The following is a 57,671-nucleotide window of genomic DNA, read 5'->3' as shown; positions in this document are numbered from 1 at the left end:
GAACGACGAACTCCAGCGTGTGCTCGCCGACAAGGAGACCGCCGAGACGGAGTGGATGGAAGCCGCCGAACTGCTCGAATAGCGGGTTGCACGAAGCTTTTTCACCGGCCGAGTGAGGCTCTTCCTCGGTCGAGCGGAGCCCTTCGCCGACCGAGTAGAACTCTTCGCGGGCCGAGCGTGACTCTTCGCCGGTCGAGTAGAGCCCTTCGCTGGTCGAGCGGAGTCGAGACCACGAGGAGATCTCGACTCCGCTCGACCAGCGAGGATCCTCGATCACCGAGGAACTGTGACCCGCGTCGTCGTGTCCCGGCGCCGCAGAGAATGGAGGGCCGCTTCCCCTTCGGCCCAACGATCTAGAACTCTACAGAATCTTGTGGCTGATGTGAAAGTTGTGACTCATGTGATTTGAGTTGAAGGGGCGAACCGAGATGTGTCGCGGGCACGGGCGTGCGGGAGTCGACGGAACCTCATGCCGTCTCGGGGAAGGTCACCGCAGGTCAGGGGTGCTCGCCGGATCTCGACTCCGCTCGATCACCGAGGGGGCCTCGATCACTGAGAGGACTTCGATCACTGAGAGGACTTCGATCACCGAGGGGGCCTCGATCACCGAGAGGACTTCGACCGCCGGAGGGGCCTCGATGCCCTGAGCGAACGCATCGGGAACCGCTCATCTAGCGTGGGCGCATGTCCTTCCTCCACACCGTCGTCCACGGTTCGGTCGCCGAGATCGTGCTCGACCGCCCCCGGGCGCTGAACGCCCTCGACCAGTCGATGATCGACGACATGTTCGCGACCCTGACCGCCTGGGGCGACGACGACGCGATCGAGACCGTCCTGGTCACCTCGGCGAGCCCGCGCGCGTTCTGCGCCGGCGGCGACATCCGCGCGATCCGCGAGGCCGCGGTCGACGGCGACGCCGCCGCGATCACCCGCTACTTCGCCGGCGAGTACCGGCTCAACCAGTTGATCGCCGAATACCCCAAGGCCTACGTCGCGCTGATCGACGGCGCGGCGATGGGCGGCGGCCTCGGGATCAGCGTGCACGGCGAACTGCGCATCGTCACCGAGAACGCGCTGCTGGCCATGCCGGAGACGGCGATCGGGTTCTTCCCCGACGTGGGCGCCAGCTACTTCCTGCCGCGCCTGCCCGAAGGCGTCGGCCTGTGGCTGGGGCTCACCGGCGCCCGGCTGCGCGGCGCCGACGCCGTCGCGGTGGGACTGGCCACGCACTTCGTCCCGGCCGCCGACCTCCCGGTGCTGGCGCAGCGGATCCGCGACGGCGTGCCGCTCGGCGAGGTGCTCGCGCCGCACCGTGATCCGGTGCGGACCGACCTGCCGCTGCGGAAGATCGCCGAGTACTTCCCGCTCGGTTTCCCGCCCGCGAGCATCCTCGGCGGCCTGCGCGGCGCCACCGACGACGACTGGGCGCAGGAGGCGGCCGCGGCCTTCGACGCCGCATCGCCCACCAGCCTGGCCGTGACCGCGGCGCTGGTCGCGGCGGGCGCGGAGTCGCCGTTGGACCGGTGCCTGGACCGCGAACTGCACGCGGCCGAGGTGCTCACCGCGACCCCCGACTTCGCCGAGGGGGTGCGCGCGGTGCTGGTCGACAAGGACCGGAACCCGTCGTTCCACCCGGCCACGCTCGACGACGTCGACCCGGCCCTGGTCGCGCGGGCCGTCGGCGCCTGACCGGAGGGCGATCACCCGGCGGCGACGGGCACGACGGTGATGCTCGGCCCGTCGGCGAAGGTGAGGCCGTCGGTGGGCACGGTCTGATGTTCGGTCACCGAACCGTCGTCGCCGAACGCGAAACTGGTCACGACGACCTTCGAGCCCTCCTTGAAGATCGGGGAGGAGACCAGGTACATCCACGTGCCGTCGGTGGACCGCGCGAGAGCGGCCGGGCCGGCGGGGGTGCGGAACGGTGAGGAGGGCAGCTCGTGGAGGGCGCCGTCGTCGCCGATCTCGTAACCGGTCACGTTGTGCGAGAAGGTGTTCGCGAAGTAGATGAAACGGCCGTCCGCGGTCTGGACCGGGTTGTGCGGGATCTTGCCGGTCGGGTAGGGCGAGCCGGGGAGCGGGACCAGGTCGCCGTTCTCCTTACGCTCGAAACCGCTGAGCGTCGCCGACTGCTCGTTGCAGACGTACAGGAACCGGCCGCCCCCGGCGAAGGCCGGTGTGATGGGGAAGACGCCCTCTGCGGCGACGCGGGCGACCGGCCCGGACAGGCTGCCGTCCGCGGCGACGTTCACCCGGGCGATCTGCTTGCCCACGGTGGTCGGGGTGTAGACGTGCCTGCCGTCGGGCGAGATCACCGGGGTGACGGCCCCGTCGGGGACGCGTCCCAGCCGGAACGGCTTCCCCGCGAACGACGGTGTGCCGTCCTCGGCGAGCCGGATGTGCTGGATGCCGCCGAAGAAGAAGCCCGCCGGGCCGCGGCCGACGCCGACGTACAGGTTCCGGCCGTCCGCGGAGATCGCCATCGCGACCGGGGTGGTGGTGCGCGGGAAGTTCAGCCGGTGTATCCGGGTCAGGGTGCCGTCGTCCTCGATCCGGAACGCCAGCAGGTGCGGCGAGTACGTCTGCGGCATGCTCACCGGGAACCCGAGGCCCTGGCCCGGGGCGACGTACAGGAACCGGCCGTCGGGGGTGGTGACGACGCAGAACGTGCCGCGGCCGGTGGAGTACGGCGAGCCCGGGAGGGCTTCCAGGGAGCCGTCGTCGTAGGCGGTGTAGGCGGCGATGCCGCCGCTCTGGGCGACCACGTAGATCCGGTCCTTGGCGATCCGGGCTGTCGGCGACGTCATGTCACTCCTCCTCAGGAGATTTTCTAATGAATCATTAGACCTGAGTATGACCCTAATCACTCGTGTGGAGTGCAGGGTGGGAGAGATCTCTCCTAGGCGCCGGGATCCGGCGGCCCCTACGATCCCCGAGTCCGATGACGGGGCGCGGCGGGACCGGTGCGGGGCTATCCGCCGTCGATGTTGCGGATCGGGTCCGACGCCTTGCCCACCGTGCTGCAGTAGGTGGTGGCCGAGGCCTGGGTCAGGGTGACCTTGGCGCCGGAGGGATCCGAGTCGCCCTTCGACTTCAGGAACTCGGTGATGACGGATTTCTTCCCCGCCGAATCCATCTGCTGGTAGTCGCCGCACGTGGTGTCGCCGCCCTCGTTGCCGCCGCCGCACGCGGTGAGGCCGAGTACGGCCGCACCGAGGACCGCGGCGGTGATCAGGCGGGTCTTGAGTCCGTCGGTCGTCATGATGTCTCCCTCGTCGTCGGATCGTGTCGTGATCTTTGTAGCGAGCGATGGACGGGCGGGAGTCCGGTTTCGGAGCCCTTCGTCTCTTCGGCCGACACCGCTTCGGGGGGCGGTCGGTCGGCGACGGGCCGACCCTTCGATCCCCCGTCGGCATCGGGCTGGCCATTCCCCCGTCGGCGACGCGCCGGCCTTTCGATCCCTGAGCCGGGCGACGAAGGAGCCCGCGTCGAAGGGTCGTTGCGCGCTCTTCCGTTCGGAGGGGAGGCTTCGACTCGGATTCGTCACTGCGTTCCTCACCCGGCTCAGCCGTCGGTGGGGGCGGTGTCGTCCATAGGCTGGGGCGGGATCGGCCGACGGCTGGGGTGCGGGGTCGGTTGTCGGCGGTGGTGTGTGGTCAGCGGGGCCGCATGCCGGGGCTCAGCCGACGGCTGGGGTCACGGCAGGCCGTCGAGCCACCGGTGCACGACGACGCCGGCCGCCTCCGCCAGCCGCGGACCGTGCACGAGCGCATCGGCCCGGATCTCGCGCGGGTCGATCCCGGCGACGGCGAGCTCGTGCGCGTGCCCGATCAGCCAGCTCTCGATCCGCGTGTGGTCGGCCTCCAGATGGAACTGCAGACCGAGGACGGTGTCGCCCACGGCGAACGCCTGATTCGGGAACCCGGGCGTCTCGGCGAGGCGTGCGGCACCGGCCGGGATGCCGAACTGGTCGCCGTGCCAGTGCAGGACGGGCAGGCCGTCGAGCGGGGCGAGCACCGAGTCGCGTCCGGCGTCGGTCAGGGTGAGCGGTCCGTAGCCGATCTCCTTGCGGCCGGTGGACTCCACCGGGGCGCCGAGCACATCGGCCGTCAACTGGGCGCCGAGGCAGACCCCGAGGGTCGGTCCGCCGGCCCGCAGGCGGGCGGCGATCGCCGTCTTCTCCGCGTCCAGGAAGGGGTAGGCGTCGGTCTCGTAGACGCCGATCGGGCCGCCGAGCACCACCAGGAGGTCGGCGCCGGTGAGGGCGTCGTCGTCGAACGGGTCGATCCCGGCGTCGAGGTAGGCGACGTCGTAGCCGCGGGCGGCGAGGATCGGGGCCAGCAGGCCGAGATCTTCGAAGGGAACGTGCCGGATCGCGAGGGCCTGCTGTGCCATGGGAGGACTCCTGGTGACGGGGAGCGGTCAGGGGGTCACCGAGAACCAGCCGGAGAGCGTCGCGACCGGTTCGCCGACGGCGAGGTCGTCGGTGTCGGGATCGGTGTCGTCGGAGGGGGCGAACGGATTCGCCTCCCGCACGATAGCGCGCGGGCAGTCGAAGCGTCCGGCGGCGCCGAGCGCGGTGACCGTGGTGAGCCGCAGCGCACACCGGTCGGAGTGGTAGTAGACGCCGTCGACCGAGATCCCGACCGCGGCATCGACGGGATGGTTCAACGGTCCGACGGTGGGGTAGTAGCCGTCGCCGAGCGGCGGCAGCACTCCGCCGGTCAGCGCGGTGGTGCGGAACTCCACCTGGGCGCCCTCCCCGTCGGGGCCGGCGAAGGTGAACAACAGCATGTCGACCGGGACCTGGGGGTCCGCCGGTCCGGACTTGGCGAACCGGACGCACACCGGACGGCCGGCATCCGGCCGGACCCCGGCGTGGATCGACCCCCGGGTGTAGTTCAGGCCGTAGCCGGTGCGCACGACGGTGCCGCTCGGCGGAGTGGAGGCGCAGTCGCGCTCGGCGTGCCGGGTGGCCGACGGCAGGGTGCGCGGGATCGTCGCATGTCCCGGTGCCGCGCGGCCGCCCGGGCCGTGGGCCGGGTCGTCGGGCGTCGTCGAGCAGCCCGCGGTCAGCGCTGCGGTGGACAGCACGGAGGCGGCGGCGAGGAACGCGACGAGCCGGCGCATCAGTCGGCGGCGGCGACGAGGGGGGCGAGGGTGAGGGAGGGGAACTCCTTCTCGATGAACTGCAGGCGCCACTTGTCGCTGAACAGCGCCAGGATCGCGCCGTCGCTGCGGTGGAACACCTCGACGCCGCGCTGCCTGGCCAGTTCGGGTGCGCTGGCCTCGTCGGTGCGGCGGGCCAGCGAGTAACCGAGCGGCTCGATGACGGTGTCGACGTTGAACTCGGTCTTCATCCGAGCGGTGACCACCTCGAACTGCATGGGTCCCACCGCGGCCAGCACCGGCGAGGCGTCGCCGCGCAGGTCGTTGCGCAGCACCTGGACCACGCCCTCGGCGTCGAGCTGGTCGATGGCCTTGCGGAACTGCTTGTACTTGTCGGCGGTGGTCACGCGCAGCGCGGAGAAGTGCTCCGGCGCGAACGACGGGATCGGCGGGTACTGCACCTTCGGATCGGTGAACAGGGTGTCGCCGGGGGCCAGCGCCATCGCGTTGACCAGGCCCACCACGTCGCCGGGGTAGGCGGTGTCGACGGTGGAGCGGTCACGCCCGAAGACGGCCTGGGCGTACTTGGTGGCGAACGGTTTGCCGGTCTGGGCGTGCGTGACCACCATGCCGCGCTCGAACTCGCCGGACACGATCCGCATGTAGGCCAGGCGGTCGCGGTGGCTGGAGTCCATGCCGGCCTGGACCTTGAAGACGACCGCGCTGAACGGGTCGGTCACGGCGCGCTCGACGTCGTCGATCCCGGTGCGGCCCGCGGGCGCGGGCGCGAACTCGACCAGGGCCTCGAGCAGCTGTCGGACGCCGAAGTTCAGCATCGCCGAGGTGAAGATCATCGGCGACGTCTGACCCGCCAGGAACATCTCCTGGTCGTGGTCCTGCCCCATCTCGCCGAGCAGCTCGGACTCCTCGACGGCGGCGGTCCACGCGTCGCCCTCCGACGCGAGCGCCTCGGCGGGGCTCAAGACGGTCTCCGGTGCGATCGTGGAGCCGCCCGCGGTGCGGGTGAACTTGACGAAGTCCCCGGTACGACGGTCCAGCAGCCCCCGGTAGTCGCCCGCGATGCCGACCGGTACGTACAGCGGCGTCGGGATGAGGCCGATGCGTTCGGTGATCTCGTCGATCAGTTCCAGCGGCGAGCGGCCGGGACGGTCCCACTTGTTGATCACGGTGATCACCGGGATGCCGCGGTGGCGGCAGACCTGGAAGAGTTTGAGCGTCTGCGGCTCGAGGCCCTTGGCGGCGTCGATCAGCATGACGGCGGCGTCCACCGCGGTGAGCACGCGGTAGGTGTCCTCGGAGAAGTCCGAGTGACCGGGCGTGTCGACCAGGTTGATCACGTTCGGTTCGTCGTCGGACACCGGTTCCCGCCCGTCCGGGCCGGTCGGGGTGTAGTTGAACTGCAGCGCGGTGGAGCTCACCGAGATGCCGCGGGCCTTCTCCATCTCCATCCAGTCCGAGACGGTGGAGCGTCGACCGCCCTTGCCGTGCACCGCACCGGCCTCGCTGATCATGCGGGCGTGCAGCGCCAGGGCCTCGGTCATCGTCGACTTGCCCGCGTCCGGGTGGGAGATGATCGCGAAGGTCCGGCGGCGCTTGACCTCGCGCGCGATCGTGCTTGCAGACGCTGCCGAAATACCTTCAGAACTCACCCGTCCACGCTATCGGCCGGGTGGTCTGCCAGGCAAAACCGAAACCCGACGGACCGGCCCGCCGACCGCCGACAACGCGACGGACGCGCCTCGACCTCGACGAACCGACCGATCATCTGTCGATCGCCCCGCTCGACGACCTCGCCGACCGGCCGACGGTGGTGATCGGGGAGGCGTAACGTCGCGAAAGACGGTCGGAGACCGCTCCGGCCCCGGGCAAGAGGAGCGACACATGGCCTACTCGTTCACGTTCGACGACATCTCGGGGCGCCCCGTCGCGGTGGTGGGCGCCGGGACGCTGGGGCGGCGGATCGCGCTGATGTTCGCCACACGCGGCGGCACCGTCGCGCTGTACGACCCGAACGTCGACGTCGCCCGGGACGCCGTCGCCTTCGTGGAGAAGACGCTGCCGGGGGTGCTCGAGGAGCGCGGCTCGGGCAGCCCCGGCACCGTGGTGCCGCACGACGACCTCGCCGCCGCCCTCGGCGGGGCCTGGCTGGTGGTCGAGGCGGTCCCCGAACGCCTCGACATCAAGATCCCGCTGTGGGGCGAGATCGACGCGGCGGCCGACGCCGACGCGCTCTTCGCGACCAACTCGTCGTCGTACGCGTCGAGCACCATGAGCGAGCGCATCACCGACAAGTCCCGGTTCTGCAACCTGCACTTCTACATGCCGCCGACGGCGGATGCGGCCGACCTGATGTCCGACGGCGAGACCGACCCCGCGGTGCTCGAGACGCTCAAGACCGTGCTGCCCGAGTTCGGCGTGCACCCGTTCGTGGCCCGCCGGGAGAGCACCGGTTTCATCTTCAACCGGGTGTGGGCCGCGGTGAAGCGGGAGTCGCTGGCGGTGGTCGCCGAGGGCGTCGCCGACCCGGAGGACGTCGACGGCATGTTCAAGATCAACTGGGGGATGCGGGCCGGCCCCTTCCAGATGATGGACCAGGTGGGACTGGACGTGGTGCTCGACATCGAGGAGCACTACGCCGCCGAGAACCCGCACCTGCCCGCCGGTCCGCGCGCCCTGCTCGAGAAGTACGTCGACGCCGGTCGGCTCGGCGTCAAGTCGGGGGAGGGCTTCTATCGCTACGCCGGACCGGGCGTCCCGGGGCCGGGAGAATCGGTGCCGCGTGAGGAGAGGCTGACGCTCGAATGACCGCACTGCTCGCGCTGTCGTTGCGTTCGGAGTCGATCCTCCGCATCGATCCGTCGAGCGGCGAGGTGACCGTGCTCCTCGCCCGGACGGGGCCGGCGCCGGACGGCATCGTCGTCCACGACGATCACGTGTACTGGACGACGATGGGCGCCCCCGTCGTCACCGGGCCCGGTGAGCGAGGCCGGGACTACTCGCCCCGCAACGGCGGGGTGCACGGTGCCGCGCTGGACGGCACCGGTGCGGCCGACGTGGTACCGGCCGGCGGCCTCACCACCGGGAAACAACTGGCGTGCGACGAGAAGGGCACCCTCTACTGGTCGGACCGGGAGGGCCACCGGGTCTCCCGGGTGCCGTCCGCCGGCGGCGACCCGGAGGACCTGATCGTCAACCACACGGGTGAGCCGGCGCTGGACGAGTGCGTGGGGGTGGCCGTCGACCCGGCGGCCGGACACCTGTACTGGACGCAGAAGGGGCCGTCGAAGGGCGGCCGCGGCCGGATCCTGAGGGCGGGGCTCGCGGTGCCGTCGGGGCAGACCCCGCAGGCGCGGTCGGACGTCGAGGTGCTGTGGGACGGACTGCCCGAGCCGATCGACCTGGAGATCGTCGGCGACCGGCTGTACTGGACCGACCGGGGCGCCGACGACGCCGGCGGGAACAGCCTCAACCGCGCCCCGATCCCGGGACCGGGGGAGCACGGCGGTGCGCCCGAGATCCTGGCGACGGGGTTCGCCGAGGCGATCGGGCTGGCCGTGGACGCCGACGCCGGAGTCGCCTACGTCTCGGCGCTGGGCGGCGACGTCGTGGCGGTGCCGCTCGAGCCCGGCGCGGGGGCGCCGCGCGTGGTGGTCTCGCTGGGCGAGCCGCTCAGCGGCCTGGCGCTGCTCCGCTGAGCGTCCGGGAAGCCGAGCGTCCGGGAACGGGAACTCACTCGAACGGGATCTGGGGCATGGTGACGACCTGGGCGGCGTAGCTCAGGCCGGCACCGTAGCCCAGGAGCAGCGCGGTGTCCCCGGGCTTGGCGGCACCGGTGGAGAGCAACTCCTCCATCGCCAGCGGGATCGAGGCCGCCGAGGTGTTGCCGGTGGTCTCGATGTCGTTGGCGACGACGGTGGTCTCCGGGAACTTGAGGGTCCGCGCGAGCAGTTCGTTGATGCGCGAGTTGGCCTGGTGCGGCACGAAGACGTCGATGTCGGCGGCGTCGACCTTGGCGGCGTCGAGCGCCTTCTGCGCCGCCTTGCCCATCTCGAAGGCGGCCCAGCGGAACACCGCGGTGCCCTCGAGCCGCAGGAAGGGCCGCTGGACGCGGTCGCCGTCGAGGAAGGTGACCCAGTCGATGTCCTGGCGGATCGCGTTGTACTGGCTGCCGTCGCTGCCCCACACCACCGGGCCGAGTTCGAGCGTCTCGGTGGGGCCCACCACCACGGCGCCCGCGCCGTCGCCGAAGATGAAGCAGTTGGTGCGGTCGGTCATGTCCAGGGCGATGGAGAGCTGCTCGGCGCCGATCACCAGGACGTGGGTGGCGCTGCCGCCGCGGATCATGTCGGTGGCCAGCGACATCGCGTAGCCGAAGCCCGCGCAGCCGACGGTCACGTCGAAGGCCGGGACGCCGTTGGCGCCCAGCTCGGTGGCGATCTTGGTGGCCCCGGCCGGGGTCAGCAGCAATGCGTGTTGGTCGCCAGGATCACCGCGTCGATGTCGGAGCCGGAGAGCAGGGCGTTCGCGATGGCCTTGCGGCCCGCGTGGACGCCCATCTCCACGACGTCCTCGTCGCGCCGCGCGAAGCGCCGCGACTTGATGCCGGTGCGGGTGTAGATCCACTCGTCCGACGAGTCGATGTGCTCGCAGATCTCGTCGTTGGTCACGACGCGTTCGGGGCGGTAGGCCCCGATCCCGCGGATGCCGTATGTCGAGATGCCCGGTGCCTGTGTGAATTCCACCATGCGCACCAATGTCTCACGCGTAGTTCGTACGCGGAAGTAGTTCCGCGAGGATCAGGCCTCGATGGCGGCGAGGTGCGGCGGCAGCGGTCCGACCGGCTGCTCGTCGAGGCCGTCGAAGCTGGAGATCTTCGGGGCCGGCGGCAGGGTCACGATGGCGCCGGCGTAGCTCAGGCCCGCGCCGAAGCCGAGCATCAGCGCGGTGTCGCCGCCCTTGGCCTTGCCGGTCGCGAGCATCTCCTCGATCGCCAGCGGGATGGAGCCGGCCGAGGTGTTGCCGGTGTTCTCGATGTCGTTCGCCATCGGCAGGTCGTCGGGGAAGCCGAGGTTCTTCTTCATCAGCTCACTGATCCGGGCGTTGGCCTGGTGCGGGACGAAGACGTCGATGTCGTCGACCCCGGCACCGGAATCGGTGAGCAGCGACTTCAGCGCCTTGGGCAGGGTCACCGCGGCCCAGCGGAACACGGCCGGGCCCGCCATGCTGATGATCAGGCGGCCGACGGGGTCGGTCTCGGGATCCTTGTGCTGGTACTCCACCGCGCGCGCCATGTACTCGACGGTGTCGAAGTTCTGGCTGATCGCGCCGGCGTGCTCGCCGTCGCTGCCCGAGACGATCGGGGAGATGCCGTTCTTCTCGGTGGGGCCCACCACCACCGCGCCCGCGCCGTCGCCGAAGATGAAACCGGTGCTGCGGTCCTTCGGGTCGAGGCCCACCGACATGGTCTCGGCGCCGATCACCAGGGCGTACTGGGCGCTGCCGGCGCGGATGGCGTCGACGGCGGTGCCGAGTCCGTAGCCGAAGCCGCCGCAGCCCGCGGTGACGTCGAAGGCGGTGATGCCGTTGAGCCCGACGTCGTAGGCGATGGTCGGGGCGCCGTGCGGCACGTTGTACGGCCAGCTGCTGGTCGCGAAGACCAGCAGGTCGATCTTCTCGCGGTCGATGCCGGAGTTGACGATCGCGCGCTCGGCGGCCTTGCCCGCGATGTAGCGCATGTCCTCGTCACCGGTCACGAACCGGCGGTTGCGGATGCCGCTGCGCTCGTAGATCCACTCGTCCGAGGAGTCCATGACCTTGCAGAGTTCGTCGTTGCTGACGAGCCGCCCGGGTCGGTAGGCGCCGATACCGAGCATCGACACGTTCGCATGACCCGTAGTGGTGACCAGTTCTGCCACGGAAGTCCGTCCTTCTGCTAGTGCAACGGCACCGGGAGTGGCGTCGTCCATCGTTACGGAATGTTAACCAACCGTCGACGGGAAGGTAGGGGTCGGAGGTCCTTTTCGAGGTCGTCCGCCGAGGTCTTCGTCACCTGTTCACCGTGGCGACACCGTTCCCGGAAGGCGCGAAGAGACACCGGTCACGCATGCGCGGAGGCGTCGTGGACCGCGGCGACCACCCGGCGGTACCAGTCGTACGACGCCCTCGGCGTGCGCTCGGCGGTGGTGAAGTCGACGTGGACGAGACCGAAGCGCCGGGTGAGGCCGTCGGTCCAGTGGAAACCGTCGATCAGCGACCGGACGGTGTACTCGTCCACCCGGATGCCCGCGTCGCGGGCGGCGGCCACCGCGCGCAGATGGCCGGCCAGGTAATCGATGCGGTCGACGTCGTCGCAGGTCCCGGCCGTGTCGGGGTCGTCGAACGCCGCGCCGTTCCCGCTGATGATCACCGGCGGCAGATGCCGGCCGTAGCGTCCGGCGAAGTCGGCGAGCAGCGCGGTGAGCGCGGACGGCATGATCGGCCAGTCGTCGCCGCAGCCGGTGACCGGGACGCCCGGCGTCGGGAGCAGGCTGAACGGGACCGGACTGCGTTCCGGCGGTGCGGCGACGGTGTTCGGGTTGTAGAAACCGATGCCGTAGAAGTCCGGGCGCGCCGAGATCAGGGCCAGGTCGCCGTCGTGGATCGCGGGTGCGAGGTCGCCGAACGGCGCGAGATCGGGGTACCGGCCCAGCAGGACCGGCTCGACGAAGATCCGGTTGTGGACGAGGTCGTAGGCCTCGGCGGCGGCGACGTCGGCCGGGAAGCTCGACGCCGGGAGGACCAGCGTGTGATTGTTCGCCAGGCCCACGGTCTCCGCGCCCGCCTCGCGCAGCACCGGCATCGCGAGACCGTGGGCGAGCAGCTGGTGGTGGACGGTGGGCAGCGCGCCGTACAGCAGGAACTGCGCCGGGGCGTGGGTGCCGATCCCGTAGCCGAGCAGCGACGTCGTGTTCGGTTCGTCGAGCGTGTACCAGTGCTTCACGCGGTCGCCCAGCCGCTGGGCGACCAGCGCCGCGTACTCGGCGAAGCGGTAGGCGGTGTCCCGGTCGAGCCAGCCGCCCGAAGCCTGCAGCGCCGACGGCAGACCCCAGTGGTCCAGGGTGGGGAACGGTGTGACGCCCGCCTCGAGCAGGGCGTCGACGAGCCGCGAGTAGTGGTCGAGCCCGAGGGGATTGGGCGGACCGGCGCCGTCGGGCAGCACCCGCGACCAGGAGAGCGAGAAACGGAATCGGTCCAGGCCGAGACCGGCGGCGAGGGCGACGTCGTCGGACCAGCGGCGATAACTGTCGGCGGCCGGTTCGGCGATCGACTGGTCGGCCACGCTGCCCGGGATCTCGACGAAGTCGTCCCAGATGCTGCGGCCGCGGCCGTCGGCGTCCCGGCCGCCCTCGACCTGGAACGCCGAGGTGGCCGCGGAGAACCGCAGGCCGCGCAGGGAGTCGACGGGGAGGGATCCGGTCGGGCGGGCGTCGTCGGGTGCGGCGGCGGCATTGGTCACGGGGGTCAGGCTAGCCGCGCGATGCTCGAACCGTCGGGTGAACGGCCGGGAAACCGGTGGTTCGCCTCACCGGGCGACGACGACCATCGCCGCCCGCACCGACCGGTCGCCGACCACCAGACCCGGACGCAACAGTTCGACGACCGTGCCCGCGGGCGACTCGCCCGCGGGCACGGTGTCGACGGCCTCCATGGTGCGGGCCGAGAAGTCGTCGCCTGCGGCGGGGACGACCACCGTGCCGCCGCGCCCGGTGATCAGCCGTTCCAGGCCGTCGCGGAGGGCGCCGAAGGCGGCGGCGTCCGGGCCCGGCGCGGCGGCGCAGGTCGCGGCATCGGTGTAGAGCGCGAACAGCTCCACCAGCAGCGGGAGGTCGGCCTGCTCGGCGGCCCGCGCCCGTTCGGCGTCGGCGAGCTCGGCCAGGATCTGCGACTGGGCCGCGACCAGCATCGTCAGGTCGTGCACGCGGTCGGCGAGGAGCCGCGTGGGATCCCCTCCGGAGTCGGGCGAGTCGGTCACACCGTCGAGCATAGAGGCGGTGCCCGCCGACGGCCGGGCGGTCTCAGGCCCCGCTGATAGCATTCCCGCTCGTGGGCGTATACGGAATCGATCTCGGTACCACGAACTCGGCGATCTCGACGATCGACGCCCAGGGGCGCCCGCGGGTGATCACCGGCTTGAGCGGTACCGAGACCACACCGTCGGTGGTGCTGCTGACCTCCGCGCACGACCACGTCGTGGGCGAGGGCGCACGACGACAGGCGCGGCTCGACCCGGACAACGTGTGTGCGCTGGTCAAACGCCGGATGGGGGATCCGGACTGGCGGTTCGTCGCACACGGTCAGACCTGGTCGGCGCCGGCGATGTCGGCGCTCGTCCTCAAATCGCTGGTCTCCGACGCCGCCTTCGCCGGGGAGCAGGTGCAGCGCGCGGTGATCACCGTCCCGGCCTACTTCGGCGACGACGAACGGCGCGCGACCATCCAGGCCGGCACCTACGCCGGACTCGAGGTGGCCGGGGTGCTGTCCGAGCCGATCGCCGCCGCGCTCTCGTACGGGTTCTCCCGCCTCACCGACCCGACCGGCGACGCCGCCGACGCCGAGACCGTCCTGGTCTACGACCTCGGCGGCGGCACCTTCGACGCCACCGTGATCGAGTTGGTGGACCGTCGTATCTCGGTGCTGTCGGTGGACGGCGACAACCAGCTCGGCGGCGCCGACTGGGACGAGCGGCTCGCCCTGCACCTCTCCCGCGAGTTCTGCGCGCAGCACCCCGACGCCGAGGACCCGCTGGACGACTCGGCGGGTTCGCAGAATGCTGGTCCTGGCCGCCGAACGCGCACGGCATGAACTCACCGACGCCGAGTCGACCAACGTCATCGTCGCGCACGACGGCGTCCGCGCCGTGGTCACGGTGACCCGGGAGCAACTGGAGGAGCTGACCTCGGGGCTGCTCCGGCGGACCGTCGACCTCACCCTGTCGTGCCTGCGGGCGGCGCGGGCCCGCGGAGTGGACCGCGTCGACCGGGTGCTCCTGGTGGGCGGCGCGTCACGGATGCCGATGGTCGCCCGTGCGCTGGAGGCCGCTGTGCACCTGACCCCGGAACTCTCCGATCCGGACCTCGCGGTGGCCCGCGGGGCGGCCGTCTACGGCGAGAAACTCGAGGTGGAGCGGCTGGTCGCGGGCGATCTGCAGACGCGCGGTCGGCTCCCGGCGAGCGGCCGCGTGCTCGATGCGCACCCCGACGACCTCGACGATGCCTGCCGCCGCGTCGGGACCGCGTTCCGGATGCCGGTGGCCGGGATCCGGCGGATCCTGGAGGTCTCCGTCGACACCGTCGTCTCTCGCGGCTTCGGCGTCCTCGCGATGAGCAGCGCGTCCGGGCGGCTGGAGGTCACCTGGCTGGTGCACCGGAACCAGACGCTGCCGATCCGGGTCGGGCGCTCGTTCGGCACCGTCCGCCCCGATCAGGATCAGATCGAGCTCACCGTCTTCGAACAGCTCGGCCAGGAGGCCACGCCGCGCCCCGAGGACGCCAAAGTGCTGATGGAGGGCCGGATCACCGACATCCCGCCCGGCTACGCCGAGGGCAGCGAGGTGCAGGTGCTCTTCGCGATGGGATTCGACGGCGTCCTGCGGGTGACGGCCTACCACGTCGATGCCGGGATCCCGCTCACCATGTCGGCGAAGACCGGGGCGACGCTCTCGCAGTCGGAGGTCAACCGCGAACTGGATCAGGTGCGTCGGACACGGCGCCGAGAAGAGTAGGACCGCAGCCGTGCAGCCATTCGACGCCAACGACTACCGGAAGCGGGTCCTGGCCGCCGTCCTGAGACGCGGCGGGGCACAGACCTCGAACGTCTTCGAGCTCTACGACCTCCCGATCGACGAGGCCGCGACCCTGCCGGACGCCGCGGTGCTCGCCCGGATCGACGAGGTGTGGGCGTTCTGGCAGAAGCATCGGGACCACCCCAAGTACCGCAGCCTGGTCGCCGAACTGGTCGCCACGCACGAGGTCCGGAGCGCGCCGCTGCGCCGCGCCGTCGACCGGGCCGCGGCGGCGACGGCGGCCCGCGGCCGCGACGCCGAACGCGAAGCGGAACGATTCGAGCTGGTCGACGCCGCGGCGGAACGGCTCGTCGCACGGTACGGCGGCATCCCGTCGTCGAAACGCGCGGGCCTGGACGACCTCGGCGCGGTGACCGGACTCTCGCCGGCGGAGGTGGCCGAGCGGGTGCGCAGGCATCCGATGTTCGACGACGCGGTCACCGTCCCGGCGGCACCGCGCCCGGCCGCCGCGGTGAGCTCGGAGCGGATGGAGCAGATCCGGCGGCTCCTCGCCGAGTTCGATCGCCTGCAGGCCGACGTCACGGCCCCGACGCTGACCGCGCTGCTGCAGTTGACGCTCGACGACGTCGCCGATCGTGACGAGATCGCCCTGCGGGTCGAGGGTCTGGGACGACGCGCCCGGGAGCTCCCGGCCGGACGACTGCGCGCGGTGGTCGACGAGCTGCTGGTGCACGCCCGCGAGGTGCTGCTCGGCGACCGTGCGACCGCCGAGTACTACCGGCGGGCGGTGACCGACGAGGTCGCGGACCATCTGCGGCCGCGGCTGCGGGCCGCGGTGCTGGTGGAGGACGAACTACTCGACGCCGACCGCCTGTACCTGGTGGACGAGGCGCAGGAGCGCGGGATGGGCCCGACCGGTGCGCGGGAACTGCTGCGGGTGCTCGCGGCGGAGATCGGTGTGACGGCGGAGGCGCCGCACGCTCCCGCGACCGCCGCGGTCCCGGCCTCGGTGACCTCCGGGATCCCCGCGGCCGCTCCGGCGACGCGGAGCACGGCCACCGTGCCCGAGACGGTGCCGACCGGCGGCGGGGACTGGGAATCGGCTCTGCGCGCGGCGCGGACGGCACTCCGCGACGGCCGCCTGGATGCGGCGCGGGCGCACTGCATCGACGCGCTGACGGCGGCGGACGGCGACGCGCAGGCGATCCGGCGGATCCGCGCGGTGTCCGACGAGGTGGAAGACGCGCTCGCGCAGAGGGACCGGCCGCAGGATCCGCCCTCTCGGGGACTCCCGGCCCAGAACCCCCCGATGCCGAACACCCCGGTACCGAGTTCGCCGGTATCGAGTTCACCGGAGCCGAGCCCGCAGGATCTCCCGCGACCGACCGCGCAGGCGGCGTCCGCCGCCGACTCGGGTGCGGTCGATGCGCCCGGGGAGGTCACGGTGTCCCCGGCCGGATCGGGCACCGTGCGGGTGCGGTGGCGGGCGTCGTCGACGCCGGGCGTGATCTATCGGGTGGTCCGGCTGCTGCCCGACGGACGCACCCAGGTGGTGGGCCGCACCGAGGCCACCGGCATCGACGACGGCGGGGTGCCGCCGGGCGCGTCGCCGGAATACGGGGTCGTCGCGATCCTCGACGGCCGCAAATCGGTGATGGTCCGGTCCGGCGGCGCGACGTCGTCGAACGCCGCGGATCCGGGACGACCGGTTTTCAGCAGACCGACGCCGACCCCGGTCTCACCGCGCCTCCAGGCCGCCTCCGCATCGGAGCTCACCGACGACCTTCCGGGTGTGGCGGTGCGCGGCTTCACCGACGGGCTGCTCGGCTTCGACTGGCCGGAGGGGATCACCGAGGTGATGGTGTACCTGCGAGAGGACGCGCCGCCGGCGCATCCGACCGACCCGGCGGCCCGGGCGTTCAAGGTGACCAACACGAAGTACTCGCTCGACGGCGGCTTCCGGGTGCCGGGCGACGCGGGGGCGTCGTGCTATGCCGCGGTGGTGAGCTGCCGTCGTGACCCGAAGGGCGGACTGCAGGTGGCGAGGGTCTTCGGTCCGCGCTCGGTGATGCTGCTGCGCCGCTGAACGGGCGCAGCCCGCCGGGCGGGTGGAGTCCGACGAGCAGGGGGCTACCAGGCGTGCACGACGTTCTGGGCCGCTTCCAGTCCCTGCTTCACCAGGAGTTCGGCGGCGTCGACGCCGTTGCCGACCAGCAGATCCACCTCGGCGCGGTCGGCCGCGGGGAAGGGCTTGAGGACGAAGTCCGCCGGATCCTGACGGCCCGGGGGACGACCGATGCCCAGGCGCACGCGCAGATAGTCGCGGGAGCCGAACGCGGAGGTGAGGGAGCGGAGGCCGTTGTGGCCGCCCTCGCCGCCGCCGCGCTTGAGCCGCACCTGGCCGAAGTCGATGTCGAGTTCGTCGTGCAGCACGATCACGTCCTCGGCGGCCACTCCGTAGTACTTGGCCAGCGGTCCGATCTGGCGACCGGTGACGTTCATGTAGGTCCGTGCCTTGGCGACCAGGACGGGATCCGCCCCGCCGACCCGGACGGTCGCCACCTCGGCGCCCGACTTCTTGTGCACGGTGTACTTCTCGCCGTACGAGAAGACCAGGCTGTCGGCGACCATCGCCCCGACGTTGTGCCTGGTCTTCTCGTAAGCGGGACCGGGATTGCCCAGTCCGACGATCAGCGTGGGAATTACTCCGCCGCTTCCTCGGCGGCCTCGTCGCCCTCGGCGGCAGCGCCCTTCGACTCCTGAACCGCGACGATCAGGGTGTCTGCGGCCGAGATCAGCGACGCGCCCTCCGGCAGCGCCAGGTCGGCGGCGGTGATGTTGGTGCCGGCCTCGACGCCCTCGACGTTGACGACGATGCTCTCCGGGATGTGCAGAGCCTCGGCCTCGAGTTCGACGGTGGAGGCGTCCTGCACGGTGACGGTGCCCGACTGGGCCTCGCCCTCGACGACGATCTGGACCTCGACGGTCACCTTCTCGCCGCGCTTCACGAGCAGCAGGTCGACGTGCTGGATGTAGTTGCGGATCGCGTGGACGTCGACCTGCTTGGTCAGCGCCAGCAGGCTCTCGCCCTCGATGTCCAGGTCGACGATCGCGTTGGTGCCGTTGGCGCGCAGGATGGCGGCCAGCTCCAGGTTCGGGAGCAGCAGGTGCTTGGGATCGGTGCCGTGGCCGTACAGCACGGCCGGGATCTGGCCCTCGCGGCGGGCGCGGCGGGCGGCGCCCTTGCCGCTCTCGGTGCGGAGCGAAGCGGTGAGCTTGGTGGTCGACATGAGTCTCTCCTGTTCGGTAGTGGTTTTCACGGCGGACGACGGCCGAGAGGAGAACCACCACCCGAGGGATCGGGGAGAGAACGTCCTGATCGCGCCGATAACGGTGGACCCCGGATCGATCCGGGTCACCCTCGCCGAGACAACGGGAGCCATTTTAGCATCCCGTTCGGAGACTCTTCTCTCGTCGCTCGGTCCTCCCTCTCGCTCCTCTCGTCGGTCGGTCCTCATCTCGCGCTCCTCTCATCTCGCGCTCCTCTCGTCGGTCGGTCCTCTCGTCGGCCGGTCCTCTCGGTGGTCGTCGGTCCTCTCGGTGGTCGAGCGGAGTCGAGACCAGACGGTCGACGCGATGTGGTCTCGACTCCGCTCGACCACCGAGGGAAGACCCGACCACCGAGGGAAGACCCGACCACCGAGGGAAGACCCGACCACCGAGGGAAGACCCGACCACCGAGGGAAGACCCGACCACCGAGGGAAGACCCGACCACCGAGGGAAGACCCGACCGGCGAGGGGAGGTTCGGCCGGCGGGAGGGCTTCCGGGGCGGCCTACGCGCAGTGGGCCGTCAGCTCCAGGGCGCCGAGCACGTAGTCGGTCACCGCCTCGTCGGCCACCGTCAGGCGGAAGCCGTGACCGGCGTACTCGCGGCCGAGGACGCCGACGCCGCGCAGCACCCGGCCGACCTCGATGCCGACCTCGCCCGGCAGGTACACGAAGTTGGCCTGGCTCGGCAGCACCGGGCAGCCGATCGCGACCAGTCCGGCGGTGAGCCGGTCCCGTTCGCGGCGCATCGCCGCCACCCGCTCGGCCAGCGGCCGCCGGGCGGCCAGGGCGGCGGGGACGGCCGCCTGCGCGGCGGCGGAGATCCCGAACGGCACCTCGCGGCGTCGTGCCCCGGCCACCGCACCGGGTGCGCCGAACGCGTAGCCGACCCGCACGCCCGCCAGCCCGTAGGCCTTGGAGAAGGTCCGCAGCACGACGAGATTCGGGTGATCGGCCACCAGCGCACGACTGTCCGGCGGCGCGGCGCAGTACTCGACGTACGCCTCGTCCAGGATCACCGGCAGGTCGTCGGGCAGTGCGGCGAGCAGGCCGCGGATCCGGTCCTCGCCGAGCACCGCGCCGGTCGGATTGTGCGGCGAGCACACGATCACGGCGGCGGTCGACGGCGTCACCGAGGCGGCCAGGGCCGCCAGGTCGGGGGCGCCGTCGTCGTGCAGCGGGGTCGGGTCGACGTCGTATCCGAGCATCCGGCCGAGGATCGCGAACCCGTCGAACGTCGGCATCGGCGTGCTCAGCCGGGGTGCCGAGAGCGTCGGCGCACCAGGCCGGGATGCGGCCTCGGCGAGCAGCGAGGCGACCACGGCGGTACCGCCCGCCCCCACCGTGACGCAGTCGGGATCGAGACCGAGGTGCGCGGCGACGGCCGCCCGCGGACCGTGCGGCAGGAACTCCGGGTACCGGTTGGCCGTCCGGGTGGCCGAGGCGATCGCCTCGGCCACCTCGGGCAGCGGCGGGTACGCCGACTCGTTGAGGTCGCAGCGGTACACCGGCCTCGGCGGGATCACGACCGGCCGTTCCACCGGATCGCCGCGGCGGCGGCGAAGTCGCCGGCGTGCGCGAACGCCGACGTCATCACGATCTGGCCGGGCTGCAGCCGGCCCGAGTCGATCAGCGCGTCGAGGGTCATCGGGACGCCGACGGCGAACAGGTTGCCGCACTCGTCGAAGGTGTCGGGGTGGTTCTCCTCGGTGAGCTCCAGGGCCTCGCGCCAGTTGCGCAGGAACACCCGGTTGGGCTGGTTGGTGATGAACCAGTCCAGCTTCGACGGCCGCACGCCGATCTGCGTGGCCGCCTCGATCGCCACCTCCGGCACCTGCCGGTTGCCGCGGGAGAGGACCTTGGCGATCTTCGCGTTGGTGAAGCCGACGTGGATCTGGCCGGGCCCGGCCTCCCAGTACTTGCGCGGCGGGCTCGAGACGGCGGTCATGTCGGGCGCGTACTCGCCGTACGAGCGGCTCACCGTGGTCAGGATCGGGTTGCCGCCGGCACCCAGCGTCAGCGTCGCCACCGCGGCGCCGTCGCCGGGGATGGCCGCCTGCGCCTTGCTGCGGACCTGGTCCTGGGTGAAGATCTGGCCCGCGCTGTTCTGGGCCAGCGCGATCAGCGCCTTGCGGCCGCCGGAGGCGGCGAGCAGCGCGCCGCCGACCTCGATCAGGTGGGCGAACGCCGCGCAGCCGCCGTTGTGGACGTCGAGGACCGTCGACGGCGTCAGCCCCAGCCGGTGGGCCACCTCGCCGCCGCACCCGCGCACCATCACCTCGGGCAGCTGGCTGTGCGTCAGCAGCACGTCGACGTCGTCGAGGTAGTCCGCGCCGTGCCGATCGGTGAGGATCCCGGCGGCGGTGACGATCATGTCCGCGGAGGTCTCGTCCTCGGCGGCGTGGTGTCGGAACGCGGGGGCGCGGAACATCACGTTGTCGGCGAGGTCGTCGTCTTCGGCGAAGGCCGCGAAGTACGACGACGGGACCTTGTTCTCGGGGCGGTAGGTCGCCAGATCGGCGAGGGCGAGGGCGGGTACTGCGGTGGCGGTCATGCTCGCATCCATTCGGGGGTCAGGGGCTCTCCGGTGCGGTGCCGGTGCTCGGCGATCCGGATCAGGTTCTCCAGCTCGATCTGGTGGCCGGCCCAGAACATGTCCCAGAGGTCGCCGACCCACTCCTCGCGGTCGTCGGGCGCGGTCTCCGGGTAGGGGTTGTCGTCGTAGTACGGGTGGTGGCAGTTGGTCCACAGCACCACCGATCCCGGCTTGTTCAGCACCAGCTGGGCGTCCACGACGCGCATCAGGTAGATCATCCAGAGGTCTTCGCCCTGATCCCACGCGCAGTGGTAGTCGACGGTCATGGCCTCCGGATTGGCGACGGTCCGCACGAAGAACTCGGTCTGCGGGTTCAGCTTGTCGTAGCCGACGTACAGGTCGGGGTCGTCGGGCGACGGCTTCGAGCCCACGGGAGGAGTAGGTCCACTCCTCCAGGGACTTGGTGTGCGAGAGCCACTCGTACAGTTCGCGCGGCGGGGCGTCGACGTAACCGTGGACCGTGCAGAAGTCGCCGTAGATCTGGTTGTGCGGGTACACCGAGCGGATCATGTCGACCACCCGGAAGGTGTTCTCGTCGCGGCCGTGGGTCTCGACGCGGATCACCCCGTCGAGCGGGGGATTGCGGTCGAGGTCGGTCTGACTCGAAGAGGTCGAGGTCATGGGGTTCCTTTCAGGAAGGGGCCGAACGGTGGGATCTCGTCGGGGTCGACGTCCACCACGAGGCATCCGGGGCCCGGCCGCGACATGAGTTCGGCGCAGGCGGTGTGCAGGTCTTCCGGTCCGACGGCCCGCCGGACGTCGAGTCCGGGGAACATCGCGGCCAGTCCGGCGGCGATGTCGGTGTCGCCGAACCGGTTGAGCCCGGGAGTCCCCGGGAAGTAGATGCGTTCGCGGGTCACGCACATCCCGTGCGCGTTGTTGTTGAGCACGATCAGGGTGAGCGGCGCCCGATGCTCGACCGCGGTGTGGATCTCCATGCCGTGCATCAGGAACGAGCCGTCGCCGGCGATCACCACGGTGCGGGCGGCGGGCGCGTCGGTGGGGAGCCCGACGGCGGCGCCGACGCCGGCGGCGATGCCGTACCCCATGCCGCCCATGCCCAGTGCCACCGTGAACCGGCCGGCGCCGAACGGCAGGTGGTGGATCGCGGCGGCGCCGGCGTTGCCCGCATCGGCGAACACCGTGCACCCGGCGGGCAGCGCGGCGCCGACGGTCTCGATCACCTGCCGCATGGTCAGCGGACCGGCGGTGCCGGGCGTGGTCAGGTACTCGCGGGCGCGAGGTGTGCGCCCGGCGGCCGGCGGGTGGTCGGCGAGCGCATCGCGCAGCGATGCGACGACGTGCGGCAGGTCGGGCGTCTCGACGTGGTCGACGCCGGGCAGCCGCGGCCGATGCGCGCCGAGGTGGACGACGTCGGCGGCGGCGAGCGCCTGGTCGAGCCCGGCCCGGTCGGTCAGCGACATCCGGCATCCGAGGGCCACCACGACGTCGGCCTCGGCGAGGGCGGCGTGGGCCGACGGATGTCCCATCACGCCGGTCACTCCGGCGCAGTCGGCGGTCCCGGCGTCCCGGCCGCCGGGGGAGACCACGGTGTCGGCGCCGAGGCGCGTCGCCAGGGCGCCGAGGACGTCGCGGACGCCGGCCCGGGAGGCCTCCTCCCCGGCCCAGAAGCAGACGCGTTCGCCGGTGGCGGCGGCCCGTCGGAGGCGTTCCAGGACGGGGGCGAGATCCGGGGTGGTCTCAGGGGCGGTCTCGACTTCGCTCGACCGGCGAGGGGGCACGCTCGACCGGCGAGGGGGCACGCTCGTCTCGGAGAGGGGCTCGGCTCGGTCTGGGCCACGGCTCCAGCCGGATCCCTGGACGTCCTTCGGAACGATCAGCGCGGCGGGGAGACCGCGTCGGAGCGCGGAGACGGCGTCGTCGAACGCCTCGTCGAGGGCGGCCGGATCGTCGACGACGCGGCAGCATCCCGTCACCCCGGACAGGACCGCGGGCAGGTCGACGGTGTCGGGGGCGTCGAGCATGTCCTGGAAGCCGCCGTGCCCCACCGTCGGCCGCGGTGCGCTGCCGATCACCGCGAGGACGGGGACCCGACTGTCGTACGACTCGCCGAGTGCGGGCACCACGTTGAGCGCGCCTCCGCCCGAGGTGGTCAGCACGGCCGCCGGGCCGCCGGAGATCCGGGCCAGACCGTCGGCCATCGCGCCCGCGCCGAACTCGTGCTTGGCGATGACCGGGGTGATCCCGGGGCGCCGGACGGCGGCGTCGAACACGTCCTCGGCGTTGGCGCCGTGCACCCCGAACAGCGTGCCGATGCCCAGCTCCGCCAGGCGTTCGACGATCCGTTCGGCCACCGTCGTCGCCGCGACGTCCGCCGTGCGGGCGGGGCCGGCCGGGGCGGGTGCGCTCACCGGGACAGGGTGCCGAGGAACCGGTCCATCGTCCGTTCCGCCAGCGCGGTGATGGTGAGCGACGGGTTCACCAGGCCCACCGCGCCGGGGCAGAAGGCGCCGTCGACCACGTAGAGGTTGTCGTAGCCCTTCACCGAGCCGTCGGCGTTCGCGGCCTTGCCGACCACCACGCCGCCGAGCCCGTGGAAGGTGGCGCCGGACCCGAACCCGGCCGCGCGCGAGGACAGCACGATGCCGTTGTTCGGGGTGCCGTGCCGGACCTCGGTCCGGTGGTGGAAGTGCTCGGCGAAGGCGTTCGCACGACGGTCCAGCACGCTCGTGCCCTCGCGGTGCGGGTAGTTGAGCTCGGTGCCGCGGGTGCCGTGCACGTAGTCGATGGTGCCGCGCTCGTCGGTGTGCACCTGGATGAGGTGGGTGAGGACGGCGCCGGCGGCCGGGGCCGGGAACGGTCCGGCCTGGTAGATGATCGACGCCGGTCCGCCGGGCAGCGAGTCGTCGCGCAGCCGGGCGTAGCCGGGGCCGCCCTGGCGCGGACCCTGGGCGTCGCGCAGGTTGGTGCGGACGATCAGGAAGTCGCCGTTGCCGCCGAAACCGTCGCCGATCCTGCTCGAGAGCTTCGGCAGCGCGCCGGTGGCCCGGGCCTTGACCAGCAGCGAGGTGGTGTGGAACGAGCCGGCCGCCATGAACAGGTAGTCGGCCTCGGCGGTGACGATGCGCAGCGTGCGATTCTTGTCGTCGATCACCCGGGCGCGCACCACGAAGCCCTTCTTCCGGGCCCGCGGCCGGATGTCGATCACCTCGTGCATCGGCTTGACCGTCACGTTGCCGGTGGCCTCGGCGGCGGGGAGGTAGTTGTGGTCGACGGAGTTCTTGGCGCCGCTGTTGACGCCGTAGGAGAGGTCTCCGATGCTCACGCCGGGGCGCGCCTTGCCGGCGATCTCCCGGCGGACGGCGTCCCAGTTCACCGAGTAGTCGACGAACTGCGGCTTGCCGCCGTAGCGCTTGATGGCGTCGAGCCAGGTGCGGGCGCCGGTGTAGTTGGGGGTGGCCAGCACGTCACGGGGGATGCCCGTCGCGTCGAGCATCTTCCGGGCGCGCGGGAAGTGGACGTTCGCGAGTTCGTCGTACCCGGTGCCGCCCGGGAACACCTCGTCGAAGTCGGCCTTGTCGGGCTGCACGGAGAACGCGCCGAAGACGAGGGATCCGCCGCCCACGCCCGCGCCGTGCACCGTCTCGATGCCGTTGCCCTTAATGGTCTCCAGCACTCCGGGGTAGCGCTCCACCGGGGTCTGCATCGCGCTGGAGATCCCGGCGGTGTCGGAGAACCACGCGGCGCGCTTGTCGGTGTTGTCGAAGGTGGCGAAGGTGTTGCCGTCCTTGCGGATCGGCCAGCGGCGGCCGCGTTCGAAGACGGTGGTCGCGATGCCCGCCTTGCCGAGTCGCAGTGCGGCCACGGCGCCGCCGAACCCGCTGCCGATGACGATCGCGGTGGGCGCGTTCGACTCCGCGGCGGCGGGGGATCCGCCGAGCGGACCCGCGGCGACGGCGCCTGCGGCCACGGCGGAGGCGCCGAGCGCACCGCGGAGGAACATGCGGCGGGAGACCGTGGTGGGCTCCGAAGGAGTGTTCTTCACGGGCACACCATAACGGACAAATTATCTTAGGCATACCTAAGGAGCCTTAGGGTGATTTATCCCTCTGATTCCTGAACCGGACCGAGGTCCCGTCGGAGGGCCGAGTCGAAGGACCTCCGGTGAGAACGATCGCCGAGGCCGCTCGCTCCTACAGGATCGCGTCGACGTTCTCCACCGGGCGGGCCAGTCGGGTGCCCTTGTCGGTCACCACGAAGGGGCGCTCCACCAGGATCGGGTGATGCACCATGGCGTCCAGGATCTGGTCGTCGGTGGCCTCTTTCAGATTGAGGTCCTTATAGAGCTGCTCGCGCTTGCGCACGGCCTGGGCCGGGGTGAGCCCGGCGTCGTCGAACATCGTCTTCAGCTGGTCGCGATCCCAGCCGGTGTCGAGGTACTTGACCACGGTCGGCTCGATCCCGGATCCGCGGAGCTTCTCCAGAGTCTTGCGGGAGGTCGAGCAGCGGGGGTTGTGATAGATCGTCGCGTCCACGGATCAACCGTACTCAACGCGGAGGTGTGAGGATCGTCGCGTACTCGGCCGGTCGGTGCACGCCGACCCGGACGGGGTGCATCCGGCCTACGCTGGACGGTATGGCCGGTCGCCCAGCCCACGATGTTCGACGACGACACGTGCTCCGCCGTGCCGCCGCGACGGTGCTGGTCGCCGCGTCGGTCTTCCTCACCTCGGCGTTCACCGCGCCGGGCACCGCGTGCGCGTGCAGCTGCGTCGCCCCGGAACCGGAGGAGGGGGCGGCGGAGGCCACCGCGATCGTGGTCGGGCGCATGCTGCAGCGGCGCGAGCACTCCGCGGGCTTCGAATACCTGTTCCAGGTGGAGCGGAGCTACAAGAAGGCCGTTCCGCAGCGGATCGTGATCCGTTCCGGGTTCTACGGCGGCGACTGCGGGATCGGCATGGAACGCGGCGGGTCGTACCGCTTCGTCGTGGACGGGGCGGGCACCGAGTGGACGGCGCACCTGTGCGCCAACCTCGAGACGGAGGAGGTGATCGAGTTCGCCGGTCCGCCGATCCGTCCGCTGCCGCCGGCCGCCGACGGTCCGGACGAGGCGACCTTCGTGCCGGTCCCGCCGCACGAGCTCTCCGAGCCCGCGCTCGCCGCGATCATCCTCGGATCGGTCGCGGGCACGGCGCTCCTGGGCACGGCCGGGATACTGCTGACCAGGCGTTTCGGTCGGCGGCGCGGATAGCGGAAGGCCGGTGCGGGCGACGACGTCGTCCACACCGGCCTTCCCGCCGATACTCGTGCTGTCGATCAGGCGTTGCCGTCGAACAGGCTGGTGACCGAACCGTTCTCGAACACCTCGCGGATGGTCTGGGCCAGCAGCGGGGCGATCGACAGGACCGTGAGGTTGTCGAAGCGCTTGTCCTCGTCGATCGGCAGGGTGTCGGTCGCGATGACCTCCTTGGCGCCGCACGACGACAGGCGCTCGGTGGCCGGCGGCGAGAAGACGCCGTGCGTGGTGGCGATGATGACGTCGCCCGCACCGGCCTCCTTGAGGACCTTCACCGCACCGGCGATGGTGCCGCCGGTGTCGATCATGTCGTCGATCAGCACGCAGGTCTTGCCCGACACCTCACCGACCACGCGGTTGGCGACCACCTGGTTGGCGACGTCGGGGTCGCGGGTCTTGTGCACGAACGCCATCGGGGCGCCGTCGAGGGCGTCGGCCCACTTCTCGCCGACCTTCACGCGGCCGGCGTCCGGGGACACCACGCAGATGTTGTCGGTGCCGTAGTTCTCGCGCACGTACTCGGCCAGCTGGCCCTGTGCGTGCATGTGGTCGACGGGGCCGTCGAAGAAGCCCTGGATCTGGTCGGTGTGCAGGTCGACGGTGATGATCCGGTCGACGCCCGCGGTCTTGAGCAGGTCCGCGATGAGGCGGGCCGAGATCGGCTCACGACCGCGGTGCTTCTTGTCCTGGCGGGCGTACGGGTAGAACGGGAGCACCGCGGTGATGCGCTTGGCCGAGCCGCGCTTGAGCGCGTCGACCATGATCAGGGTCTCCATGATCCACTGGTTCACCGGCAGCGGACAGCTCTGGATGACGAACGCATCCGAGCCGCGCACCGACTCCTCGAACCGGACGAAGATCTCGCCGTTGGCGAAGTCGCGCGCCTGCTGCGGCGTCACCCGGACCTTCAGTTCGTCGGCGACGGCCTGCGCGAGTTCGGGGTGCGCCCGGCCGGAGAAGAGCATCAGATTCTTCTGAGCTTCGGTGGTCCACGTCATGAGTTGCTCTCCTCTTGGGCTGCCTGATGTTGGGCTGTTGTCGCCGCCTGCGCGGCTCGACTGGCGGGTCGCCTGGTGAGGACCCAGTCGTCGATGTTCCGTTGCGGTCCGGCGGAGACGGCCAGCGCCCCCGGCGGAACGTCTTCCCGGACGACGGTTCCGGCGCCGGTGTACACGCCGTCCCCGATGGTCACCGGTGCGACGAACATGTTGTCCGATCCGGTCCGGCAGTGCGAACCGATCACGGTGCGGTGCTTGTTCTCGCCGTCGTAGTTGACGAACACGCTCGACGCGCCGATGTTGGTGTACTCGCCGATCTCGGCGTCGCCGACGTAGGTGAGGTGGGGAACCTTGGTTCCGGTGCCGATCTGCGAGTTCTTGACCTCCACGAACGCGCCGATCTTGCCCTCTGCGCCGAGGTCGGTGCCCGGGCGCAGGAACGCGAACGGTCCGACCGTCGCACCGGCGCCGACGACGGCCTCGCCGCCGTGGGTGCGGATCACCTGGGCGCCGGCGCCGACGGTCACGTCGGTGAGCGTGGTGTCCGGGCCGATCAGCGCGTCGGGGCCGATCACGGTGCGGCCGTGCAGCTGGGTGCCCGGGGCGAGGGTCGCGTCCTGGCCGATCTCGACGTCGACGTCGATCCAGGTGGTGGCCGGGTCGACGACGGTGACGCCGGCGAGCTGGTGGCGCCGGACGATGCGGCGGTTCATCTCGGCGGCGAGCTCGGCGAGCTGCGCGCGGTCGTTGCAGCCGGCGACCACGGCCGGGTCGTCGACGATCATCGAGCGCACCGTGCGCCCGGCGTCGCGGGCGATCTTCACCACGTCGGTCAGGTAGTACTCGTTCTGGGCGTTCGCGGTGGAGATCTCCTCCAGGGCGGTGCGCAGCACGGCGGCGTCGAACGCGTAGATCCCGGCGTTCACCTCGTCGATCGCGAGCTGAGCCTCGTTCGCATCCTTGTGCTCGACGATCGCGGTCACCTCGCCGTCGGTGCGTTCGATGCGGCCGTATCCGGTCGGATCGTCGACGGTGAAGCTGGTCAGGGTGACGGCGGCCGCCGGCTCGGCGGTGTGCTCGGCGACCAGGGCGCGCAGCGTGTCGCCGTCGAGCAGGGGAGCGTCGGCGACGGTCACCAGGACGGTGCCGGTGAACTCGTCGGGGAGCGCGGTCAGTCCCGCCTTGGCGGCGTCGCCGGTACCCAGCGGCTCCTGCTGGAGGGCGACGGTCAAGGTGTCGCCGAGGTGGCCGGCCACCCGCTCGATCTCGGCGGTCACCCTCTCGCGCTCGTGGCTGACCACCGGGATCACGTGCGCCGGGGCGACGTCCTCGGCGGCCGCGAGGGCGTGGTGCACCAGCGACCGGCCGGCCATCCGGTGCAGGATCTTGGGGGTCTTGGACCTCATCCGAGTGCCCGCACCCGCCGCCAGAACGATGACGGCGAGCTGCTGGTCGTGCGTGTGATCAGCATCGCCGGCACCACTGGGCTTTCGGGTCATCCGTTCCTCCGCAGTCGGGGATGAATTCGCGTCGCCGTTTCGCGATCGCGCCGGTGAAATCCTACGCAATCGAAGTAGGGTTCCCGGCATGAGCACTCAGAAAGTAGCAATTGTCACCGGTGCGGCCCGCGGGATCGGCGCGGCCGTCGCACGCCGTCTCGCCGAGGACGGCATGGCCGTCGCCGTCCTCGATCTCGACGCCGCCGCCTGCGCCGAGACCGTCGAGGCGATCACGACCGCGGGCGGAACCGCGCTGGCCGTGGGCGCCGACGTGTCCGACGAGGAGCAGGTCATCGCGGCCGTCGACACCGTGACCGCCGAGCTCGGCGCCCCGACGGTGCTGGTGAACAACGCCGGCGTCCTGCGCGACAACCTCCTGTTCAAGATGAGCGTCTCCGACTGGGACACCGTCATGGGCGTCCACCTGCGCGGCGCGTTCCTGATGAGCCGCGCCTGCCAGCGCCACATGCTGGAGGCCGGCTGGGGTCGCATCATCAACCTGTCGAGCACCTCGGCGCTGGGCAACCGCGGCCAGGCCAACTACGCGGCGGCCAAGGCCGGCATGCAGGGCTTCACCAAGACCCTCGCGCTGGAGCTGGGCAAGTTCGGCGTGACCGCCAACGCGATCGCCCCGGGCTTCATCGAGACCGACATGACCCGCGCCACCGCCGAGCGCATCGGCGTGCCCTTCGACGACTTCCTCAAGGCCTGCGCCGACGACACCGCGGTGAAGATCGCCGGGCAGCCCGAGGACATCGCGAACGCCGCCTCGTTCTTCGCCGACGAGCGCGCCCGCTACGTCAGCGGCCAGGTGCTCTACGTTGCCGGCGGCCCGAAGGCCTGATCGGTTCCCGGGAACGTCGACGGGAGTCTTCGAGGACCCGGACCCCGAGGCGGGTCGGGTCCTCGAAGACCCCGGAGCGGTCGTGCGCCGGTCGGCCGTAAGCGTCTCGAAGCGGCGGGGGAGGCTGTGGCACAATCGTTCCCGCAGTGATCTCCCGTGGTGTAATCGGCAACACTCCTGATTTTGGTTCAGGCATTTCAGGTTCGAGTCCTGGCGGGAGAGCCCTCGGTGTCGACCCGCTCACAGTTAGTTAGTGCGAACTAACTTTCTGTAGGATCACCTCCATCATGAAGGTTTCGGTCGGGCTTCGTCGTGCCCTCTCCCTGGTCCTGGTCGTCCTGATCGCCGTCACCGTTGCCGTCGCGGGTTCGTTCGGGGTCGTTCCCGCGCAGGCCTCCCCCGGCGCGCAGGTGCTCTCGCTGACCCACCTGCGTGACGCCCTGTGGCGGGTCGTGGTGCGTTCGACGTCGATGGGCGCCGACATCCCGTTCTACGTGCTCCGGCCGAAGAGCGAGATGGCGGGTGCGCCGACGCTGTACCTGCTCAACGGCGCCGGCGGCGGCGAGGACGGCGCCAACTGGCTCGCGCAGACCGACGCAGAGAAGTTCTTCGCCGAGAAGAAGGTGAACGTCGTGATTCCGGAGAAGGGACGCGGCACGTACTACACCGACTGGCAGCGGAACGACCCCAAGGTGGGTAAGCCACAGTGGGAGACCTTCCTGACCAGGGAACTTCCGCCCGTACTCGATACCGCGTTGACGAGTTCCGGCCGCAACGCCATCGCGGGTCTGTCGATGTCGGGCACCTCGGTGCTCAACCTGGCGATCGCCGCGCCCGAGCTTTACGGTGCGGTCGCGTCGTACAGCGGTTGCGCTCTGACCAGCACCCCGGAGGGTGAGGCGGCGGTGCGCGGCATCGTCTACACCGCGGCCGGTGCGGACGCGACCAACATGTGGGGTCCGTCCGGCTCCCCGGCGTGGGCCGCCAACGATCCCTACGTCCACGCGGCCGAACTGCGCGGTACCCGCGTCTACCTCTCCAGCGGCAGCGGTCTGCCCGGTCGCTACGACACCCCCGAGGGCCAGGCTCCCGGTTCGCCCCCGCTGTACGACCAGATCCTGGTCGGCGGCGCACTGGAGAAGGCCACCCGCTACTGCACCGAGCGCATGACGGCCCGCCTGCGGGAACTCGGGATCCCCGCCCAGAGCCATCTCCCGCCGACCGGTACGCACTCGTGGAACTACTGGCGTGACGAACTGAAGCGGTCGTGGCCGATGCTGGCCGCGGGTCTGCGGTAACGGCGATCGCGGTGAAACGGACGACGGTGGAACCGAACACCACGACCGGCTGCTGGCAGCGGATCGCGGCCCGCCGCGGCGACGCCGTCGCCGTGGCGACCCCCGACGAGACGATCTCCTTCGCCGAGGCCGGGACGCGGTCGGCCGAACGCGGACGGGCGATCGCCGCGGCGGTCGCCGAACCCGGTCGCCCGGTGGCGGTGGAGACCGAGTCCGACGTCGACTCCGCGCTCGCCCTGCTGTCGGTGCTCTGCTCGGGCCACCCCGTGATCGCCCTCGACCCGTTCCTTCCCGAGGAGCGGCGCGCCCACATCCTGGCGCTGTCCGGCGCACGACACCTGACCCCGCAGCAGATCCGGGAACTTCCGGCCTCGGACCGACCGGTCGCCGAACCGGCCCCCGACGACCCCGCCGTGGTGGTCTTCACCTCCGGTTCCACCGGCCGCCCGAAGGGCGTGGTGCACGGCCAGCGCAGCTGGGTCAACCAGGCGCGCGACGGCCGCGAGGTGCTCGGTCTCGGCCCCGACGACCGCGCCGCCGTCCTGCTGCCGCTCAGCTTCGGCGCAGGCTTCGACGGCCTCCTCATGCCCCTGCTCAACGGCGCCGGCCTACTGCTCTGGGACGTTCGACATCGAGGCACCGCCGGACTCCGCGAGTGGCTCGACGCCGAATCGGCCACCACCGCGCACTGCACGCCGTCCCTGCTCCGGTCGTGGCTGGCCGACTCCGACGTCGCCGCCGTCGAGAGTCTCCGCCTCCTGACCACCTGTGGCGAACCGGTCCACGCCTCCGACGTCGCCCTGCTCCGCAGCACGCTGCTGCCCCGCGGGGTCTTCTGCAGCTGGTCGGGGTCGTCCGAGGCCGGGAACCTCGCCTTCAACCCGTACCCGCCCGAGCGGGCGCTGCCCGACGGCGCGATCCCGGTGGGCGCCCCCAGCGCCGACAAACACGTCCGGATCCTCGACGAGGACGGCGTCGACGTCCCGCCCGGCGACGCGGGGGAGGTGGTGATCGAATCGTCGCACCTCGCCCTGGGCTACCACGACGACCCCGAGTCCACGGCCCGGAGATTCGTCCCTCTGGAAGACGGCCGCACGGCCCTGCGTACCGGTGACCTCGGCCGGTTCGACGCCGCCGGACAGCTGCACCTCCTGGGCCGCCGCGACGATGCGGTCAAGATCCGCGGCTACCTCGTCGAACCGCTCGAGGTGGAGGCCGCGCTGCGGGCCCTGCCGTGGACGGTCGACGCCGTGGTGACCGGGGATGCCGCCGCGGGCGTGCTCACCGCGCACGTGGCCGTCGACCGGAGCCGGTGGTCGCCGTCGCCCGCCGAGATCCGGACCGCGCTGGGCCGGACCCTCGCGCCGTGGATGGTGCCGAGCCAGGTGGTGGTGCTCGACGAACTGCCGCGCACCGAACGCGGCAAGGTGGACCGGGCGGCGCTGCCGCCCCCGCCCGAACGCGCCCCCGAACCGGTGCGCGGACCCACCGAGGCCGCCCTGAAAGCGGTCTGGTGCACGGTGCTGGGACTCGACGACGTCGGCCGGAACGAGGACTTCGTCGAACTCGGCGGCGACTCCCTGGCCGCCGCCACCATGCTCGGAGAACTGCGCGACCGCTGGCTCGTCGACATCTCCTCCGCGGAGTTCGCGAACGATCCCACCATCGCCGCGCTCGGGCTGCTGCTCGACGACGCGCACCGGGACCGTCGTTCCTCGGCCACCGGATCGCTCACCCGACTCCGGCCGGGCGACGGCACCCCGCTGTTCCTCTACGCCGGGGCGGGCAGCCCGGCCGCGAGCCTGCTCCCGCTGGTCCGCGCGCTCGGCGGCGACGAACCCGTCTACGGTCTGCAGGCCCACGGGCTGGAGACGCGCGGGCGCGCCGACCGCTCGGTGCGGGCCGCCGCCCGCCGGGCCGTCCGCGATCTCACCGCGGTGGCGCCGCACGGCCCCTACCGGTTGGCCGGCTACTCGTTCGGGGCGTTCGTGATGCTCGAGGCCGCGACCCTGCTGCGGGAGCGCGCCGAACGGGTGGAGTGCGTCGTCCTGCTCGATCCGCGTTTCGAGACCGACGCACCGGTGCGCGAGGCGCTCCCGGACCGCGGCGGCGTCGTGCCCGGAGACCCCGGGCCGCCGACGGAGGAGCCCCGGCAGGCCCTCGCAGCCCGGCTCGCGGTGCTGTGGAACCGGGTCGCCATGCGCGCTCTGGTCGCCACCGCCGGACTCTGGCGGCTGCCCACCACGCTGCAGTGGACCGTGTTCTGGGACCTCGGGCGCGTACTGCTGCGCAAACACCGACCGACCCCGTACGCCGGACCGGTCACCCTGGTCCGGGCCTCCGACAACGACGACGATCCCGCCCGCTGGGCGCCGATCGCCACCGGCGACCTGACGGTGGCGGAAGTCCCCGGCGACCACCATTCGATGATGCGCGACCCGCACGTCGCCGCCACTGCGGCCCGACTCCGCACGGCACTCGACGGACAGAGGCTCGACGGGCGGGCGCTCGACGGGACCGCACGAGACCGAGACGAGGACCGCCGATGACCTCCGTGACCTCTGTGATCGGCGTGATCGCCGCCTTCGAACCCGGCCCGGAACTAGTCGAGGTGGTGACCAAAGCGGCGCCCCAGGCGGCGTCGCTGATCGTCGTCGACGACGGTTCGCCGTCGTTGCGGACCGATCCCTCGGGCGCGGTGCGCCGGGTGCTCGACCGCTGCGCCGACCTCGGTGCGACGGTGCTGGAGAACCCGGTCAACTCCGGGATCGCCCACACGCTGAACCGCGGGGTCGAGCTGGCCCTCGACCGCGGCGCCGACGCGGTGCTCACCCTGGATCAGGACACGCACCTGGAAGACGGCTACCTCGCGCGGTGCGTCGAACACCTGGCCCTGGCCGAATCGCTCGGGCTCACCGAAGTGATGGTGTCGCCCGCCTTCATCAACGACGACGTCGCCCCGTTCTGGTTCGCCGAGAAGGGGCTGACGCTGGCCTTCGAACCGATCCAGTCGGGTCTGGTGATCACCCGCGCGCTGCTGGAGAGGGTCGGGCTGTTCGAGGAGGAGCTCTTCATCGACTGCGTGGAGAGCGAGTTCTACCTGCGGGCCCGCGCGCACGGCGGTCACGCGCTGATCGTGCCGGGCACCCGGATCGCGCACAGCCTGGGCGAACCCGTGCACTGGACGCCGCCCGCACCGCTCCGGAAGCTGCTGCGCGGCCACGGTTCGGGACTGCGGTTCACCGAGCACGCGCCGTTCCGGCACTACTACATCACCCGCAATCGGCGGGAACTCTATCGCCGATACCGGAGCACCGAGCGGATCTGGTGGGCGGTCTCGATCGCGAAGGACACGATCGCGCGGGGACGCGGCATGACGTTCGGTTCGCGTCGGGCGGCCTGCCTGGCCATGACCGCCGCCGGGTGGCGGGCCGCTGGGCGCGGAGAGACCGGGAAGATCCCGGAGCGGACCCTGCGCCGTGCGGGGCTGGGCGGCACCCCGAAGCGGTCCGAGCGTCCGCTGGAAGCCGACCGCGGCCTGCCCGAACTGGTGTCCGTGGTGATACCGGTGCACAACGGCGTGCACGAGATCGACGAACAGCTCGACGCCCTGGCCGCCCAGGACTACCCGAGGCCGTTCGAGGTGCTGGTCGCCGACAACAACTCCACCGACGGCCTGCGCGAACACCTCGACGGACATCGGCTCACCGAACGGCTCCGGCTGCGGTGGGTCGACGCGTCGGGGCCCGCGGGAGCGTCGTACGCCCGCAACGTCGGTGCGGCCGCGGCCTCCGGCGACTTCCTCGCCTTCTGCGACGGCGACGACCGCGTCTACCCGCGGTGGCTCACCGAACTCACCGCCGTCGCACGGCGCTGCTCGGCGGTCGGCGGCGCGGTGGAGACGCACAGCCTCAACTCCGCCCGCGCCCAGAGCTGGCGGCACATGCTGCCGCCGGAGGTCCCGTACGAGTTCCCCGGGTTCATGCGGGTCTGGCTGACCTGCAACCTCGGGGTGTGGAAGGACCGGTTCGACGACGTCGGCGGCTTCGACCTCGCCTACGACCGCGGCGCCGAGGACTCCGACTTCACCATCCGGATCCAGCTCGCCGGGGGAGTGCTCGGGCACGCCCCGGAAGCGCTGGTCGCCTACCGGCTGCGCGACACGCACGCCGGGATCTGGGGCCAGTCGGTGATGTGCGGCGAAGGCGACGTGCGCCTGTACTCGGACTACCGCCACTACGGTCTGCCGCGCCGCCCCTGGTACGTCTCGGCCGACGTGGTGGCGTATCTGCTGCTACGAAACCCGCTGCTACCCACCGCGATCACCCGGGTCCCCACCGGCCGGTGGCTCTTCCAGGCCGGCAACCTGTGGGGCCGGATCAAGGGCAGCGCCCGGCATCGTTGCTGGTACGTGTGATCCCGATTCTCCTCGGCAGGAGGCATCGCGGCGGGCTCGGGCTGGGCTTCGACACGGCTCGTCACTGCGTTCCTCCCCGGCTCAGCCGGCGGCACGAATCGTCGACCGGGTGAACGGACACGCCGCGCGGCGGCGGGGCGTCGATCACGCGAATGCGTGCGCTGACTCGGCTGCGGGAGGGTTCTCGTCGTCCGCCGGCTGAGCCCGACCGCGAACGAAGTGAGCGGTCGGTGTCGAAGCCTCCCTCTCCCGGTCTCCGCCGACCGCGGGTCGGCAGTCCCTCAGCAGCGTTGGGCGGCGCGGCGGTAGCCGCGCAGTGCGGGGACGGTGAACGCCGTCAGCAGTGCGCACGACCACGCCGTCGTCAACAGCAGCGGCAGTGCCACCGGGCCGCCGCCGGCCAGCCCGCGGATGGCCTCGACGGCGCAGCTCACCGGTTGATACTCGACGAACGGGCGCAGCCACGCCGGGTACGCCGACGCCGGGACGAAACCGGTGTTGAAGAACATCACCAGATTGGTGGCCAGACCGACCAGTTCCACGATCCGCGACTCCCGGTTCCGCAGCGCCAGCGCGGTGACCATGATGGAGAACGAGAGCCCGAACAGCAGCGCCACCCCGATGATCGCCAGGTAGCCGAGCACCCCGGTCGAGATCCGGAAACCGATGATTGTGCCCACCGCGAGCACCGCGCTCGCCGTCACCACGATCCGGGCGGCCTCGGCCAGCAGCCGTCCCAGCATCGCCGACGCGCGGTGGACGGGCAGCGTCCACATCTTGGTGAGCAGGCCGCCGGTCCACTCCCGGCGCAGGCCGAGCCCGCTGATCGACGACCCCGACATCGCCCCGACCAGCGCCACCATCGGCACCATGCCCAGGGCGCTCGAGGCGTTCGTGTAGTCGCTCACCGACCGGTCCAGGATCAGCCAGAACAGCAGCACCATCAGCGCGGGGAGCAGCAGCGACTGCAGCAGCGTCGGGGTGTCGGTGAGCCATTTGAGCACGATCCGCTCGGCCTGGATCAGGGAGCCGCGGATCAGGGCCCGCGGCGTCGGCTCGGGGGTCCACTCGGTGCGGGGCGGGAACGACAGGGCTCTGCTCACGGGTACAACCGCCGATGCGTCTGGGTGTGATGGGCGACGGCGACGAGCACCACGGCGAGCGCCCCGAGCCAGATCAGCCCCGGTTTCGCGGTGGCCCACGTCGGTTCGCCGACCGCGAGTTCGCGCATGGTCGACGCCCAGTGCGAGATCGGCTGGTTCCGGGCGAAGGGCCGTGCCCACTCCGGGAACGACGACTCCGGCACGAACCCGGTCGAGAGCATGCCGAGCACCAGCTGGGGGAGCACCAGCAGCTGCGAGGTGGCTTCGGCGCCGCGGGTGACCAGTCCCAGCGAGTCGGCGCCGATCGCCAGCACCAGGCCCACGGCCAGCGCGAACAGGACGAAACCCGCGGTGTCGAGGAGGTCGCCGTCGAACGAGAAACCGAGCAGCGCGCCGAACGCCAACGCGGTGCCGATGGAGACCGCCGACCGGACCGTCGAGGTGCTCATCCGGGCGGTGAGCGGGACCAGCGGCCGGACCGGCATGGAGGCCAGTCGGCGGCTCATGCCGCGCATCTTGTCCATGGTCGCGCGTTGCGCGGCGGCCACCGCGGTGAAGGCGACGCCCTGCAGCACGATGATCGGCATCAGGAACTGGGCGTAGTCGATGCCGCGGTCGGCCATGATGAGGCGCAGCGGGAGGTAGAAGCCGAGGGCGAAGACGACGGGCATCGCCACGGCGATGGTGAACTCGCCCTGAGAACGGGCCGACCGCAGGTTGCGGCCGGTCATCACCAGCCACTGCCGCACGAACACGGAGCCGTGGGCGCTGACCTCGGGGTCGGTGCGGTCGGGCCAGGTCAGGGTCACGCCACGTCGCCCGGGCTCGCGGCGGAGACGGCGGGCTCGGCCGTCGCATCGGATCCCGACCCGGTGTCCGAACCCGACCCGACGCCGGACTCCGCGTCGCCGGTCAGGGCGAAGAAGACGTCGTCGAGCGTCGGGGTGGCCAGGCCGATGTCGTGCAGTGCGATGTCCGCGCCGCGGGCCAGCGCGATCACCTCGGCGAGGGTGTCGACGCCGTCCGGCGCGGTCAGGGTGAGCGCGTCGGCGCCGATCGACATGATCCGCAGGTCCCCGGGCGCGGCGCGGAGCACCTCGGCGAGGCGGTCGACGTCGGCGGGCTCGGTCGGGGTCACCGCGCAGTGCACGCCGCCCACCCGTTCCTTGAGTTCGGCGGCGGTGCCCTCGGCCACCACCCGGCCGCGGTCGAGCACGATGATGTTGTCGCTGAGCAGGTCGGCCTCGTCCAGGTACTGCGTGGTGAGCAGGGTCGTGATGCCGTCGGCCTTGAGCAGTTCCACCAGGTTCCACACCTCCTGGCGGCTGCGTGGATCGAGTCCGGTGGTGGGCTCGTCGAGGAAGACGACGGCCGGTTCCACCACCAGGCCGCAGGCGATGTCGAGTCGCCGCCGCATGCCGCCGGAGTAGGCGTACACCGGGCGCTTGCCGGTGTGGGACAGCTCGAAACGCTCCAGCAGTTCGTCGGCCCGGGCGATCGCGGCGCGGCGGCGCAGCCCCTGCATGCGTCCGAAGAAGATCAGGTTGTCGCGTCCGCTGAGGGTCTCGTCGAGGGCCGCGTACTGGCCGGTCATCGAGATCGCGGCGCGGACGCCCGCGCCGTCGTGCACCACGTCGTGTCCGGCGACGGTCGCGGTGCCCGAGTCCGGCGGCAGCAGCGTGCACAGGATGTCGACGAGGGTGGTCTTGCCCGCGCCGTTCGGGCCGAGGATGCCCAGCACGCTGCCGGCCGGGACCTCGAACGACACCCCGGTCAGCGCCGCGACGTCGTCGAACGACTTGGTCACGTCGGTGACGCGGACGGCCGTCGTCAACTGTTCTGTGGGCATGATTGAAGGTTAGCCTCCGCTAAAGGTACGGCGCTGTGTGGCGATGGTCGCAGTACGACCTGTCCGGATAGCTGTTTACAGTGAGGTTAAGGGTAGCCTTAATTAACACCCACAGGGTCATGCGGGTCCGGGGGACCGGCGCCCGGCGACCGCCAGTTCCCCGAGTCGAAATGAACGTGCGTTGACGCTGAACAACTTCCGTGAAACCTCCACCGCTGTGGTGCCGCTCTCGGCCGCTCAGCAGAGCATCTCGGTTCGCCCAGCAGCTCAACCCGGAGATTCCGCTGGTGATCGCGCAGTACGTCGATCTGCGCGGACACCTCGACACCGAACTGCTCTCCGAAGTCGCGCGCCGCGTCGCCCGCGACTTCAGCTGCACGATGATCCGCTTCGTCCCGGCCGACGATCCGTCGCAGGCGCCCATGCAGGTCTACGACGATGACGCGCACGACGAGATGGAGCATTCTCGACTTCCGCGACCGCCCCGACCCGGAGGCCGCCGCCCGCGCGTGGATGGACGCCGACTACCTCCGTCCGCTCGACCTGTTCACCGACAAGATGATCGAGTCGGTGACGATCCGGCTGAGCGAGGACCACTGGTTCTGGTACACCCGGGCCCACCACATCCTGGTCGACGGCTACGGGGCGGCGGCCTACACCGATCGCGCCGTCCAGGTCTACTCGGCGATGGCCGCAGGCGACCCCGTCCCCGAAGCCCGGGCCGGCGATCTGCAGGCACTGCGCGACGAGGACCTCAAATACCGTGAGTCCTCGCGTTTCCAACGCGATCGCGACCACTGGCTGGAGCGTCTCGCCGAACTTCCCGAACCGGTCTCCCTGGCCGATCCGGCCGGTCGGATCGACCGCTCGATCACGGTCGGCGGACTGCTCGAACCCCCGCTGCAGACCGTGTTCGACACCTTCTGCGAGACCACCGGGGCGACCCCCGCCGCGGTGGTCAGCGCCGCCGCCGCGGTCTACGTCGGACGGATGACCGGTACCGACGACGTGGTGCTGAGCCTCCCGGTGACCGCGCGCACCAACGCCCTGCTGCGGCGTTCGGGCGGCATGGTCTCGAACGTGGTGCCGGTCCGCAGCTCGGTGACCGACCGGACCACGGTCACCGAGCTGATCAAGCAGATCACCGTCGAACTCGGCGGCGCCCTCCGCCACCAGCGGTACCGCTTCGAGGACATGCGCCGCGAACAGAACGGTCCCGCCGCCACCCGCGCCTTCTTCGGCCCGGTGGTGAACGTCATGATGTTCCGCGGCGACCTCGAGATCGGGGAGTGCCGCGGCCCGAGCCACGTGCTCACGACCGGCCCCACCGAAGACCTCGCCTTCACCGTCTGCACCGGCGACGGCAGCTTGCGGATCGACCTCGAAGCCAACTCCGCCGCCTACTCCGAGCAGGTGCTCGCCGCGCATCACCGCCGTTTCCTGCACGTCCTCGGCGCCCTCGTGGACGGCTCCGGCGAGCGACTCGTGACCGCGCTGCCGACGATGTTCGACGACGAGCACGACGCCCTGGTCCCGGCGCGCGGCCCGGTCGCCGTCGACCCCGAGCCGCTCCCGGACCTGCTCGCCCGGGTGGCCGCCGCCGATCCCGGCGCGGTCGCGATGGTCGTCGACGACGTCGACCTGCGCTACGACGAGCTGTGGCACCGGGTGAACCGGCTGGCGCGCCTGCTGATCGCGGCGGGCGTCGGCCCCGGCGACCTGGTGGCCGTCCTGCTGCCGCGCGGGCGCGCGAGCGTCGTCGCCGAACTCGCGGTCCTCACCGCGGGCGGCGCCTTCGTCCCGCTCGACCCCGCACTGCCCGACGAACGCCTCACCTACCTGCTCGACGACAGCGCCGCCGCCTTCGGCATCACCGGCACGGGCGGGAGCCACCGGCTCGCCGACCTGCCCGACGACGAGGCCGTGCGCACGTGGATCCGGCTCGACTCCGACGCCCTGCGCGAGGAGTTCGCGCGGACCGACGCCGCGCCCGTCACCGATGCCGACCGGCGTGGGCCGCTGCGCGTCGACCACCCGGCGTACCTGATCTACACCTCCGGCTCCACCGGGCGCCCCAAGGGCGTCACGGTGAGCCACCGCGGGCTCGCGTCGTTCGCGGCCGAGCAGAACCGCCGGTACGAGCTCGGACCGGGGGACCGGAGTCTGCACTTCGCGTCGCCGAGCTTCGACGCCTCGATCCTGGAGTTCCTGCTGGCCTTCGCCTCCGGGGCGACCCTCGTGGTGGTGCCGCCGGACGTCTACGGCGGTGTGGAACTGGCCCGGATCCTGCGGTCGGAGCAGGTCACGCATGCCTTCCTCACCCCCGCGGCCCTCGCCTCGGTCCCGTCCGAGGACCTCTCCGGCCTGCGCACCGTGATCGTCGGCGGCGAGGCCTGCCCGCGTGACCTGGTCGCGCGCTGGGCGCCGGGCCGCCGGATGTTCAACGCCTACGGGCCCACCGAGAGCACGGTCATGGCGACGCTGGCCGGGCCGCTGGACCCGGACCGGACCGTCACCGTCGGCGGGCCGATCACCGGCACCACCGCGGTGGTGCTCGACCATCGTCTCCGGCCGGTGCCCGACGGCGTCACCGGTGAGCTCTACCTCGGCGGCGTCGGCCTGGCGCGCGGCTACCATCGTCGCCCCGCGCTGACCGCCGACCGCTTCGTCGCCGACCCGTTCGGGGTGCCCGGCGCCCGGCTCTACCGCACCGGCGACCTGGTGCGCTGGGTCGCCGACGACACCGGATCCGGCCCGGTCCTGGAGTACCGCGGGCGCGCCGACCGGCAGGTCAAGATCCGCGGATTCCGCATCGAACTGGGCGAGATCGACTCGGCGATGGCCGCGCCGCCCGGCGTCGAGTTCGCGGCCGCCGAACCGCAGCGGACCGCGACCGGACAGACCGTGCTGGTGGGCTACTACACCGGCGACGTGGAGGCCGACGCCCTCGCCGCGCATTTGCGGACCGTGCTGCCCGCGCACGCGGTGCCCGCCGCACTGGTGCGGCTCGACGAGGTGCCGCTCACCTCGTCGGGCAAACTCGACCGGACCGCGCTCCCGGTGCCGTCGATGCAGTCGGCGCCCTACAGCGCCCCGGCCTCGGCCGCCGAACGCGCCGTCGCCGAGGCCTTCGCCGAGGTAACCGGGGCCGAGCGGGTCGGCCGCGACGACGACTTCTTCGCCCTCGGCGGCAACTCGCTGAGCGCCACGTCGATGGTGGCCGCACTCGGTGCCCGACTCGACCTGGAGATCCCGGTGCGCTGGGTGTTCGAGGCGCCGACGGTCGCCGGACTGGCCGCCGAACTGAGTCGCGCCGGCGCCCGGAAGGCACCGGAACTGCGCCGCCGCGCCGACCCCGAGGCCGTGGTCGAGGTGTCTCCGCAGCAGCGGCGCATGTGGATCGTCAACCAGTACGACGACCGGTCGGCGATCTTCAACATCCCGCTCGCCCTGCGCCTGCGCGGCCGACTCGACCCGGACGCCATGCGGGCGGCGCTGCGCGACGTCGTGCAGCGGCACGAGACCCTGCGGACGGTGTACCCGGAGGGCCCCGAGGGGCCGATCCAGCAGGTGCTCGACACCGCCGAGGCGGCGGCCGCGCTCGACGTCGAGGTGCGCGACGTCGTCGAGAAGGACCTGCCCGCGACGCTGCACCGCCTGGCGGTGACCGCGTTCGACGTCGCCGCGGCCGTCCCGATGACGGCGACGCTGCTGCGGGTGGGCCCGGAGGACCACGTCCTGGTGTGCGTGGTGCACCACATCGCCGCGGACGGTTCGTCGACGGCGCCGCTGGCCCGCGACCTCGCCGCGGCCTACCGCGCCCGCCGCGCGGGCGTCGCACCGGACACGGCGCCGCTGCCGGTGACCTACCGCGACTACACGCTCTGGCACGCCGAGCTGATGGGCGCCGAGTCCGACGCCGACTCGGTGGCCGCGGTGCAGCTCGACTACTGGCGCGAGCGCCTCACCGGCCTCCCGGATCTGCTGGCCCTGCCCACCGACCGTCCGCGGCCCGCCGTCGCCGGCGCCCGGGGCGGCGAACTGCGGGCCACGCTCGACACCGCCGTCGTACGACGACTCCGCGCGCTGGCCGCCGACACCGGGACCACGCCGTTCATGGTGGCGCACGCCGTCCTCGCGGTGACGCTGGCGCGGTTGAGCGCCTCGCCGGACATCGCCGTGGGCACCCCCGTCGCCGGTCGCGGCCACCGGCACCTGGCCGACCTGGTCGGCATGTTCGTCGGGACGGTGGTGCTGCGCACCGAGGTCGATTCGGCGCAGTCGTTCACCGATCTGCTGCGCGCGGTGCGCACCCATGACCTGGAGGCCTTCGCGCACGCGGACATCCCCTTCGACCGGCTCGTGGACCTGCTGCGGCCGCGCCGCTCGGCGTCGTACCATCCGCTGTTCCAGGTGGGTTTCTCGTACCAGAACCTGCCGCCGACGGCCTTCGCCTTCGACGAGCTGAGCGCCCAGGTGCTCGAGCCCTCGCTGGGCGTGGCCAAATCGGACCTGCACCTCACCCTGACCGAGGGCCCGACGGCCGACGGCGCCGACGAGATGCGGGTGCTGTGGGAGTACGACGCCGACCTGTTCGACCGCCGCACCGTGTCCGGCTGGCACCGGCTGTGGACCGAGGTGCTCGACGCCGCACTGGCGCAGCCGCAGACGCCCGTCGGCGATCTGGCGGTCGGCCGGGACACCGGGGTGCTGCGCGGCCGGACCAGCGGGCGGCCCGACGCCACCCTGGTGGATCTGCTCGATTCTGCGATGACCGCGTTCTCGTCGTCGTACGCGGTGTGCGAGGACGACGGCGACGCCTTCACCTACGCCGAGACCCTCGACAAGGCACGACGACTCGCCGCGCATCTGTGCGCCGCCGGAGTGGGGCCCGAGGTGCGGGTCGCGGTGGCGATCGAACGCTCGGCGCCGCTGGTCGACGCCGTGCTCGGCGTGCTGTTCGCCGGCGGCGCGTACGTGCCGCTGGATCCGACGGCGCCGGCCCGCCGCAACACGCTGGTGCTCGACTCGGCCCGCCCGGCCCTGCTGCTGGTGGCCGGGGAGGTCCCGGCCGGGATTGACGCCGGTGCGATCCCGGTGTTCGACGTGACCTCGCCCGAGGTCTCGGCGGCCACGGGCACGCTCCCCTCGATGGGCGCGCTTCCCTCGGCGGGAGAGCTCCCCCTCGCTGATCGAGCGGAGTCGAGATCTCGACCGGCGAGGAATCTCCTGCCCGGGAACACCGCCTACGTCATCTACACGTCCGGGTCCACCGGCGCGCCCAAGGGCGTGGCGGTCTCGCACGCGGCCGTCGCCGCGCAGCTCCGCTGGAAGCGCACCGCGTTCCCGCTGGCCCCCGGCGACACCGCGGTGCTCAAGACGCCGCTCACCTTCGACCTCTCGGTCTGGGAGCTGTTCTGGCCGCTGGTGACCGGCGCCCGGCTGGTGCTGGCCCGGCCCGACGGCCACTTCGACCCGCGCTACCAGGCCGGACTGCTGCGCCGCTGGGGCGTGACCGTCGCACACTTCGTGCCGTCGCTGCTCGACGCCCAGCTCGATGCCGCGCGCGATGCGGGACTGGAGCCGCATCGGCTCGACTGGGCGCTGTGCATCGGCGAGGCGCTGAATCCGACGACCGCCGAGCGGGCCGCCCGGGAACTGTCGGCGACGGTCTACAACCTGTACGGGCCGACCGAGGCCGCGGTGGGCATCACGGCCCACCGGTGGGAGCCGGACGAGGTCGCCGCGACCGTGCCGATCGGCTACCCGGTGGACGACTCGGCGACCCTGGTCCTGGACGATCGCCTGCACCAGGCGCCGGTCGGGGTGACCGGTGAGCTGTATCTGCGCGGGGTGCAGCTCGCGACCGGGTACGACTCCCGGCCGGACCTGACCGCGGGCCGGTTCGTCGCCGATCCCGGCGGCGACGGCGCCCGCCTGTACCGCACCGGCGACCTGGCCCGGATCCGTCCGGACGGGGTGCTGGAGTTCCTGGGCCGCAACGACTTCCAGGTGAAGATCCGCGGTCAGCGCATTCGAACTCGGCGAGATCGAGGCCGCGTTGACGGCCGATCCGCGGGTCGCCGCGGCCGCGGTCGCCGCGCACGACGACAACCTGACCGCCTACCTGGTGCCCGCCCCCGACGAGACGGGCGGCCGCTTCGACGTCCGCGACGTGCTCGACGGCCTGCGCGGCCGGCTGCCCGCCTACATGGTCCCGGTGGCCGGGACGGTGCTGGAGTCCCTGCCGCGCGGCATCCACGGCAAGGTGGACCGCGCGGCGCTGGCCGCCGGTCCGGCCGTCCCGCGCGAGCACGTGCCGCCGCGGACCCCGGCCGAACGCACCGTGGTGGGTCTGCTCGGTGAGCTCCTGCAGCCGGGCGAGCGGATCGGCGTGGAGGACGACTTCTTCGGCTTAGGCGGCAACTCGCTGCTGGCCGCGCGCCTCTCGGCGCGGATCGGCGACGAACTCGACATCGATCTGCCGGTGCGCGAGGTGTTCGACGCCCCGCGCGTGGTCGACCTCGCCCGCCGGGTGGAGGCCGCCAAGCGACTCGGCCGGCCTCGGCTGGAAGCGGCCGAACGCCCCGACGTCGTCCCGTTGAGCCGCGCGCAGCAGCGCATGTGGCTGCTGGATGCGATGGCACCGGGGACCCCGCTCTACAACCTGCCGTTCGCGGTCCGGATCACCGGACCCCTCGATCGCGGCGCGCTGCGCCGGGCGCTGCGTCACCTGCTGGCGCGTCACGAGGTGCTGCGCACCTCCTACCCGGACGAGCGCGGCGTCCCGCGCCAGGAGATCCACGACGTCGACGACGCGCTGACGCTGATCGACGTCGATCTGCACAGCTCGGAGACGACGGCCGAGATCGCGGCGCGCGGCTTCGATCTGGCGCACCGCATCCCGTTGCGCGTCGGGGTGATCGCCGAGGCCGTCGACGTGCACGTCCTGGTGCTGGTGGTCCACCACATCGCCGCGGACGGCTGGTCGTCGCGCCTGCTGATCCGCGACCTGCTGGAGGGCTACGCCGGACGCACCGACCGCGAGCCGCTGCCGGTGCAGTACGCCGACTTCGCCCTGTGGCAGGAACAGCTCCTCGCCGACTCGGGCCGGCTGCGCGAATTCTGGCGACGGACCCTCGACGGTCTTCCCGGACCCCTCGCCCTGCCGTACGACCGCACCCGCCCGCCCGCGCCCACGTACGCCGGCGACACCGTCGTGAGCGTTCTCGACGCCGACCTGGTCGATGCGCTCGCCGACCTCGCGCGCGGTCGTAACGCGTCGCTCTTCCACGTGGTGCACGCCGGGCTGGCGATCCTGCTCAGCCGGTTGAGCGGGGCGTCGGACATCGTCGTCGGCACCCCGGTCGCCGGCCGCGGCAGCCGACTGCTCGACGACGCGATCGGCATGTTCACCGAGACCGCGGTGCTGCGCGCCCGGGTGGATCACGATGCCGCGGTGGTCGACCTGATCGATCAGACCGCGGTGGCCGATCTGGCCGCGCAGGCCAACGCGGAGTACCCGTTCGAGCAGATCGCCGACGAGTTCGAGACCGATCGCGCCGGCGCCCACCACCCGGTGTTCCAGACGATGCTCGCGTTCGGCGATCCGGCGCCGCAGCCGATCGTGCTCGGCCCGGTCACGGCCACACCGCTGGAGTCGGAACTCCCCGTCGCCCGCTTCGACCTGCACCTGACCGTCGACGTCCCGCTCGATGCGGCCTCCGTCGACGGCCCGGTCCGGGTGCGCTGGACCTACGCCACCGACCTGTTCGACCGCGGCACCGTCGAGGAGTTCGCCGCGATGTTCCAACGCGTCCTGGGCGGGATCGTCCGGCGGCCGCAGCACCGCGTGCACGACGTCCCGGTGCTGGACAAGCCGGATCTGTGGACCGTCGCCGGGGAATGGTCCGGTGACCGGGCGCCGATCGATCCGGCGCCCCGGACGCTCGCCGCCTGGTTGACCGAGAGCCCCGGCGCGGCGGTGCGCGATCACCGGACCGCCCTGACCGCCGAGGAGTTCGCCCGGCGGGCGGCCCGGACCGCCCGCGCGCTGATCGCGGCCGGGATCGGCCCGGAGGACACCGTCGCCGTCCTGGTGCCGCGGTCGATCGACATGCTCGCCGCGATCCACGGCGTGCTGCTCGCCGGCGGCGCCTACGTCCCGCTCGACGCGACCTGGCCCGCTGCCCGGCTCGAGACCGTGGTCGCCGCCGCGGCGCCCGCCGCGGCGATCGCCGATCCGGCGGGGCGGGCGGCGCTCCCGTCGTCGTACCGCGGTCCGGTGTTCGACGCCGCCGACCCGCACGACGGCCGCGCCGAGGGACCGGTGGCCGATACGGAGCGGCGTGCCTCGCTGACCCCCGACCATCCCGCGTACGTGCTGTTCACCTCCGGTTCCACCGGGGTGCCCAAGGCGGTGAGCGTGAGCCACGCGGCGATCGTCAACCGGCTGGGCTGGATGCGGAGCCGCACCCCGATCGATGCCGCCGACACGGTGCTGCAGAAGACCCCGATCACCTTCGACGTCTCGGTGTGGGAGCTGTTCTGGCCGTTCCTGGCCGGCGCCCGGCTGGTGCTCGCCGCCCCCGACGCGCACCGCGATCCGCGGGAGATCGCCGACCTGATCGCCGAACAGCGGGTGAGCGTGCTGCACTTCGTCCCCGCGATGCTCGACGCCTTCCTGGCCGCCGACGTGCCCGACGAGCAACTGGCCTCGCTGCGCCTGGTGTTCACCAGCGGCGAGGCCTTGAGCGCCGCCTCGGCGGACGGACTGCTCGCCCGCACCCGCGCCGAACTGCACAACCTGTACGGACCCACCGAGGCCGCCGTCGACGTGACCGGACTCGAGGTCCGGCGCGACCGCCCGGCCGGGCGTCCCGTCCCGATCGGCCGCCCGCTGCCGGGCACCGTCGTGTACGTGCTCGACGACCGGCTCCGCCCGGTGCCCGCCGGGGTGACCGGCGAGCTCTACCTCGGCGGCGTGCAGGTGGCCCGCGGCTATCACGGCCGCGCCGACCTGACCGCGGCGCGCTTCGTCGCCTCGCCGTGGGCCGGCGAGCGCGGGGGAGAGCGGCTCTACCGCACCGGCGACCTGGTCCGCTGGACGCGGACGGCCGACGGCGTGCTCCCGGACCTGGAATACCTGGGCCGCAGCGACTTCCAGATCAAGATCCGTGGACAGCGCGTGGAACTCGGTGAGATCGAGACCGTCCTGGCCGCGTGCCCGGGCGTGCGCGGCGGCGTCGCGGTGCCGTACGACGATCCGCGCGCCGGCCGGCAGCTGGTGGCCCACGTGGTCGTCGATCCGGCCGTGGACGTCGCCGGCCTGCGTGCCCGCCTGGCCGCGCATCTGCCCGAGCACATGGTGCCCGCGCATCTGGTGACGCACGATGCGCTGCCGGTGACGCGCAACGGCAAGGTCGACCGTGCGGCGCTGCCCGCCCCGCGGCGTCCGGAGGCGGCCGCATCCGGCCGTGCCCCGGCCACCCCGGAGCAGACCCTGGTGCTGGACCTGGTGCGCGAACTCCTCGGCACCCACGTCGGGCTCGACGACGACTTCTTCGCCGTCGGCGGCAACTCGCTGGTGGCCACCCGGCTGGTCGCGGGCATCGCCGAACGCACCGGTGCCCGCGTGCCGGTGCGGGCCGTGTTCGACGCGCGCACCCCGGCCGCCCTGGCCGCGGCGCTGACGTCCGCGGCGACGACGTCGACGACCGGTTCCGCGACCGAGGTCGCCCCGCCGGCCCGCCCCGACCGGATCCCGCTCGCGCCCGCGCAGCTGCCGATGTGGCTGCACAACCGCAAGGACCCGGCGTCGGTGGAGTACCTGATCGTCGCCCCGGTCCGGTGGCCCGGCGCGGTGGATCCGGCCGTGCTCACCGCCGCGCTCGCCGATCTGCTCGCCCGGCACGAGATCCTGCGGACCGTGTACCCCGAAGGCGCCGACGGCCCTCACCAGGAGATCCGCCCGGTCGAGGAGGTCGACGCGGCGGCGCTGCTGACCGTCGTCGCACCCGACTCCGCGGCGTCCGCCGAGCAGGCCGCGCTGGCCGCGGCGCTGGGACGGCCGCTGGACCTGACCGCGGACCTGCCGCTGCGGGTGACCCTGTGCCGCGACGGAGACGCGACGGTGACGGTGGTCGCGATCCACCACATCGCCGCCGACGGCTGGTCGCTGCGGGTGCTCGCCGCCGACCTGGAACGGTCCTACTGGGCGCGCCTGGCGGGGGAGCGGCCCGACTGGGCGGCGCTGCCGCAGCAGTACGCCGACCACGTGCTCGCCCACGCCGCGCTGCCGCTCGAGGAGTACCGCGACCACTGGCGTGCGGCCCTGGCCGGGGCGCCGCTGGAACCCGGTTTCCGGTCGGCCCCCGAACCCGACGCGCCGGCCGGCGCCGGCACCGCGTCGGTGCACCGCCGCACCCTCGACGCACCGGCGACGGCTGCGCTCCGCGCGGTCGCCGACCGCACCCGCTCGTCGTCGTTCGCGGTGCTGCACGCCGCGCTCGCGGTCGCCCTGAGCCGCAGCGGCGCCGGCCCCGACGTGGTGATCGGGACGCCGCTGTCCGGGCGCACCGATCCGCGCGTCGCCGATCTGATCGGCATGTTCGTGACGATGGCGCCGCTGCGCAGCGTGCTCGGTCCCGACGACGCCTTCACGACGGTGGTCGAGCGGTCCCGCGACACCGTGCTCGACGCCCTGGACCACGCCGCCGTCGACGCGCTGGAGATCGCCGACCACCAGCTGGTGCACGTCACGCTCACCGTCGACGACGACGTCCGGCACCCCGCCGCGCTGGACCTGGACGTGCCGGTGGCCCGGTTCGACCTGGAGTTCACCGCCGTCCCCGTCGACGACGGCGGGCTGGAACTGCGCGTGGTGCATCGCGGCGACGTCTACCGCACCGAGACCGCCGAGGCCCTGCTCGACCGCCTGGTCCGGGTGCTCGCCGAGGCCGTCGCCGCCCCGGAGTCGCCGATCGCGGCGCTCGACGCGCTGCTGCCCGCCGAACGCGCGGCGCTGGCCGCGCTGACCGGCCCGGCGGCGGCGACCCCGCGCCTGCTGCACGACGTGCTGGAGACGCCGGGCTGGCGGCTCGCCGACCTGGCCGCCGACGAGTTCGCCGCCCGGGTGCACCGTCTCGCGCGGCTGCTGATCGCCCGCGGCGCCGGTCCGGAGACGGTGGTCGCACTGTGCCTGCCGCGGTCGGCGCACTCGGTGATCGCAATGCGCGCGGTGGCCGCGACCGGCGCGGCGTTCGTGCCGATCGATCCGGCCTACCCGGCCGAACGGATCGCCCTGATGGCGGGCGACTCGTCGGCGTCGATCGTGGTGACCGTGCGCGAGCACGTCGACCGTCTCGACGCGGTGCCCGCGGCGGCGAACGCGGTGATCCTGGACGATCCCGCACTGGTCGAACAGATCCGGACGCTTCCCGCCGGACCGATCGACGACGCCGAACTGACCGCCCCGCGGCACCCGGACCAGTGCGCGTACCTGATCTACACCTCCGGGTCCACCGGGCGACCGAAGGCCGTCGCGGTGAGCCATCGCGGCGTGGCGTCGTTCGTCGCCGAACAGCGCCGGTACGGCGCCGACGACGCGAGCCGGGTGCTGCACTTCGCCTCGCCGAGCTTCGACGCCGCGGTGCTGGAACTGCTCCTGGCCGCGGACGCCGGAGCGACGACGGTGATCGCCCCCACCGACGTCTACGGCGCCGACGACCTCGCCGCCGTGCTGCGCGCGGGCCGGGTGACGCACGCCTTCCTCACCCCCGCGGTGCTGGGCACGATCGATCCGGGCACGCTCGCTCCGGGAGCGGACGGCGGCCTGCCGGAGCTGACGACTCTGATCGTCGGCGGCGACGTCTGCCCGCCGGAGACCGCGCGGCGCGCGATCGCCTCCGGCCGCCGCTTCTTCAACGCCTACGGACCCACCGAGGCGACCGTGATGGTCACCCTGGCCGGACCGCTGACGCTCGACGACGTCGAGCCGTTGCCGATCGGGACGGTCGTGACCGGTGTGCGGGCGCAGGTGCTCGACGCGCAGCTGGCGCCCTGTCCGCCCGGGGTGAGCGGGGAGCTGTACCTGTCCGGTCCGGGCCTGGCCCGCGGCTATCACGGGCGGCCGGGACTGACCGCGGGGGCGTTCGTCGCCGACCCGTTCGGGGCCCCCGGCGCGCGGCTCTACCGCACGGGCGACCTGGTGCGGGCGGTGCCGGACTCGTCCGGCGGGCTCACGCTGATCCACCTCGGCCGCGTCGACCGCCAGCTGAAGATCCGCGGTTTCCGCATCGAGACCGGCGAGGTGGAGTCGGCGCTGCGCGGCTGCGACGGCGTCGCCGCCGCCGCGGTGACGGCCCGACCCGGTCCCGGCGGGGTCCCGGCGCTGGTGGCCTACGTGGTCATGGTCGACGGCGTCGCACTCGATCGCGGGAAGGTGCTCGCGCAGGTACGCCAGACGCTGCCGCCGCAGGCCGTGCCCGCGGTGATCGCGACCTTGGATGCGCTGCCGCTGACCGTGTCGGGCAAGGTCGACGAGCGGGCGCTGCCGTCGGCCGACCTCCTCGCGACGGAGATGTCCCGGGCCGTGTCGGCCGAGCCCGAGAGCGACTCGGAAATGCTGGTCACCCGGGTCTTCGCCGACCTCCTCGGCCTCGGCCGGATCGGTGTCGACGAGGACTTCTTCGCCCTCGGCGGCACCTCGCTGAGCGCCGCGCAGGCCGTGGCCCGGATCCGCACCGCGGCGGGACGGGAACTCTCGGTGCGCGACCTGTTCGAGCACCCCACCGCCCACGGACTCGCCGCGGCGCTGGACTCGTCGTCGACCGAGGCCGGACCGGCGCTCGGCACGCTGCCGCGGCCGGAGCGGATCCCGCTCTCACCCGCCCAGCAGCGGATGTGGTTCCTGAACCGCTTCGACCCCGACGCGCTCACCGAGAACATCCCGATCGTGCTCCGACTCCGCGGCGACCTCGACACCGCGGCCTTCGCCGCGGCCCTGCACGACGTCGTCGCCCGCCACGAGGTGCTGCGCACGATCTACCCCGACGGCCCGGACGGTCCGCACCAGGTGGCGCTGCCCGTGGCGGCGGCCGGGGTGGAACTCGACGTGCGCGCGGCCGGGACGGCGCCGGACGCGTGGGCGGCCGAAGAACTGCCCGCGGCGGTGCGGCGCGGCTTCGACGTGACCTCGCAGGTCCCGCTGCGCGCGGTGCTGTGGACGTCGCCGGAGCACGGCGAGCACCTGTTCGCACTGGTCGTGCACCACATCTGCGCCGACGGTCTCTCGATGGCGGTGTTGGCCGGCGACCTCGCCGCCGCCTACACCGCCCACCGCGACGGCCGCGACTGGGAGGCGCCCGCACCGACCGTCCACTACGCGGATTACGCGCTGTGGCAGCGCGCGCAGCTGGCGACGTCGGCGGCGGGGCAGCCGGCGTGGTGGCGCGAGCGACTGCACGGCGCTCCCGCGGTGATCGACCTCCCCGTCGACCGGGTCCGACCGGTGCAGCCGTCCGGACGGGGCGCCCGCATCGACTTCCGCGTCGACGCCGACCTGGCCGAGCGGATGCGCGAGGTCGCCGGCGCGCACGGGGCGACGCCGTTCATGGTCGCGCACACCGCCCTGGCGGTGCTGCTCGGCAGACTCGGCGAGAACCGGGACGTGGTGATCGGCACCCCGGTCGCCGGTCGCGGTGACGAGCGGCTCGATGCGATGGTCGGCATGTTCGTGAACATGCTGGCGTTGCGGACCGAGCTCGCTCCGGAACTCACCGGCGCGCAGGCGCTCGCGGTGGCGCGGGAGTCGGCGCTGGACGCGTTCGCGCACGCGACGGTGCCGTTCGACCGCGTCGTGGAGTCCCTCGACCTGCCGCGCACCACCGCCCACCACCCGGTGTTCCAGGTGGCGCTGAGCTTCCAGAACATCGGCCCGCTGGCGCTGAGCCTGCCCGGCGTCGACGTCGAGGTGATCGACGACGACCGCCGCATCGCCGAGTTCGACCTGCACCTGACCCTGTCCGACGCCGCCGACGGCGGGCTCGTCGCACAGCTCGACTACGCGACCGACCTGTTCGACGCGGTGACCGCGGAGGAGATCGCCGACCGGTACGTGCGCGTGCTCGGCGGGCTGGTCGACGCGCCGGAGACCGCCGTCGGCGACCTGCCCGTCCTGAGCCCGGACGACGACGCCCGGCTGCGCGATTCGGCGGCGGCGCCCGTCGCGCGCAGCAGCGGCCTGGCCGACCGGTTCCACCGGCAGGCGCTGTGGACGCCCGAGGCGACCGCGGTGGTCGCCGGGGCGGAGACCTTCGGTTACCGCGAGTTCTCCCAGATGGTGATGCACCTGGCCGCGGACCTGATCGCGCAGGGCGTGGGACCGGAGGATCGCATCGCGATCACCGCGCCGCGCGGCCCGGCGCAGCTGCTCGCGATGTACGCGACGGCGACCGCCGGAGCCGCCTACGTCCCGGTCGACCCGTCCGCACCCGAACGGGCCGAGACGATCCTGCGCGCCGTCGCACCGCGCCTGACCCTCGCCGAGGACGACGTCGACGTCGCCCGGCTCGCCCGGCTGGCGGCGGAGGAGCCCCTGGACCCGGGGGACTTCTGCGGCCTCGCGCACCCGGAGAACCCGGCCTACGTGCTGTTCACGTCGGGCTCGACCGGCGTGCCCAAGGGCGTGAGCGTCCCGGTGGAGGCCGTCGGCGAGCAACTGCGCTGGATGCAGGAGCGCTACCGGCTCACCGGCGACGACACCGTCCTGATCCGCACCGCCGCGGGCTTCGACCTGTCGGTGTGGGAGTACTGGTGGCCGCTGCAGACCGGTGCGCGGATCGTGCTGGGCGAGCCCGGGATCGAGCGCGACGGCGCGGCGCTGCGCCGGACGTTCGACGAACACCGGATCAGCGTGGTGCCGACCGTGCCGTCGGCGCTGGCCATGCTGCTCGACGCCGGTGACCTGCCGCCGACCGTGCGCGCGCTGCTGTGCATCGGCGAGGAGCTGCCTGCGAGCCTGGTGGACCGGGTCGCCTCGAGCAGCGCGGGGGCGGCGGTGCACAACCTGTACGGGCCCACCGAGGCGTCGGTCAGCGTGACCGGCGCCGAGGTCGGCGGGGTCCGTTCCGGACGCGTGCCGATCGGGACCGCGCAGCCGTCGGTGACCCTGCGCGTGCTCGATCGGCGCCTGCGGCCGGTACCCGACGGCGTGGCCGGCGAGCTCTACCTCGGCGGCGTGCAGCTGGCGCGCGGATACTTCGCGGATCCGGGGCAGTCGGCGTCGTCGTTCGTGGCCGATCCGTTCGACCCGGGCGCCCGCATGTACCGGACCGGCGACCTGGTCCGGCGCGGTCGTGACGGGGCGCTGACGTACCTCGGGCGCACCGACCACCAGATCAAGGTGCACGGTTTCCGGATCGAGCCCGGCGAGGTGGAGGCGGTGCTGCGCGGCTGCCCGGGCGTCGCAGACGCGGCGGTGACGTCGTTCACGCGGGGCGGGGGAGAACGTCTGGTGGCCTTCGTGACCGGCGACGATACCGACGTCGACGAGGTGGCGCGGGCGGCGGGCCGGCGTCTGCCCGCCTACCTGCGGCCGGAGATCGTCGTCGTCGAACGGCTGCCGTACAACGTGAACGGGAAGGTCGACCGGACTCGGCTGACCGAACCGCCCGCGCCGGAGCGGACGCACGTGCCGCCGCGGACAGAGTTGGAGCACCTCGTCGTGCGGATCGTCGGCGAGGTGACCGGGGCCGCCCGGGTGGGCGTCACCGACGGCTTCTTCGCACTGGGCGGCAACTCGCTCTCGGCGACGCGGGTCGCGACGCTGCTGGAGGCCGAACTCGGACATCCGATACCGGTCCGGCTGCTCTTCGAGACCGTCGACCTGGGCGATCTGTGCGCGGCGATCGAAACACTGCCGTCCGTCGGATCCGGGCGGTCGGCACTGGTCCGCGGCGACGACGACGGTCCCGCGCCGATGGCGCCGGCCCAGGTCCGGATCTGGGAGGCCGTCCGCGCGGGCACCGGCGCCGACTGGAACGTCCCGATCGCGATGCGCCTGACCGGCGACCTGGACCGGGAGGTGCTGGAGACGGCGCTGCTCGACGTCGTCGACCACCATCCGATGCTGCGGGCGCGCTATGCCGAGTCCGCCGCGGGGCCGCTGATCGAGGTGCGTCCGACCGCGGACCTGGCCGCCTCGTTGCGGGCCGAACTGGCGCCGCGCGAGGTGACCGAGGCCGAACTGCCCGGGGCGCTCGCCGAACTCGCCTGGACCGAGCTCGACCTGGCCGACCGGCCGATCCGGGCCCGGCTGCTGCGACTGGCGCCGCGGACGCACGTCGTGGTGGTCGTGGTGCATCACCTCAGCGCCGACGGGCAGTCGATGGGCACGCTGTCGCTGGACATGGTGTCGGCGCTGGCCGCGCGGTGTCACGGGGCGACCCCGGTGCTGTCGGAGCAGCCGGTGCGGTTCGTCGACTACACGCGCTGGCGCACCGGGATGCTCGGCGCCCGCGGGGCGCGGACCGAGGAGTTCGCCGGACAGCTCGCCCACCGGCTCGATCGACTCGGCGTGCCCGAGCGCGACGTCCCGGAGTCGGGCGAACCCTGGGACTCGACCGGCGCGGCCACGGAGTTCCGGATCGATGCCGAGGTGCATCGGGCGCTGGAACAGTACGCGGCCCGGGAGTCGGTCGGCCTGTTCGCGGTCCTCCAGGCCGCGTTCGCCGTGGTCCTGGCCGTCCGCACCGGCCGCGACGAGGTCCGGGTCGGGACGGCGCACGCCAACCGGACGCACCTCGCGCTCGACGGCGTGGTCGGCAACTTCGCCGACGACATCCCCCTGCGACTCGACGTCGACGACGCCGCGCCGTTCGCCGAACTGGTGCGGCAGGTGAACGAGCAGCTGATCGGCGGTCTCGCGCACCCGGACGTCTCGGCGCCCGATCTGCTCGACGCACTCGGGATGGAGCGGGACCCGGCCGAACCCGCGGGCGGGCCGTTCTTCTCGTCGACCCTGATCCTGCAGCAGGCCGACGTCGCCGACCTCGGCGACGGGGAACTTGATCTCGGCCCGGTGACGCTGCGGCGTGAACCGGTGGCCAACACCGTCGCCAAACACGAACTGGAGGTGGCGATGCTCGAGACACGGGACGCCGACACCGCCGCCGGACTGCGCGGCACGCTGATCTACCCGGTCCACCGGGTGACGACGAGCGGTGCGCAGGCCGTGGTCGAGAACCTGGTCGGCGTGCTCCGGGCGGTGGCGAGCAGGCAGGCCGCGTCGGTCGGCGACTGCCGCGGGGCGTGCGGACAAGACCTCTTCGGAGGACCGGTTTCGAGGAAGGGATCGTTGGTATGACGGCATTGGTGGTGATCGCCTACTACCGCGGGCTGCCCGATCTGGAAGTGCAGATCCACGCGCTGGCACAGCAGGACTACGACGGCTTCTTCGAGGTCGTGATCAGTGACAACGAGGGGAGCGACGAGCTCGCCGAGTACCTCGAAGGACACCCGCATCGGGAGCTGCTCGCGCTGCGGCGGGTGGACTCGTCGGACGTCCCGGGCACCACGCACGCGCGCAACGTCGGGACGCGGGCGGCGGTGTACGACTTCATCGTCTACTGCGATCAGGACGATGCGGTGCACCCGTCGTGGCTGCGGGCCATGGTCGAGGCGGGACGCGAAGCCGACATCGTCGGCGGACCGCTGGAGCGCGAGACGCTGAACGATCCCGTCGTCGCGGCCTGGCGGGAACTGCCCGATCCGGCCGAACCGTTCGTGATGGGGCGGTTCCTGCCGATCACCTTCGGGTGCAACCTCGGCATCCGCCGGGCGGTGTTCGACGACGTCGGGGGCTGGGACGAGAGCTATCCGACCGCGGCCAGCGACGTCGAGTTCTGCTGGCGGGTGCAGACCGCCGGCTACACGTTCGGGTACGCGCCCGAGGCGATGGTGGCCTACCGGTTCCGCACCGGGCTGCGGGAGACGTGGGCGCAGGTCGTCGACTACGGGCGCGAGGAGGCACGGGTCGCCAAGCAGTATTCGGCACCCGGCCGACAGTGGTGGTGGTTCCCGATCCACGCCGGCGTGAGCCTGGGGACGGCGCCGATCTGGCCGTGGGCGTGGTCGCGCAAGAAGGTGGGGCAGTGGGTGTGGATCACCGGGAACCTGGTCGGACGGGTGCGCGGGAGCGTCAAGTACCGGACCGTGTACTGGTGACCAGGCGTCTCCGTGGGCGGTGCTTCCGGGTGCGGAGTGCCCGGCACGGTGACGTCGGCGTCGGCTGGTAGAACCGACTCATGAGTGCACGCCAGGATGCCGAACGCAAGGGTTCCCAGGTCGCGACGAGCTGGATCCTCGGTGTCGTCGCCGCGTTGCTCGCCGTGGCCGTCGCGGTGGTCGCGGTGGTGATCGTCATGTCCGACGAGCCCGAGCCGCCCGCCGCCGCACCGGTCACCGAGACGGTGATGAAGACCGAGACCGCCGCCTCGACCACGACCCCGGTGGTCACGACCACCGCCGCCCCCGAGATCACGCAGACCCCGGAGCCCGTGGTGCCGGCGGGTTCGCCGGTCGCTCAAGGGCAGCCGTGTCTGGCCTCGGAGGCCAGGCAGTTCAAGACCGATGCCGCAGGCAACAGTCTGGTGTGCGCACCGATGGGTGCCGCCGGATTCTCCTGGGTGCAGCACGGGAACGACGACGGCGGGGTGCACCGGATCGGTGAGCCCTGCGACCCCGCCGTCGACTCGGTCTCTCGGGATCCGAGCGGACTCGCCATCCTGTGCGGCGGCCAGACCTGGGTCGCGAACCCGTAGCAGGGGCCTCGTTCGATCTCCGCCTCGGACCGGTACCCGATTCCCTGAACCGGACGGGTCACCGGTTCTGGTCGTCGTTCCCTCCGCGCGTGGTGGGAGCGACCGCCGAGACGCACCATCCGATGCCGTCGGTGTCGGTCAGCTTCACGGAGAAGTTCCGCGCTTGCGCTCCGGTCGGCGAGACTGTGACACCGGCCGACCCCTTCTTCCCGTTCACCGACACCGGCGACGTCGCCTTCATCGACTCGGCCGCGTACGGGGCATTGTCGAGCGAATCGCGCCCCTGGAACGCGGACTTCCGATCCGGGCAGAAGTTCTGGTCGACGGCGGCGGTGAGCCCCTCTTCGTTGTAGCCCGACACGAAACTGTCGACCACGGCCTGCGCCGACTCGCGATTCGCCGCGGGGTCGTTGCGCGACGGGGAATACCCGCACGCGCTCAGGGAGACGGCGAGACTGCCGGCCAGAACCGCCATCAGAAGCGATGAACGGAGGGGAGAGGACGTACGACGATGGGTGCGCATGCCGATGATCGTACAGAAATCGCTCTGACCAGCTGGGTTGTGTTCGTGTTGATGTGTGTGTAACTTAATCCGAGTCGTCAGCGAGCAACATTTCACCAGAAATTATTCGCCCGCTGATTGCGAAACAGTCCGAGACTCTGCTAGAGTTGAAGGCTGCGGCGGTCGCCGGAACTCTTCACAAGTTCCCGAGACCTTCCTTGACGGGGGGTGCGGGGATCGGGAGGAA

Annotated in this window: 33 protein-coding genes, 1 tRNA gene and 5 pseudogenes (1 of these 39 running past the window's edge); 16 read left to right on the top strand and 23 right to left on the bottom strand. The window is 72.1% G+C overall.

The features are described from left to right. Both QM809_RS00195 and QM809_RS00190 read left to right on the top strand, forming a co-directional pair. Window positions 1-82 (top strand): annotated as a pseudogene (locus QM809_RS00195) (ABC-F family ATP-binding cassette domain-containing protein); it begins 1,833 nt to the left of the window's first position. A 602-nt stretch (window positions 83-684) separates the two neighbouring features. Beyond that, on the top strand, window positions 685-1,689 hold the full coding sequence (locus QM809_RS00190; protein WP_415043844.1) for an enoyl-CoA hydratase/isomerase family protein: 1,005 nt from the start codon (window positions 685-687) through the stop codon (window positions 1,687-1,689). A gap of 11 nt (window positions 1,690-1,700) precedes the next feature. On the opposite strand, the gene QM809_RS00185 is transcribed toward QM809_RS00190, so the two are convergent. From QM809_RS00185 to QM809_RS00165, 5 genes are all read right to left on the bottom strand, one after another. Further along, window positions 1,701-2,807 carry a lactonase family protein gene (locus QM809_RS00185; RefSeq protein ID WP_415043843.1) on the bottom strand — a complete coding sequence of 369 codons (1,107 nt, stop codon included), beginning with the start codon at window positions 2,805-2,807 and terminating at the stop codon, window positions 1,701-1,703. 164 nt (window positions 2,808-2,971) lie between these two features. Then, entirely contained in the window at window positions 2,972-3,262 is a 291-nt protein-coding gene (locus QM809_RS00180) for a hypothetical protein (RefSeq protein WP_415043842.1), read from the bottom strand. A gap of 434 nt (window positions 3,263-3,696) precedes the next feature. Continuing rightward, window positions 3,697-4,395, bottom strand: a complete 699-nt coding sequence (locus QM809_RS00175; protein WP_415043841.1) for a glutamine amidotransferase — start codon at window positions 4,393-4,395, stop codon at window positions 3,697-3,699. A gap of 27 nt (window positions 4,396-4,422) precedes the next feature. After that, window positions 4,423-5,130: a hypothetical protein gene (locus QM809_RS00170; protein WP_415043840.1), complete on the bottom strand. Its 708-nt coding sequence runs from the start codon at window positions 5,128-5,130 to the stop codon at window positions 4,423-4,425. Beyond that, window positions 5,130-6,779, bottom strand: a complete 1,650-nt coding sequence (locus tag QM809_RS00165; protein ID WP_415043839.1) for a peptide chain release factor 3 — start codon at window positions 6,777-6,779, stop codon at window positions 5,130-5,132. The genes QM809_RS00170 and QM809_RS00165 overlap by 1 nt, the downstream gene beginning before the upstream one ends. 232 nt (window positions 6,780-7,011) lie before the next feature. Between QM809_RS00165 and QM809_RS00160 the strand changes: the two genes are divergently transcribed. Next, the gene (locus tag QM809_RS00160) at window positions 7,012-7,935 is read left to right on the top strand and encodes a 3-hydroxyacyl-CoA dehydrogenase family protein (RefSeq protein ID WP_415043838.1); all 924 of its coding nucleotides are present in this window, start codon (window positions 7,012-7,014) and stop codon (window positions 7,933-7,935) included. Beyond that, window positions 7,932-8,825 (top strand): hypothetical protein, encoded by an 894-nt coding sequence (locus QM809_RS00155; protein ID WP_415043837.1) that lies wholly within the window; start codon window positions 7,932-7,934, stop codon window positions 8,823-8,825. Before QM809_RS00160 ends, QM809_RS00155 begins: the two co-directional genes overlap by 4 nt. A gap of 34 nt (window positions 8,826-8,859) precedes the next feature. Here the strand turns inward: QM809_RS00155 and QM809_RS00150 are convergent. The 4 genes and pseudogenes from QM809_RS00150 to QM809_RS00135 form a co-directional block, all read right to left on the bottom strand. Then, window positions 8,860-9,875, bottom strand: a pseudogene (locus QM809_RS00150) (beta-ketoacyl-ACP synthase III). Between the two features lie 51 nt (window positions 9,876-9,926). Beyond that, window positions 9,927-11,003: a beta-ketoacyl-ACP synthase 3 gene (locus tag QM809_RS00145; RefSeq protein WP_415046969.1), complete on the bottom strand. Its 1,077-nt coding sequence runs from the start codon at window positions 11,001-11,003 to the stop codon at window positions 9,927-9,929. A 224-nt stretch (window positions 11,004-11,227) separates the two neighbouring features. Next, window positions 11,228-12,625 carry a glycoside hydrolase family 1 protein gene (locus QM809_RS00140; protein ID WP_415043836.1) on the bottom strand — a complete coding sequence of 466 codons (1,398 nt, stop codon included), beginning with the start codon at window positions 12,623-12,625 and terminating at the stop codon, window positions 11,228-11,230. Window positions 12,626-12,691: 66 nt separating this feature from the next. Further along, window positions 12,692-13,141, bottom strand: a complete 450-nt coding sequence (locus QM809_RS00135; protein ID WP_415043835.1) for a nucleotide exchange factor GrpE — start codon at window positions 13,139-13,141, stop codon at window positions 12,692-12,694. 71 nt (window positions 13,142-13,212) lie between these two features. Here QM809_RS00135 and QM809_RS00130 point away from each other — a divergent pair. Both QM809_RS00130 and QM809_RS00125 read left to right on the top strand, forming a co-directional pair. Then, window positions 13,213-14,890: pseudogene (locus QM809_RS00130) on the top strand (Hsp70 family protein). Between the two features lie 10 nt (window positions 14,891-14,900). Next, on the top strand, window positions 14,901-16,997 hold the full coding sequence (locus QM809_RS00125; protein ID WP_415043834.1) for a hypothetical protein: 2,097 nt from the start codon (window positions 14,901-14,903) through the stop codon (window positions 16,995-16,997). Window positions 16,998-17,041: 44 nt separating this feature from the next. Here QM809_RS00125 and pth read toward each other — a convergent pair whose 3' ends face one another. The 8 genes and pseudogenes from pth to arsC all read right to left on the bottom strand — a co-directional run bounded on the left by pth (window position 17,042) and on the right by arsC (window position 25,332). Continuing rightward, window positions 17,042-17,605, bottom strand: coding sequence for an aminoacyl-tRNA hydrolase (gene pth, locus QM809_RS00120; RefSeq protein WP_415046968.1), 564 nt, complete (start codon window positions 17,603-17,605; stop codon window positions 17,042-17,044). Between the two features lie 8 nt (window positions 17,606-17,613). Continuing rightward, the gene (locus tag QM809_RS00115) at window positions 17,614-18,201 is read right to left on the bottom strand and encodes a 50S ribosomal protein L25/general stress protein Ctc (RefSeq protein WP_415043833.1); all 588 of its coding nucleotides are present in this window, start codon (window positions 18,199-18,201) and stop codon (window positions 17,614-17,616) included. A 545-nt stretch (window positions 18,202-18,746) separates the two neighbouring features. Then, a complete protein-coding gene (locus QM809_RS00110; protein ID WP_415043832.1) occupies window positions 18,747-19,766 on the bottom strand; it encodes a pyridoxal phosphate-dependent aminotransferase in 1,020 nt (339 codons plus the stop codon). Beyond that, window positions 19,763-20,794 carry a 3-oxoacyl-[acyl-carrier-protein] synthase III C-terminal domain-containing protein gene (locus QM809_RS00105; RefSeq protein WP_415043831.1) on the bottom strand — a complete coding sequence of 344 codons (1,032 nt, stop codon included), beginning with the start codon at window positions 20,792-20,794 and terminating at the stop codon, window positions 19,763-19,765. The genes QM809_RS00110 and QM809_RS00105 overlap by 4 nt, the downstream gene beginning before the upstream one ends. Continuing rightward, a pseudogene (locus QM809_RS00100) lies at window positions 20,791-21,457 on the bottom strand (SRPBCC family protein). The gene QM809_RS00105 and the pseudogene QM809_RS00100 overlap by 4 nt, the downstream one beginning before the upstream one ends. After that, window positions 21,454-23,208 (bottom strand): thiamine pyrophosphate-binding protein, encoded by a 1,755-nt coding sequence (locus tag QM809_RS00095; RefSeq protein WP_415043830.1) that lies wholly within the window; start codon window positions 23,206-23,208, stop codon window positions 21,454-21,456. Before QM809_RS00095 ends, QM809_RS00100 begins: the two are co-directional and overlap by 4 nt. Next, window positions 23,205-24,800 (bottom strand): GMC oxidoreductase, encoded by a 1,596-nt coding sequence (locus QM809_RS00090; RefSeq protein WP_415046967.1) that lies wholly within the window; start codon window positions 24,798-24,800, stop codon window positions 23,205-23,207. Before QM809_RS00090 ends, QM809_RS00095 begins: the two co-directional genes overlap by 4 nt. Window positions 24,801-24,990: 190 nt before the next feature. Continuing rightward, on the bottom strand, window positions 24,991-25,332 hold the full coding sequence (gene arsC / locus QM809_RS00085) for an arsenate reductase (glutaredoxin) (protein ID WP_415043829.1): 342 nt from the start codon (window positions 25,330-25,332) through the stop codon (window positions 24,991-24,993). A gap of 101 nt (window positions 25,333-25,433) precedes the next feature. Here arsC and QM809_RS00080 point away from each other — a divergent pair, with 101 nt between their 5' ends. Beyond that, window positions 25,434-26,048, top strand: a complete 615-nt coding sequence (locus QM809_RS00080) for a hypothetical protein (RefSeq protein WP_415043828.1) — start codon at window positions 25,434-25,436, stop codon at window positions 26,046-26,048. 65 nt (window positions 26,049-26,113) lie between these two features. Here QM809_RS00080 and QM809_RS00075 read toward each other — a convergent pair whose 3' ends face one another. Together QM809_RS00075 and glmU are read right to left on the bottom strand one after the other, a co-directional pair. After that, on the bottom strand, window positions 26,114-27,091 hold the full coding sequence (locus QM809_RS00075; protein ID WP_415043827.1) for a ribose-phosphate diphosphokinase: 978 nt from the start codon (window positions 27,089-27,091) through the stop codon (window positions 26,114-26,116). Further along, window positions 27,088-28,590: a bifunctional UDP-N-acetylglucosamine diphosphorylase/glucosamine-1-phosphate N-acetyltransferase GlmU gene (gene glmU / locus QM809_RS00070; RefSeq protein WP_415043826.1), complete on the bottom strand. Its 1,503-nt coding sequence runs from the start codon at window positions 28,588-28,590 to the stop codon at window positions 27,088-27,090. Before glmU ends, QM809_RS00075 begins: the two co-directional genes overlap by 4 nt. Before the next feature lie 88 nt (window positions 28,591-28,678). Between glmU and QM809_RS00065 the strand changes: the two genes are divergently transcribed. The 5 genes from QM809_RS00065 to QM809_RS00045 all read left to right on the top strand — a co-directional run bounded on the left by QM809_RS00065 (window position 28,679) and on the right by QM809_RS00045 (window position 35,149). Continuing rightward, window positions 28,679-29,434: an SDR family oxidoreductase gene (locus QM809_RS00065; RefSeq protein ID WP_415043825.1), complete on the top strand. Its 756-nt coding sequence runs from the start codon at window positions 28,679-28,681 to the stop codon at window positions 29,432-29,434. A gap of 150 nt (window positions 29,435-29,584) precedes the next feature. Then, a tRNA-Gln gene (locus QM809_RS00060) sits at window positions 29,585-29,656 on the top strand. Between the two features lie 65 nt (window positions 29,657-29,721). Then, the gene (locus QM809_RS00055) at window positions 29,722-30,732 is read left to right on the top strand and encodes an alpha/beta hydrolase (RefSeq protein WP_415043824.1); all 1,011 of its coding nucleotides are present in this window, start codon (window positions 29,722-29,724) and stop codon (window positions 30,730-30,732) included. A gap of 11 nt (window positions 30,733-30,743) precedes the next feature. After that, window positions 30,744-33,281 (top strand): AMP-binding protein, encoded by a 2,538-nt coding sequence (locus tag QM809_RS00050; protein ID WP_415043823.1) that lies wholly within the window; start codon window positions 30,744-30,746, stop codon window positions 33,279-33,281. Continuing rightward, a complete protein-coding gene (locus tag QM809_RS00045; protein ID WP_415043822.1) occupies window positions 33,278-35,149 on the top strand; it encodes a glycosyltransferase family 2 protein in 1,872 nt (623 codons plus the stop codon). Before QM809_RS00050 ends, QM809_RS00045 begins: the two co-directional genes overlap by 4 nt. 281 nt (window positions 35,150-35,430) lie before the next feature. On the opposite strand, the gene QM809_RS00040 is transcribed toward QM809_RS00045, so the two are convergent. The 3 genes from QM809_RS00040 to QM809_RS00030 are packed head-to-tail and all read right to left on the bottom strand — an operon-like array spanning window position 35,431 to window position 38,101. Then, entirely contained in the window at window positions 35,431-36,252 is an 822-nt protein-coding gene (locus tag QM809_RS00040; RefSeq protein ID WP_415043821.1) for an ABC transporter permease, read from the bottom strand. Continuing rightward, window positions 36,249-37,061 (bottom strand): ABC transporter permease, encoded by an 813-nt coding sequence (locus QM809_RS00035; protein WP_415043820.1) that lies wholly within the window; start codon window positions 37,059-37,061, stop codon window positions 36,249-36,251. The genes QM809_RS00040 and QM809_RS00035 overlap by 4 nt, the downstream gene beginning before the upstream one ends. Then, window positions 37,058-38,101: an ATP-binding cassette domain-containing protein gene (locus tag QM809_RS00030; protein ID WP_415043819.1), complete on the bottom strand. Its 1,044-nt coding sequence runs from the start codon at window positions 38,099-38,101 to the stop codon at window positions 37,058-37,060. The genes QM809_RS00035 and QM809_RS00030 overlap by 4 nt, the downstream gene beginning before the upstream one ends. Before the next feature lie 438 nt (window positions 38,102-38,539). On the opposite strand from QM809_RS00030, the pseudogene QM809_RS00025 reads away from it, so the two are divergent. The 4 genes and pseudogenes from QM809_RS00025 to QM809_RS00010 all read left to right on the top strand — a co-directional run. Then, window positions 38,540-44,077: pseudogene (locus tag QM809_RS00025) on the top strand (amino acid adenylation domain-containing protein); the annotation flags it as partial. A gap of 85 nt (window positions 44,078-44,162) precedes the next feature. Then, window positions 44,163-55,466 (top strand): amino acid adenylation domain-containing protein, encoded by an 11,304-nt coding sequence (locus QM809_RS00020; protein WP_415043818.1) that lies wholly within the window; start codon window positions 44,163-44,165, stop codon window positions 55,464-55,466. Continuing rightward, a complete protein-coding gene (locus QM809_RS00015; protein WP_415043817.1) occupies window positions 55,463-56,326 on the top strand; it encodes a glycosyltransferase family 2 protein in 864 nt (287 codons plus the stop codon). Before QM809_RS00020 ends, QM809_RS00015 begins: the two co-directional genes overlap by 4 nt. A gap of 80 nt (window positions 56,327-56,406) precedes the next feature. After that, a complete protein-coding gene (locus QM809_RS00010) occupies window positions 56,407-56,922 on the top strand; it encodes a hypothetical protein (RefSeq protein WP_415043816.1) in 516 nt (171 codons plus the stop codon). A 58-nt stretch (window positions 56,923-56,980) separates the two neighbouring features. Here the strand turns inward: QM809_RS00010 and QM809_RS00005 are convergent, their stop codons facing one another. After that, the gene (locus QM809_RS00005) at window positions 56,981-57,397 is read right to left on the bottom strand and encodes a hypothetical protein (protein ID WP_415043815.1); all 417 of its coding nucleotides are present in this window, start codon (window positions 57,395-57,397) and stop codon (window positions 56,981-56,983) included. Window positions 57,398-57,671: the final 274 nt, after the last annotated feature.

Origin of the sequence: Gordonia sp. (in: high G+C Gram-positive bacteria) (genome assembly GCF_047600385.1) — a bacterium.
GTDB lineage: Bacteria > Actinomycetota > Actinomycetes > Mycobacteriales > Mycobacteriaceae > Gordonia.
The sequence above is the reverse complement of the archived record's forward strand: the minus strand, read 5'-3'. Positions and strand labels throughout refer to the sequence as shown.

Excerpts from the sequence above, each read along its gene's own strand:
- QM809_RS00075 (WP_415043827.1), bottom strand. The coding sequence starts at position 27,091 with ATGACGTGGACCACCGAAGCTCAGAAGAATCTGATGCTCTTCTCCGGC.
- QM809_RS00115 (WP_415043833.1), bottom strand. The coding sequence starts at position 18,201 with ATGTCGACCACCAAGCTCACCGCTTCGCTCCGCACCGAGAGCGGCAAG.
- QM809_RS00155 (WP_415043837.1), top strand. The coding sequence starts at position 7,932 with ATGACCGCACTGCTCGCGCTGTCGTTGCGTTCGGAGTCGATCCTCCGC.
- QM809_RS00160 (WP_415043838.1), top strand. The coding sequence starts at position 7,012 with ATGGCCTACTCGTTCACGTTCGACGACATCTCGGGGCGCCCCGTCGCG.
- QM809_RS00170 (WP_415043840.1), bottom strand. The coding sequence starts at position 5,130 with ATGCGCCGGCTCGTCGCGTTCCTCGCCGCCGCCTCCGTGCTGTCCACC.
- QM809_RS00080 (WP_415043828.1), top strand. The coding sequence starts at position 25,434 with ATGGCCGGTCGCCCAGCCCACGATGTTCGACGACGACACGTGCTCCGC.
- QM809_RS00090 (WP_415046967.1), bottom strand. The coding sequence starts at position 24,800 with ATGTTCCTCCGCGGTGCGCTCGGCGCCTCCGCCGTGGCCGCAGGCGCC.
- QM809_RS00030 (WP_415043819.1), bottom strand. The coding sequence starts at position 38,101 with ATGCCCACAGAACAGTTGACGACGGCCGTCCGCGTCACCGACGTGACC.
- QM809_RS00175 (WP_415043841.1), bottom strand. The coding sequence starts at position 4,395 with ATGGCACAGCAGGCCCTCGCGATCCGGCACGTTCCCTTCGAAGATCTC.
- QM809_RS00180 (WP_415043842.1), bottom strand. The coding sequence starts at position 3,262 with ATGACGACCGACGGACTCAAGACCCGCCTGATCACCGCCGCGGTCCTC.
- QM809_RS00045 (WP_415043822.1), top strand. The coding sequence starts at position 33,278 with ATGACCTCCGTGACCTCTGTGATCGGCGTGATCGCCGCCTTCGAACCC.
- QM809_RS00065 (WP_415043825.1), top strand. The coding sequence starts at position 28,679 with ATGAGCACTCAGAAAGTAGCAATTGTCACCGGTGCGGCCCGCGGGATC.
- QM809_RS00015 (WP_415043817.1), top strand. The coding sequence starts at position 55,463 with ATGACGGCATTGGTGGTGATCGCCTACTACCGCGGGCTGCCCGATCTG.
- QM809_RS00105 (WP_415043831.1), bottom strand. The coding sequence starts at position 20,794 with ATGACCGCCACCGCAGTACCCGCCCTCGCCCTCGCCGATCTGGCGACC.
- QM809_RS00010 (WP_415043816.1), top strand. The coding sequence starts at position 56,407 with ATGAGTGCACGCCAGGATGCCGAACGCAAGGGTTCCCAGGTCGCGACG.
- QM809_RS00190 (WP_415043844.1), top strand. The coding sequence starts at position 685 with ATGTCCTTCCTCCACACCGTCGTCCACGGTTCGGTCGCCGAGATCGTG.
- QM809_RS00005 (WP_415043815.1), bottom strand. The coding sequence starts at position 57,397 with ATGGCGGTTCTGGCCGGCAGTCTCGCCGTCTCCCTGAGCGCGTGCGGG.
- QM809_RS00145 (WP_415046969.1), bottom strand. The coding sequence starts at position 11,003 with ATGCTCGGTATCGGCGCCTACCGACCCGGGCGGCTCGTCAGCAACGAC.
- glmU (WP_415043826.1), bottom strand. The coding sequence starts at position 28,590 with ATGACCCGAAAGCCCAGTGGTGCCGGCGATGCTGATCACACGCACGAC.
- QM809_RS00055 (WP_415043824.1), top strand. The coding sequence starts at position 29,722 with ATGAAGGTTTCGGTCGGGCTTCGTCGTGCCCTCTCCCTGGTCCTGGTC.
- QM809_RS00185 (WP_415043843.1), bottom strand. The coding sequence starts at position 2,807 with ATGACGTCGCCGACAGCCCGGATCGCCAAGGACCGGATCTACGTGGTC.